Raw genomic sequence first — 55,768 nt, forward strand, 5'->3', positions numbered from 1 at the left:
CATCAGAGATGTGTATAAGAGACAGGTGCAACATCTCGGGGATCGACGACGAGGAGCTCATCGAACTCGGCGAGGACCCCGCCGACCCCGGCGGCTACTTCATCGTCAACGGCTCCGAGCGCGTGCTGATGACCAGCGAGGACCTCGCGCCGAACAAGATCCTCGCCGAGTACGACTCGAAGTACGGCGACGAGATCCAGGTCGCCAAGACCTTCAGCCAGCGCCGTGGCTATCGCGCGCTCGTGCTGTGTGAACGCAACCGGGAGGGGCTGCTCGAGGTCTCCTTCCCGAGCGTCTCGGGTTCGATCGACTTCGTGACGCTGGTTCGGGCGCTGGGGCTCGAATCCGACGAGGAGATCGTCCACCGGGTCTCGGACGACCCCGAGGTCGTGAAGTTCATGCTCGAGAACTTAGAGGAGGCCGACGTCCAGACCGAGGAGGAGGCGATCGAGACCCTCGGCGAGCGCGTCGCCAGCGGCCAGGGCAAGAACTACCAGCTCAAACGCGCCAACTACGTCATCGACCGCTACCTCCTGCCCCACCTCCACGAGGAGGGCGTCGACGACGAGGACGTTCGTATCAACAAGGCGTTCTATCTCTGCCGGATGGCCGAGGCCTGTTTCGAACTCGCGCTCGGTCGGCGCGAGGCCGACGACAAGGACCACTACGCCAACAAGCGCCTCAAAGTCTCCGGCGACCTGATGACCGACCTGTTCCGCACGGCCCTGAACAAGCTCGCGCGCGACGTGAAGTACCAGCTCGAACGCGCGAACATGCGAAACCGGCAGCTCTCGGTCAACACCGTGGTTCGTTCGGACGTGCTGACCGAGCGGCTCGAACACCCGATCGCGACGGGTAACTGGGTCGGCGGGCGTTCGGGTGTCAGTCAGCTCGTCGACCGCACGGACTACATGGGCGTTCTCTCCCACCTCCGGCGGCTCCGCAGCCCGCTCTCCCGGAGTCAGCCCCACTTCGAGGCCCGCGACCTCCACGCGACGCAGTGGGGACGCATCTGTCCCTCCGAGACGCCGGAGGGGCCGAACTGTGGGCTGGTGAAGAACTTCGCGCAGTCGATGGAGCTCTCCCAGGACATCGACGACGAACGGGAACTGAAACGAGAACTCGCCACGATGGGGGTCGAGGGGATCCCCGGCATCGAGGGCGTCACCCCGAGTGCAGACTAACATGAGCAGCCAAACCCAATCCAACGCACGCGACGCAAAGGTCTACGTCAACGGGAGCCTCGTCGGTACCCACGCCGACCCCGAGGGGCTCGCCCACCAGGTCCGCGAGGCGCGCCGCCGCGGCGACGTCGCGTCGACGGTGAACGTCTCGGTCAAGGACGGGACCAACGAGGTCATCATCAACGCCGACGCCGGTCGGGCGCGCCGACCGCTGATAGTCGTCGAGAACGGCGAGCCGCTGATCTCCGAGGCGGAGGTCGAGTCGGTGGTCGACGGCGAGTCGGACTTCGACGACCTCGTCGAGGGTGGATACATCGAGTTCATCGACGCCGAAGAGGAAGAGGACATCCTGGTCGGCGTCGACGAGGACGACCTCACGCCCGACCACACCCACCTCGAGATCGACCCCCAGTTGATGTTCGGCATCGGCGCGGGGATGATCCCGTACCCCGAGCACAACGCGAGTCCGCGTATCACGATGGGGTCGGGGATGATCAAGCAGTCGCTCGGGCTCCCCTCCGCGAACTACCGGATCCGACCCGACACCCGCCAGCACCTGCTGCACTACCCCCAGCTCTCGATGGTGAAAACCCAGACCACCGAGCAGATCGGCTACGACGACCGACCGGCGGCCCAGAACTTCGTGGTCGCCGTCATGTCGTATGAAGGGTTCAACATCGAGGACGCGCTGGTGCTCAACGGCGGGTCGATCGACCGCGCGCTCGGCCGCTCGCACTTCTTCCGGACCTACGAGGGCGAGGAGCGCCGCTACCCCGGCGGACAGGAGGACCGCTTCGAGATCCCCGACGACGACGTTCGGGGCGCGCGCGGCGAGGAGGCTTACACCCACCTCGACGAGGACGGCCTCGTGAACCCCGAGACCGAGGTCAGCGAGAGCGCGGTGTTGCTCGGGAAGACCAGTCCCCCGCGATTCCTCGAAGAGCCGAACGACATGGGCGGTCTCAGCCCCCAGAAACGTCGCGAGACCAGCGTGACGATGCGCTCGGGCGAAGCCGGCGTCGTCGACACGGTGACGCTGATGCAGGGCGAGGACGGCTCGAAACTCTCGAAGGTCTCGGTGCGCGACGAGCGGATCCCCGAACTCGGCGACAAGTTCGCCTCGCGTCACGGTCAGAAGGGCGTCATCGGCCACATCGCCCCCCAGGAGGACATGCCCTTCACCGAGGAGGGCGTGGTGCCGGACCTGATCATCAACCCGCACGCGCTGCCCTCGCGGATGACGGTGGGCCACGTGCTCGAGATGCTCGGCGGCAAAGTGGGCTCGCTCGAAGGCCGCCGGGTCGACGGGACGGCCTTCACCGGCGAGGAGGAGGAGGAACTCCGTGGCGCGCTCGAAGACCACGGCTTCGATTCGAGCGGTAAGGAGCGGATGTACTCGGGCGTCACGGGCGAGAAGATCGACGCCGAGATCTTCGTGGGGACCATCTTCTATCAGAAGCTCTACCACATGGTCTCGAACAAGATCCACGCGCGTTCGCGCGGGCCGGTGCAGGTCCTGACCCGCCAGCCCACCGAGGGGCGCGCCCGCGAGGGTGGCCTCCGGGTCGGCGAGATGGAACGCGACGTGCTGATCGGCCACGGCGCGGCGATGGCACTCAAAGAACGCCTGCTCGACGAATCGGACAGGGAGTTCATCTACGTCTGCGGCAACTGCGGTATGAGCGCGGTCGAGAACGTCGAACAGCGTCGGGTCTACTGTCCCAACTGTGGCGAGGAGACCGACATCCACGAGATCGAGATGAGCTACGCGTTCAAGCTCCTGCTCGACGAGATGAAGGCGCTCGGCATCGCGCCCCGACTCGACCTGATCGACGCGGTCTGATCTACTACCCCACCAACCCATGAGCACCAACGCAACCCCCAAAGAAATCGGCGCGATCGACTTCGGGCTGATGAACCCGGAGGAGTATCGCGAGATGAGCGCGACGAAGATCATCACGGCCGACACCTACGACGACGACGGCTACCCCATCGACATGGGGCTGATGGACCCCCGATTGGGTGTCATCGACCCCGGCCTCGAGTGTAGCACGTGTGGCCAGCACTCCGGGTCGTGCAACGGCCACTTCGGCCACATCGAGCTCGCCGCCCCCGTGATCCACGTCGGCTTCACGAAACTCATCCGACGACTCCTGCGCGGGACCTGTCGGGAGTGTTCGCGGCTCCTGCTCGATTCGGCCGAGCGCGAGGAGTTCGCGACCCGGCTCCAGCGCGCCCGCGAACTCGACAACGACGTCAACGACGTCACGAAGGCCGCGATCCGCCAGGCCCGAAAGAAGGACCGCTGTCCCTACTGCGGCGAGGAACAATACGACGTCCAGCACGAGAAACCCACGACCTACTACGAGGTCCAGGACGTGCTCGCGGCGGACTACCCGCAGCTGATCGCGGCGGCGATGCAGCCCGACGAGGAGGAGGACGAGCCCGGAACGTCCCCACAGGAGCTCGCCGACGAGACGGACATCGAGCTCTCGCGGATCAACCAGATCCTCGGCGGGGAGTTCCGCCCGCGCGAGGAGAGCCGGAAGGCCATCGAGCGCGCCCTCTCGGTCGACCTCTCCGAGGAGGACCTCAACAAGCTGATGCCCTCGGACATCCGCGACTGGTTCGAGGACATCCCGGACGAGGACGTGGGCGTCCTCGGCATCAACGCCGAGCGCTCGCGACCCGAGTGGATGGTTCTCACCGTACTACCGGTGCCGCCGGTGACCGCACGACCCTCGATCACACTCGACAACGGCCAGCGGAGCGAGGACGACCTCACCCACAAGCTGGTGGACATCATCCGGATCAACCAGCGGTTCATGGAGAACCGCGAGGCCGGTGCGCCCCAGCTGATCATCGAGGACCTCTGGGAACTCCTCCAGTACCACGTCACGACCTTCATGGACAACGAGATCAGCGGGACGCCGCCGGCACGCCACCGTTCCGGCCGTCCCCTGAAGACCCTCTCCCAGCGACTCAAAGGGAAGGAGGGTCGGTTCCGCGGGTCGCTCTCGGGCAAGCGGGTGAACTTCTCCGCCCGGACCGTGATCTCGCCGGACCCGACGCTGAGCCTCAACGAGGTCGGGGTTCCCGAGCGGGTCGCGAGCGAGATGACCCAGACGATGAACGTCAACGAGCGCAACATCGAGGAGGCGCGCCAGTACGTTCGCAACGGCTCGGAGGTCCACCCCGGTGCGAACCGGGTGATCCGGCCCGACGGCAAGGTGATGAAGATCTTAGAACAGGCGAAGGAGGAGCTAGCCGAGCGCATCGAGCCCGGCTGGCAGGTCCAGCGCCACCTCACCGACGGCGACATCGTGATCTTCAACCGCCAGCCGTCGCTCCACCGGATGAGTATCATGGCCCACGAGGTGGTCGTGATGCCGTACAAGACCTTCCGGCTGAATACGGTGGTTTGTCCGCCGTACAACGCCGACTTCGACGGCGACGAGATGAACATGCACGCCCTCCAGAACGAGGAGGCGCGGGCTGAGGCTCGCGTGCTGATGCGGGTCCAAGAGCAGATCCTGAGTCCGCGCTTCGGCGAGAACATCATCGGCGCGATCCAGGACCACGTCTCGGGGACCTATCTGTTGACGCACGACGACCCCGAAACGGGTGGGGTGCCGTCGTTCAACGAGACCCAGGCGCTCGACTTGCTCCGAGCCACTGGGGTCGATACGCTGCCCGACGCCGACGGCGAGGACGACCAGGGCCGACCGCTCTGGACGGGTCGGACGATCTTCTCCGAACTCCTGCCGGACGGTCTCGACCTCGACTTCACGAGCTCGACCGGCGACACCGTGGTGATCGAGAACGGCCGGCTCGTCGAGGGCACCGTCGACGAGGACGCGGTCGGCGCGTTCGGCGGCGAGGTCGTCGATACGATCGTCAAGCAGTACAGCGAGACGAGGGCCCGAGTGTTCATCAACGAGGTGGCCTCGCTCGCGATGCGGGCGATCATGCACTTCGGGTTCTCGCTGGGTATCGACGACGAGTCGATCCCCAACGAGGCCGAGGCTCAGATCGACGAGAGCATGGCCAACGCCTACGAGCGGATCGACGAGCTGATCGAGACCTACGAGAACGGCGACCTCGAGAGCCTGCCGAGCCGCACGGTCGACGAGACCCTCGAGATGAAGATCATGCAGACGCTCGGGAAGGCCCGGGACTCCGCCGGTGACATCGCGGAGGACCACTTCGCGCGCGACAACCCCGCCGTGGTCATGGCCGAGTCGGGCGCACGTGGCTCGATGCTCAACCTCACCCAGATGGCGGCGTGTGTCGGCCAGCAGGCGGTCAGAGGTGAGCGGATCAACCGCGGCTACGAGGACCGAACCCTTTCGCACTACCAGGAGAACGACCTCTCGGCCGAGGCCCACGGCTTCGTCGAGCACTCCTACCGTGGCGGGCTCACCCCGCGTGAGTTCTTCTTCCACGCGATGGGTGGCCGCGAGGGGCTGGTGGACACGGCGGTCCGGACCTCGAAGTCCGGCTACCTCCAGCGCCGGCTGATCAACGCGCTCAACGAACTGGAGACCCAGTACGACGGGACCGTACGGGACACCTCCGACAACATCGTCCAGTTCGAGTTCGGCGAGGACAACACGAGCCCCGTGAAGGTCTCCTCGGGCGTCGACAACGATATCGACGTCGACGAGATCGCCGACCGCGTGCTCGCCGCGGAGTTCGAGGACGACGGCGAGACGTTCGCCCAGCCGACGAACCTCTCGGAGCACGCCGACGCGCGCACCACCGACCGCGCGACCACGTCGGATGCGCCGATCGACGTCCCGGAGGTGAGCGATGACTGAGATCACGACGGCGATCGAGACCGCCGTCGAGGAGACGACCCTCCCGAAGCGCCTGAAGGACGAGGTCTACGCCACGATCGAGTCGCGCGAGGTCACCGAGGACGAAGCGACGTCGATCGTGGACGCGGTCGAGAATCGCTACCTCGACACGCGGGTCGAACCGCTCGACCCCGTCGGGACGGTCTCGGCCCAGTCGATCGGCGAACCGGGGACCCAGATGACGATGAACACGTTCCACTACGCGGGCGTCGCGGAGATCGACGTCACGCAGGGGCTGCCCCGGCTGATCGAACTCGTCGACGCCCGGAAGACGCCGGACACGCCGATGATGACGGTCTACCTCGACGGCGAGTACGCCACGGACCGGGAGAAAGCCCACGAGGTGGTCTGGAACATCGAGTCCACGCGTATCCTGGCGCTCGGCGACGTCTCGACCAACGTCGCGGACATGCTCGTCCAGGTCAGCCTCAACCAGCAGACCCTCGACGAGCGGATGATCTCGGCCGAGGAGGTCGCCGAGATAATCGAGGACTCGCTCGGGGTCGACGTGGCTCGAAACGGGACCACGATCGAGTTCGGCCCGGCACAGCCGAGCTACCGCGGCCTGCTCCAGCTCGTCGAGGAGCTCCGCGAGATCGTCTTCAAGGGTATCGAGGACGTCTCGCGCGTCGTGATCCGAAAGGAGGAGCTCGAAGAGGGCGAGGAGTTCGTGCTCTACACCGAGGGGTCGGCCTTCGGCGACGCCCTCGACATCGAGGGCGTCGACGCCTCCCGGACGACCTGTAACAACATCCACGAGGTCTACCGAAACCTCGGGGTCGAGGCGGCCCGCGAGATCATCATCGAGGAGACGATGAACACCCTTGAAGAGCAGGGGCTCGGCGACGTCAACATCCGCCACCTGATGCTGGTGGCGGACATCATGACCGCCGAGGGGACGATCGAGTCGATCGGTCGCCACGGCATCTCGGGCAACAAGGACTCCGTTCTCGCGCGCGCGGCGTTCGAGGTCACGGTGAACCACCTGCTCGACGCCGCGGTCCACGGCGAGGTCGACGACCTCAACGGCGTGGCCGAGAACGTCATCGTCGGCAAACCCATCAAGCTCGGCACCGGCGACGTCACGCTCCGGATGGGCGGGGCGACGGCCTCCGACGAGACCGAACCCGCCGACTGAGATGCGCGTCACGCTGTCGGACGCCGCCCGGCGACGTATCGGGCTGTTCGACGACGTCACGGGCGCGAACGCGCTCGACTGTCTGACCGACGACATGGGCGTGTGCTTTCTGGTGGCCGCCGGCGAGATGGCCGACGCTATCGGGCCCGACGGACGGACGGTCGAGAAGCTCGAGGACCGACTCGGCGAGCGGGTCACGCTGGTCGAGACCGCCGAGACGGCCGAGCGGTTCGTCGCCAACGCGCTCGCGCCCGCGGTGGTGCACAACGTCACGATCAGCGAGAACCGGAGTACGGTGGCCTACGCCGAGGTCGACCGGGCGGATACGGGCGTCGCCATCGGGCGCGACGGCCGCACCATCGACCTCGCACGGCGGCTGGCGAAGCGCCACTTCGATATCGACGCGATCGAACTGGTCTGAACCGACGCCCTCAGGCGATCCGTACGATACTTCTCCGCATCGACTGACGGTTCGACATGGCCGTTTCATTTCGCCAGCCCACGGACGACGACCCCGAACGGATCGCCGGATGGACCGATTCGCCGGCGTCACTGCTCCAGTGGGCCGGGCCCGTGTTCTCGTTCCCGTTCGATGCGGCACAGCTTCGTGACCACCTCGGCGAAATCGAGGACTCGGGACCTACACACCGGGCGTACGCCGCCGCTGCTGATGGCCGACTCGTGGGGTACCTCGAACTCGCCGACATCGATCGCGAAAACCGTTCGGCCCGCGTCGCGCGAGTGATCGTCGACCCGGCCGAGCGCGGGAACAGCTACGGAACGGCGATGGTGCGTGAAATCGTCCGGATCGGATTCGACGAGCTTGGTCTCCACCGGATCGGTCTCCGCGTGTTCGACTTCAACGAGGTCGCGATCGGGTGTTACGAGACCGTTGGCTTCGTCCAGGAGGGCGTGCTCCGCGACGTACGCCGACACGGTGAGGAGTACTGGTCGCTGGTGACGATGAGTTACCTCGAAACCGAACGGCCGTCGGATGAGTGATCCCCTCTTTTAGGCCGGCCGAAATACCGAAACCGCTTTTCGTTCCGACGGCAGTGCTCCCGTATGGTACCATCCACCGCGGACACGGGATCGAGCGCCGAGGTCGTCGTCGTCGGCGACGGCATCGCCGGTCTCTCGGCGGCCATGTTCACCGCCCGGCACGACCTGGGGACGCTGGTCCTCGGCGACGGCGAGTCGATCCTCCGGCGGAACGCCCACCTCGAGAACTATCCCGGGTTCCCGGCGGGGGTCAACGCACGACTCTTATTGGAGATGATGGGCGAGCAGGCCGACCGCGCCGGCTGCGACCGGCGGGAGGCGACCGTGACGCATGTCGAACCCCTCGACGACGGGTTCGCCGTCGAGACGGCCTTCGGGGACCGATACGAGACCCGATACGTGATCGCCGCGACCCGGAACGCGGTCGGCTACCTCGCCGACGTCGACGGGCTGGGGGTCATCGACCGCGGGAAGACGTTCCTCGAAACCGACGAGCGCGGCCGGACCGGCGTCGAGGGGCTCTACGCCGCGGGTCGGATCGCGGAGAAACCCTACCAGGCGGTCGTGAGCGCCGGCCACGGTGCGGAGGTGGCCGTCACGCTGCTGGAGGACGACGAGGCACCGTTCTACCACGACTGGGTCACGCCCGAGGGCTACTTCACCGGGCGTGGTCGCGACCTCCCGCCGGGCTGTGAGGAGGTCGACGAGGAGGAGCGCCGGCGGCGGGAGGACGAATCGCGGGAGGTCGTCGGTGAGTACGTCGCCGAGCGCCACCCGGACGACCAGCAGACCCATCCGAGCCTTCGGGAGGAATGAATCCCCTCTCCGAGGCGGCTCGAAACGGGAGGCATAAGTGCGCCCGTCGGATATGGGTGTCATAATGGCTAACGGCAAGTACGCAGGGCGAAAGCTCAAAAAGGACCGCCAGAACCACCGGTGGTCCGACTCGAAGTACGCCCGCCGCGCCCGCGGGCTCCGCGAGAAGACCGACGCGCTCGAAGGTGCGCCACGGGGTCGGGGCATCGTGCTCGAAAAGGTCGGGATCGAGGCCAAACAGCCCAACTCCGCCATCCGCAAGTGTGTGCGGGTCCAGCTGATAAAGAACGGCAAGCAGGTGACGGCGTTCTGTCCCGGCGACGGCGCGATCAGTTTTATCGACGAACACGACGAAGTCACCATCGCGGGTATCGGCGGCGCGAAGGGCCGCGCGATGGGTGACCTCTCGGCGGTCAACTACAAAGTCGAGAAGGTCAACGGCGTATCGCTGATCGAACTCGTTCGCGGGAACGCGGAGAAACCCGTCCGATGAGCGAGAGCGAGGCCGCCGAGGAGGAAGAGCAGGAAGCGGCGGACGAGGAGGTCGTCGCCGAGGAGGAGGCCGAACACGAGGCCGCCACCGGCGCGAAGCTCTTCGAGAAGTGGGACGTCACCGGGATCGAGTACGTCGACCCGAGCACCGAGCGCTATCTCAACGTGACGCCGGTCGAGCACACGATGGGCCGTCACGCCAGCAAGCAGTTCCAGAAAAGCGAGATCTCGGTGGTCGAGCGGCTGATCAATCGGCTGATGCAGACCGGCGAGAACACCGGGAAGAAACAGCAGGCGACCCGGATCGTTCGCGACGCCTTCGACCTCGTCCACGAGCGTACCGACGAGAACCCGGTCCAGATCCTGGTGCGCGCGGTCGAGAACGCCGCGCCGCGCGAGGAGACGGTGCGGCTCAAGTACGGCGGGATCTCGGTCCCGCAGGCCGTCGATATCGCCCCCCAGCGCCGGGTCGACCAGGCGCTGATGTTCCTCGCACAGGGCGCGTACAACGCCTCCTTCAAGTCGCCCACCGACGCTCACGAGGCGCTCGCCAGTCAGCTCACGGGCGCGGCGGACTACGACGTCCAGAGCTACGCGATCAATCAGAAGGAAGAACGAGAGCGCGTCGCGGCCGCCGCGCGCTGACGGGTCGGGACCGCTCGGTCCGACGCGGGTTCGATTCGCTGTTTCCTGTTTCGCAACGCCGCCATAGCCACGCCGAGGCTCGACGAGGTCGTTCGATACCGACGTGAGTGCTGTCCGCGAGATGAGTGTCGTTTCGTGGCGAGGCCGGCGATCCGTTGGTCGAACCGCTCACTCGGTGGTACGTCCGAAGGTGTCCTGCCCGTCGGAATCGAGCGCTCAGTCGGCGGCGTAGCCCGTGCGGATCGCGTACTCGCGGGTCGCCTCGACGAGGGTTCGCCGGTACTCGCTCGTGTCGGGGTCGGCGGCGAGCGTGCGGAACCGGCGTTTGAAGGCGGGCAGGTCGACCCCGGCGGCGTCGTCGGCGGCGGCGTGGGCGAGGTCGTAGAGGCGGTGGTCGTCGGGGATGCAGTCGTGGCGTTCGAGGAGGGCGAGCGCGAACGCGGCGTTCACCGCCGTGATGTTCGGGTCGGCGGCGGGGGTGAGGCGTTTCCAGGTCGGCGGGTCGACGGGTCTATCGGCGAGCGCGCTGGCGAGGCTGGATTCGAGAAACGCCACCAATCGGTCCGCGGGGGCCACGCTCAGGGTGATGTCGTCGGCGTAGATGTCCTTCATGTGGTTCGCGATCTGATAGCACTGGGTGAGGGTCCGGCGCTCGACGGTGTGACCCGCGAGCGCGAGGGTGATGGCCTCCCCTGTGGACTGGATGTGGGAGGGGTGGGACTGCTCGTACCGGCGCATGTGGGAGTACTCGTGGAGGGCGAGCGGGCGGGCCATCGCGCTGCTCGCGGCCTGACGTGAGATGTTGAGGACGTGACGGTCGTCGTAGTGGGCGGTCCACGTCCGCGAGTCCGGGTCCTCGCGGATCGTGACCTCGACGGGGAGGTCGAGGTCGTGTTCGGTCTCGAAGAGGTCGCGCGCCCCGAGGAACGGTTCGGTTGGGCCGGGCGACTGCACGCGAACATCCATGTGTACCAGTACCAGGGGGCTGCCCGGTATGACTCTTGTGCCGGCCTCGCGGTCGTAGGATGCGGAAACGGATCGAGTTCGTTCGCTCGCCCGAAACACCGAAAGACTCGCGTTCTCTCGCTCCGCTCGTTCACGCGAAACACCCTCACTTCGCTCCGCTCGTGACGAGCTTCCGCCTCGCTCCGCTCGGCGGAAACACCGATGGACTCACATCGTTCGTCCATCGAGCTTCGTGCTCGCTCGCTCTGCTCGCTCCCCCGAAACGCCGAAAGACTCGCCCGGCTCGTCTTTCGAGCCTCGCGTTCCCTCGCTCCGCTCGTTCACGCGAAACACCGTCGTTTCGCTTCGCTCACGACGTGCTTCACGCTCGCTCCGCTCGCGTGAAACAGCACCCTTTTGACCTTCCTTCCGGTAGGATTTCGTATAATGGGCAGACGCAAACAGATCGTCCAAGAGTGCGAGCGACTGATGGACAAGCCGGAGAACATCCGGAACATCGCCATCGCCGCCCACATCGACCACGGTAAGACCACCCTGACCGACAACCTGCTCGCCGGCGCGGGCATGATCTCCTCGGACCTCGCGGGCGAGCAGCTCGCGATGGACACCGAGGAGGACGAGCAGGAACGCGGGATCACGATCGACGCGGCGAACGTCTCGATGACCCACGAGTACCAGGACACCAACCACCTCATCAACCTCATCGACACCCCCGGCCACGTCGACTTCGGGGGCGACGTCACACGTGCGATGCGCGCGGTCGACGGCGCGCTCGTCGTGGTCGACGCCGTCGAGGGCACGATGCCCCAGACCGAGACCGTCGTCCGGCAGGCGCTCCGCGAGGGCGTCAAGCCCGCGCTGTTCATCAACAAGGTCGATCGACTGATCAACGAGCTCCAGGAGGGCCCCGAGGAGATGCAAGAGCGCCTCCAGAGCGTGATCGGCGACGTCAACGAGCTCATCCGCGGGATGGCCGAGGACAAATACGAGAACGAGGGTTGGAAGGTCTCCGTCCAGGACGGGACCGTGGCCTTCGGCTCCGCGCTCTACAACTGGGCCACCAGCCTGCCCCAGATGCAGGAGACGGGCATCGACTTCGGCGACATCATCGACTACAACCGCAACGACAACATCGACGAGCTCCGCGAGAACTCGCCGCTCTCGAACGTCGTGCTCGATATGGTCGCCGAGCACTTCCCGAACCCAGAGAAGTCCCAGCCAGAACGGATCCCAACCGTGTGGCGTGGCGACGACTCGACCGACCTCGCCGAGAGCATGCGTCTCGTCGACGACGAGGGTGAAGTCGTGTTCATGGTCACCAGCATCTCGATCGACCCCCACGCCGGCGAGATCGCGACCGGGAGGCTGTTCTCGGGGACGATCGAACGCGGCCAAGACCTCTACGTCTCGGGGACGGCGGGGCAGAACCGGGTCCAGTCGGTCGGGCTCTTCATGGGTGGCGAGCGCGAGGAGGTCGACCGCATCCCCGCCGGTAACATCGCGGCCGTCACGGGGCTTCACGACGCCATCGCGGGGTCCACGGTGTCCTCCGTCGAGATGACGCCGTTCGAGTCGATCGAGCACATCTCGGAACCGGTCATCACGAAGTCCGTCGAGGCACAGACGATGGACGACCTCCCGAAACTCATCCAGACCCTCCAGCAGGTCTCGAAGGAGGACCCCACGATTCGCGTGGAGATCAACGAGGACACCGGCGAACACCTGATCTCGGGCCAGGGTGAACTCCACCTCGAAGTCATCACCCAGCGTATCGAGCGCAATCAGGGTATTCCGGTGACGACCGGTGAACCGATCGTCGTCTTCCGCGAGGCCGTTCAGCAGGCCTCCGAGACGGTCGAAGGGCAGTCGCCGAACCGCCACAACCGCTTTTACATCACCGTCGAGCCGCTCTCGGAGGACATCGTCGAGACCCTCCAGCTCGGCGAGGCCTCGATGGACATGCCCGAACTCGAACGTCGCGAGGCGCTCCAGGAGGCCGGCATGGACAAGGACACCTCCCAGGAGGTCGAGGAGATCCACGGCACCAACATCCTCATCGACGAGACGAAGGGTATCCAGCACCTCAACGAGACGATGGAGCTCGTCGTCGAGGGCTGGGAGGAGGCGCTCGACGACGGGCCGCTCGCCGCCGAACCGGTCCAGGGCACCCTCATCCGGCTCCACGATGCGCGCCTCCACGAGGACGCCATCCACCGGGGTCCGGCACAGGTCATCCCCGCCGTTCGCCAGGCCGTCCACGGCGCGCTGATCAACGGCCGCATCTCGATGCTCGAACCGATCCAGAACGTCCGCATCGACGTCCCCTCCGAACACATGGGTCCCGCCTCGGGCGAGATCCAGGGCCGCCGGGGCCGCGTCGACGACATGTACCAGGAGGGCGACCTCATGGTGGTCGAGGGCGTCGCGCCGGTCGAGGAGATGATCGGGTTCGCCTCCGACCTCCGGTCGGCCACCGAGGGACGGGCCTCTTGGAACACCGAGAACGCCGGCTTCCAGGTCATGGCCGACAACCTCCAGCCCGAGACCATCCGCGAGATCCGCGAGCGCAAGGGGATGAAGCTCGAGCTGCCGGCCGGCGTCGACTACTTCTAAAGACCCACCTTTTGCTGCGGTCGCTCGTTCGCCGTCGGCTCACTCGCTCCCTGGCAAAATGTGGATCAAAAGCCTCCTCCTTCCTTCCAGTCAGTCGTCGGCCCGCTCGCTCACTTCGTTCGCTCGCGGTACGATCACCACCACCTCCGCCCAGCACCGTACCACACCCGCAAGCTGCACAGCACCGCCGAAGCCCTCGCCGCGCGCTCACTTCGTTCGCTGCTCGCTTCGCTCGCGCGGCTCGCCCTTCATCCACCAGGACCCGCCACTACATCCGCCCGCCACCGCACCGCAACCGCCCGCCGGCGGGCGGCCATCCACAGACCGAAGGTCACGGGGTGCGTTGTGAAGTCGTGAGCGACGAGTACGTGATCGAGGTCAAACCGTCCGCGCGCCGCGCCAGCCGAGCGGCCGGCGAGTGGGTCCACGAACACGGCCGCCGGCGCACCTTCGAGTCGAAAGCCCTCGCCCGCGAGTGGGCCCACACCGACGCCGACGGCCGAGTTTGGGTTCAGAACGCGGCTCCCCACGATTCCAGCTCGGTCGACGGCTACCTCGTCGGCGGCCGCCGTCCGGTGAGGAGCCGCTCGTCCGCACGACAGTCCACTATCGATGCACAGCAGGCGCTGACGGACTGAAGGTCGAAGAGTGCACCGGGGGTGAGACCTGAACCACGCACGGACGTTCCTGCTCGCTCGTTTCACTCGCTGTGCGGGCTGTCCGTTCTCGTTCAAATCACGTCGTCTCTGGTCACGAGTACGAGAGGCTCCGCTTCTCGGAATTGAAAACTGAGTAATGCGCCGGGGGTGAGATTTGAACTCACGTGTCCGTGAGGACAGTTGCTTTCGAGGCAACCGCCTTGGCCAGGCTAGGCTACCCCGGCTCATCTACCGATCCGGTGGACGCCCTGTTATCCGTTTCGGTCTCCGATCGCCATCCCTAAGCCTCCCGCCGCGTCCGTTTGGGCATGGATGTCACGGCGGCGAACGAGGAGACCGACGCGGTCCTCGACGCCCTCGGCGCGACCGTGATCGCCGAGCGCTCGCTGCTCGAAACCGTGCTGCTGGGTGTGCTCGCCCGCGGTCATGTCCTCTTCGAGGACGTCCCCGGCACCGGCAAAACACTGATCGCCCGGAGCACCGCCCGCGCGCTCGGACTCTCTTTCTCCCGAGTCCAGTTCACCCCCGACCTCCTGCCCGCCGACGTCACGGGAACCCACATCTACAACGAGGGGACGAGCGAGTTCGAGTTCTCGCCCGGCCCGGTCTTCGCGAACGTCGTGCTCGCCGACGAGATCAACCGCGCGCCGCCGAAGACCCAGGCCGCACTGCTCGAAGCTATGGAGGAGGGCCAGGTCACCGTCGACGGCGAGACCCACGACCTCCCGGAGCCCTTCTTCGTGCTCGCGACCCAGAACCCCGTCGAGATGGCGGGCACCTTCGAACTCCCCGAGGCACAGGTCGACCGCTTCCTCGTCAAGACCGGGGTGGGCTACCCCGACGAAGCGGGCGAGATCGAACTCCTCCGTCGGCGGGCGGCGCGCGAAGAACGGAGCCCGGCGGTCGAGGAAGTCCTCTCGGCCGAACGGGTCCGCGCGCTGCAGACCGTGCCCGAGACCGTTCGTGTCGACGAGGACCTCCTCGCCTACCTCGTCGCCATCGCCCGGGCGACCCGCCAGCGCTCGACCTGTTCGGTCGGGGTCTCGCCACGGGGTACCCAGCGGCTGTTCGAGGCCGTCCGCGCCCGCGCGGTGCTCTCCGGTCGTGATTTCGTCACGCCCGACGACGTGAAGGCCATCGTCCCCGCCGTCTGCGCACATCGGCTGGTGCTCACGCCGGATGCTGCGGTTGAGAACGTCGAAAAACGGTCCGTGGTCGCCGACGTGCTGGACTCGGTTCCAGTGCCGACGGTCTGACCGCTCGAACGTCTACTCGTCCGACTGCTGTTTCAGGTAGACCGCGAAACCGATCATCGTCGGCGGCCAGAGCCCGATGAACATCCCGCGCTGTTCGTTGCCGCGGACGTAGTACTCATAGAGCGCGAGCGCCACCGAGCCGAGTGCGCCGAACGCGAGGTACGGGGCACCGCCTTCCTCCGGGACCGCGTCTGTCTCTGACATTGCAACCCCGCTTCGGTCGGTACCCGAATACACCCCCGGAACGCGTCGGTTCCTTCCGAGGCCGCTACCCTGATACGGGTTCAGGTACCGGCCGTTTCGGCGAAAAAAGGCCCAGATGCCTGGCGCGAACCGAGCGAGGACGAGGCCTCGACGGCTTCACGTCGGCCCCGCTCGGGAGCGGCAAGGCTGATCGAGTACCGACATGTGCGCTCGCGAATGACCACCAGGGCGGACGACGAGCGGGGCTGTCCGAAGTGCGGCCACACCGGAGTCGACGTCGGCGAGATGTCGACGTCGGGCGGCGTGCTCCCGAGGATGCTCGGCGTTCAGACGAACGGTTTCACGGTCGTCTCGTGTACCGGCTGCGGTTACTCCGAACGCTACCGCGACACCACCTCGGGGTCGGGCGACATCACCGACGTCGTCTTCGGCTGATGGCAGCGACAAACCCACGACCGGGCGTCGTCCTACGGTCTGAGGGCGATGGCGAGTACCACCGCGCCACAGAGGAGGACGACCGGTGCGAGCGCCGGCCCGCCGCCGACGAACCGATAGACCAGTGTGCCGACGATCGCCGCGCCGAGCGCGAGCCCCGCGCTCGCACCGGCGTGAACGAGTTCGAGCCGCCTCGTCTCGGCCGCCCGCCCGAGCTCCGCACCGAGGTCGATGGCGAACGTGGCGACGTCCCACGCGACCACTGCGCCGGCGGTCGAAAGCAGCAGGAGTTCGGGCGGTGCGTCGGCGATACCAGCGAGGAGGACGCCACAGAACACCCCCGTCGCCCCGAGGGTGACGGCGGCGTGCGAGCGCCGGTAGAGCCCCACACCGACGGTGACCGTCCCGAGCGCACCGAGGCCGAACGCGGCGGGCGAGACGGCGAGCGCGAGCGCGCCGACCGCCCCCGCGACGATCGCGATCCCTTCACTCAGTCGCGGCGGCGAGCGGTCGATGACGCTGCTCACCGCGAGCCTCCAGCGCGTGCGAGCGCCACCGCGAACGGTTCGTCGCCCCAGTCGACCACGGGGATCCCGGCGGCCCGAAGCTTCGAGAGCCGGACCCGGCGCTCGGTTCGCGCGAGCTGACCGCCCGGCGTGTCGGTCGCCGTGGGGTCGGGGCTCACGACGCTCACAGGGTGGCCACCGACGTCGAGCCGCCGGAGCAAACGCACGAGGGCGTCGTCACAGATCGGCGAGCAGACCACGACCTGTGCGCGCGCAGGGATGCGTCGTCGGAGCCGCCGGAGCCGTATCGAGGGGAAGAACGGCTCGTCTGGCGGGGTGGGAGCGAACGCCGGGTGGGTGGCGAGCGCCTCGCGGACCTGCGCACGATGGGTCGGCCCCGTTCCGGGTGCGAGCCAGTAGGGATCGGGCGAGAGCGCTGCGAGACCCGTGGGGTTCTCCGCCTTCGTGAGACCGACGTAGAGCGCGCCGGCAGCCCTCACCGACCGCGAGACCGCCGACTCCGCCGCCGGACTCGGCGCACGGTAGGCCTCCTCGCGGGCATCGACGAGGAGGACGACCGCCGCGGCGCGCTCCTCGCGGAGGTCGACGGTCGAGAGGTCGCCGGTCTTCGCCAGCCGGTTCCAGTCGACCCGCGAGAGGGGGTCGCCCGGTCGGTACTCGCGGGTGGCCTGGAACGCCACCCCCGACCCGCCGATGTCGGTGAGCACGCGGCCGGGCTGGTCGATGGTTCGGTCGCGGAGGCCCCCCTCGACCCCGAAGCCGAGCGGCGGAACGCACGTCAGGGGTGTCTCGGTCGTCGCGACGACCCGCGCGACACGGTCGGTCGCCCCGACCGTATCCCGGAGCAGGACGAACGCCGACTCGAACCGGTGGACGCCACGCGTCGCGGCGACGCCGTACGAGAAGGTCGCGGTCTCGCCGAGTCCGAGCGGCGCGGTCGCGAACCGCGGCGACCCCTCGTCGACCGCGAGCCCCGGTGGGACGCCGTCGACGACCCGGAGGTCGTTGCATATCGACTCGCCGACGTTCTCGACCTCGACGGTGACGGTGACCGTCTCGTCGGGCGCGGGCCGGGACTCGCTCACGCTCCGCTCGATCCGGAGGGTGGCGGGCGGCGGCCGGGCCGACCGCGAGACCGCGGCGAAGGCGATGCCCACGACGCCACAGAGCACCAGCCCCGGGCTCGTGGCGAGGATCCCGACCGCACCCGCTACCAGTGCGAGCGCGCTCACCCCCCGCCACCGCCCGGTCCTGCGGACCGTCTCGTCGACGACCCCCTCCTCGCGACCGGTGGACGTACTCCGGGTCCGGCCGGTGCTCATCGGTCGTGCTCCCGGTCGGCGATCCGCGCGAGCGCGTCGATGGCGTGACGTGCCCGTCGCCGTGGGCTGGGTTCGCCGCTGAACGCCGCCCGGAGGCGCTCTTCGAGGGGGACGTCCGACGCGTGTGCCTCGGCGAAGAACGCTGCGGCGTGGGGGTCGTCGGTCCAGGTCCCCGCGGCGAGGCGCTCGCGGGCCGTCGTCTCGCTCTCGCCGTCGCGGACCAGCACCGCCACCGCGAGTTCGTCGAGGCGGTCGCGAACCGAGCGACGCTCGCCGATGCCGAACCGCCGACCCCGCGAGCCGAGCGCGTCGAGCTGGCGGTCGAGTTCGGCACCCGGCGTCGGGACGGACAGCGGCCGTTCGGGCGTCGGCGGTTCGATCCGTTGCTCGTCGGTGGTCGCGCGTTCGTAGACCGCCGCCGCGCCCGCGAGCCCCGCGACCACCCCGACGAGCGTGAGCAAGCTCGGTGTCACCCCGACCGCGAGCGAGGGCGCGACCACGACCGCCAGCCCCGCGAGAACGCAGCCGACGCCGACCCCGACGCCGAGACGTCGCCAGTTCACGGCTCCTCCGCGTAGGTCTCCTCGATGCGTCTGAGCGCGCTCGTCGCCCGCCGCTCGCGCTCGTCGGTCACTCGCTCGTCCCCGTACCGGACCCGCGTGAACAGGTCGGTGAGTTCGTCGACGTCTCGCCCGTTCATCCCGGCCTCGGTCGCCGCGCGCGCGAACTCGCCCGGCGTGCTCGATTCGGGACGCGTCACGTCGAGGTGGTCGGTCATCTCGCGCCACGCGCGGTAGACCCCGTTTTCGAGCGTCGCGTCGTTCTCGATCCGGTCGGCCGCCCGCCCCGCCGCCCGCCCGACCCCCGCCATCCCCGATGCATCGGTCGACGTCGAGTCGGCTTCGTCCATCTCCCCCTCGTCCTCCGACCGGAGGACGGCCGCGAGACCCACGATCAGCACCGCTCCCACCGCGACCGCCACCAGCGGGAGCTCCGTCGAGACGGGCTGGAGAGCGGTATCGGTCACCCCGCCCGACCCGCCGCCCGGGAACGAGGGCTGGCCCGTGCCCATGCCGCTCCCGTTCCCCCGTCGTCGGCCGTCGCTGCCGAACAGCTGGAGGATCAAATATCCCGCGGCGAGCAGGGCACCGAGCACGACCGCGCCGACCGCGGCCCGCCGGAGGTCGGCGAGGTCGAACTCGTTCCAGAGCAAAACGAGGAGAACGAGCGCCATCACCCCGACCACGACGAGTAGTAGCTGAAAGAACTCGGTCGGGAACTCACTGGTCGTCTCCGGCGACGGCGACCCCCCGAGACTGAAGCCGCTGCCCGAGCCGAGGAAGCCGCCGGAGCCGCCGCCGCTCCCGCCGCCGGCTCCCTGGGTGGCCGTCGGGGTGTCGATGACGGCGGCCCCGACGGCGAGCGCGAGCACCGCGAGGAGGGCGACCAGCACCGAGGCGAGCCTGCTCCGATTCACAGCGAATAGCTGGAGGCGGCGCGTTTGAGCCTTTCCCTCACCTCACACGCCGGTCTATACGGTGTCGGTGTCCTCCGCGTCGTCGAGCGCCGTGAGGTCGCGTTCGTCGTTGTACTCGCCACGACCGCCCGCCTCGCCGGTGAGTTCGCCGTGGAGCGCCTCGCGGACCCCCTCGGGGGTGTCGTACTCGTCGTCGAGCCGGCGGAAGACGTCGCCCATCGACTCGGTCTCGTTCGGCATGTCGATCGGCTGGTCGGCGTACTCGGTCGCGAGGTCCTCGCTCCCCACGGGGTACTTCCGGTCGCGGACGTCGGCCTCGACCTCGTCGAGGATGTTCTCGACGTGCTCGGCCCGGTTTCGCTGGCGGTCGCGTGCGTCGCTCATGTCGGAGTTGTCGTTCGGCATACCCCTCTTAGGAGAGTCGGACGAAAAAATCCATCACCGGCGCACGCAACCCCGTCCGACAGCGGTGTCGGACGATGCTCCCGACCGGACGTTCGTGACGAAGGAAGTCCGCTCTCCCCGATTTGAACTCACTCGCAACGCTCCGCGTTGCTCGCTGCTCAGATCGTGTCGACCGGATTTGCAAGCAAATCCGCTCTCCCCGATTTGAACGGGGGACAAGTCGATCTACAGTCGACTGCTCTGCCAAACTGAGCTAAGAGCGGTTACCGATACTACCCCGGTCGTCGGGTTTAAGAATTTCTGTTCGTGTCGGACGCGTGTGACGGCCGGGAAGATTGAAGTAGCCGGGTGTCGTCCCCTCGGAAAACGGATGAGCAAGATCACGTTCCGCGCGGACGACGAGCTCATCGAGGAGCTCGAAACCCTCGACGCCTCGAAGAGCGAGGCGATGCGCGAGGCCCTCCGGACCTATCTCGCGCGGAACGAACCCACCGTGTCCGACACCGCCGACAGCCTCGATACCCTCGTGGCCGAACGGGTCGAAGCCATCGTCGACGACCGGATGACGGGGGCGTTTACGTCGTCCCAACCCCAGGATATCAACGTAAACATCACACTCGACGGTAGTGCGGTCGAAGCCGACGAGACGGACGACCGAAACACGGACGCGCGTAAGACGCCCGCCCCGGACGCGCAAACGACGTCGAACGAGCGTAAAACCTGCGGTCAGTGTGGCGAGGAACTCAGCTCAGAGGTCGTCTACTGCCCGAACTGTGGGGAGAAGGCGAGCCATCGAGTGTTCTGTGACTGCGGTGACGAACTCCGATCCGACTGGGCGTTCTGCCCGAGCTGCGGTCGTCGGACGCCCGCAGCCGACGTTCTCGACGGACCGTAAACACCGAAAACGACTCGTATACGGCGTTTGCAGCCGATCCTCGTGACTGTCTTACGCCTTTCGGTAGATTTATTACACCGGCGACGATTGCATACGATTGCGTAAGACGACCGTCTTACAGTCGGGTCGATGGAGACGACCCCCGGTTCCGTAGAGCGGTTCCGGCCTGTAAGACGCGTCCCCACAGGAGAAACCAATGGAGCGTGTGACACTACGGATCCCGAAGCAACAGATAGAAGAGGTCGAACAGATGGTCGAACTCGGTGAGTATCCGAACCGAAGCGAGGCCATCCGGGCGGCGGTGCGCCGGATGGTCGCCGAGGAGAACCAGAGCGAGCGACGGGCCGAGCGCCCGTTCGCGAGGGCCTGACGATGCAGGATATCGTCGAGTCCGCGCTCGAGAACGCCGAGAAGGAGAAACAGCGCCGGGACGAGACCGAACTCGATGAGTTCGGCGACCCCCGGATCGTGGTGGTCGGCTGTGGCGGCGCGGGCAACAACACCGTCAACCGGCTCTACAACATCGGTGTCGAGGGTGCCGAGACCATCGCGGTCAACACCGACAAACAGCACCTCCAGATGATCCAGGCCGACACACGAGTGTTGGTCGGCAAGAGCCTCACCCAGGGGCTCGGCGCTGGTGGCGACCCCGAGATGGGCGAGCGCGCCACCGAGATGGCCCGTGGCACCCTGAAGGACGTGCTCGCGGGTGCGGATCTGGTGTTCGTCACGGCGGGCATGGGTGGCGGCACGGGTACCGGTGCGGCCCCCGTCGTCGCGCGGATCGCGGCCGACGAGGGCGCGATCGTCGTCGGGATGGTCTCGACGCCGTTCAACGTCGAGCGCGCGAGAACCGTCAAGGCCGAGGAGGGCCTCGAAGAGCTCCGTAACGAGGCCGACTCGATCATCGTCCTCGACAACAACCGGCTGCTGGATTACGTCCCCAACCTCCCGGTCGGCAAGGCGTTCTCGGTGATGGACCAGCTGATCGCCGAGACCGTGAAGGGGATCGCCGAGACCATCACCCAGCCCTCGCTGATCAACCTCGACTACGCCGACATGACCTCGATCATGGACCAGGGCGGCGTCGCGGTGATGCTGGTCGGCGAGACCCAGGACAAGAACAAGACCGAGGAGGTCGTGAAGGACGCGATGAGCCACCCCCTCCTCGACGTGGACTACCAGGGCGCATCGGGTGGCCTGGTCCACATCACCGGTGGCCCCGACCTCACCCTGAAGGAGGCCGAGGAGATCGCCGAGCGCATCACCGACCGCCTCGACCCCAGCGCGAACGTGATCTGGGGATCCCGCATTCGGGAGGAGTACAAGGGCAAGGTCCGCGTGATGGCGATCATGACCGGCGTCCAGAGTGCCCAGGTCCTCGGCCCCGACACCCAACAGCAGGCCGACCGCTCGCGGGCGGCGCTCGACGACGAGAGTTCGCTTTCCGGGGCGGAGTCGTCGACCGGGGGCGACGACCGCGGTGAACAGCACAACGGCCTCGACGTCATCCGATAGGTCCCGCTGACCGGAGTGCCCTCCACGCACTCGAAACATTACATATAATTTTCCTTCTATTTTCCATCCCGATTCAGTACCGTGTTTGCACCCGAACGTTCTCGATAAAACAACGTGATAGGTTCGGCCATCGGTCCGTGTACTACACGCTCGACGTCGGTCTCGTTGGGAGCGGAGCCGACCGACAGTCGTATTCTCGTGCGGGGAGAGCACCCGCGTATGACCGATTGGCAGGGCGTCGACCACGTCCAGTTGTGTGTTCCGGAGGGCGAGGACGCGAGGGGGCGGGCGACGAGGTTCTACACCGAGGTCCTCGGGTTCGACGCGCTCGACAAGCCCGACTCGCTCGACGGAACCGACAGCTTCTGGTTCGGGGACGGCGGGGTCGAGATCCACCTCGGGCCCGAAGCCGGGACGGAGCGTTCGCGCCGCCACCCTGCCTTCGTCGTGGACGACCTCGAACCGATACGCGACCGGCTCGAAGACGAGGGTATCGAGACTCGGACCGAACCGCCGATCCCCGGTCGGGAGCGGTTCTCGTTTCGCGACCCGTTCGGCAACCGGATCGAGTGTATCGAGTACGAGGACTGAACGGTCAGGCGGCGTGGACGGCCTCGGTGAGCTGGCAGGTCCGACAGAGGTCGCGGGTGGTGGCCGCGCCGCACCGCTCGCACTCGCCGAGGTCCGGACTGTTCTCGCGGTAGGCGCGGGCGGCGAGCTCGGCGAGCTCCTCGTAGCCCGCCATCACCGAGTGTCGCGTTCCGGGATGCTGGGCCTCCATTTTCAACAGGAGTTCCTGGATCTCCTTCCGGTAGGCCTCGCTAGAGTGGGGACACTCGGCCATGTGCACGGGTAGCTCGGCGAGGTGAGCGTAGAGCGCGACCTCCTTTTCGGGGACGTCCCGGAGGGGTTTCGCCCGCGGGACGAAATCGGTGGAGTCGGTGCGCTCGTCGAACGGCCCGAGGCTGGCGTCGAAGTGTTTCGCCATCTGGGCGACGTCGCCCTCGAAGAAGTTCATCAGGGCGGTCTGGGCTTCGTCGTCCAAATTGTGGCCGGTGAGGAGTTTGTCGGCCCCGAATCGGTCGGCGTAGTCGGAGAGGAGGTCGCGCCGGAACACCCCGCAGTAGGCACAGGGGGCCATGTTCTCGGGGTCCGTCTCGGCCACGTCGTCCATCTCGAGGTCGAACTCGTCGGCGTAGCTCACGACCTCGTGGCGGATGTTCAACTCACTGGCGAGCTCGCTGGCGGCGTCGAGGCTCTCGTCGCGGTAGCCCTCGATCCCCTCGTGGATCGTCAACGCGACGAGTTCGATCCGGGGGTCCTCCGTGAACGTCTCGGCGAGGATAGAGGTCAGCACGACGCTGTCCTTGCCGCCCGAGAGCCCGATGAGCCAGGTCTCGGGGTCTTCTGGACTCGCCTCGGGGCCGATGAGGCCGTCCTTGCGGATCCGCCGGCGGAGCCGCGACTCGACGGATTCGCGGAGGTGGTGTTCACAGAGGTGCGCCCCGGAGTATTCGGCGTGGAGCACGGCCTCCCGGTCGCACTTCGTACAGTTCATGCGCTCGATTACCCACTCCGGCGTTTCACGGTTTCGCCTCCCGAATCGACCCCTACTTCCCGTCGAGCGGCCTTCACCACCCATGGAGAAGACGAACCTCGACGCGGCGTTCGACTCGTTCGGCGAGCAGTGGTCGCCGCGGCTCGCGGACGCGGTCAACGACCACGGCCTCAAACTCGCGACGGTCGAGGGCGAGTTCGACCGGCATCACCACTCGGTCGACGAACTGTTCATGGTGCGCTCGGGGACGGTTCGCCTCGAACTCGACGCGGACGAGGACGTGGTTCTGGAAGCGGGCGAGTTCGTGACGATTCCAGCAGGTGTGGCGCATCGGCCGGTGGCGGAACGCGAGGCCGAGATCCTGCTGTTCGAACCCGTCGAAACCAAGAATACGGGGAACCGGGAGACCGAGCGGACCGTCGAAGTCGAGGAACTAGAGTAGGTTCTGGCTTTGATACAAGTCTGAACGAACGCGATATCTAGACTTCTCGATCAGCCAGCCGGCTGAGTGCGATTCTGAGAACTCCGAATCAGTCGGTCGATCGAGTGCGATTTCTAATCCCGATGCAACTGGGAACCGCCACCGCCCCGCGACGGCCACACCCTCCCCAACCGATTCGCTTCACTCGCTCCGCTCGTTTCGCTCATCCCTCGCACAGTGTCCGCGGTCGCGTGCTCACATCCGTTCGCACACGACCGCGAGCGCGCGCCGACAGCACTGCACCGCGACCGCACCGCCTCCGCATCCGCCCGGTCATCGCGGAAACCGTTTTCCACGGCGGGGAAGTAGCTGTTCCATGACCGGATTCACACGCGCGGAAGCCGTCGAGCGGGTCGAGCGCCTGGTCTCGACGGTCGAGTCGGAGCCGATGCCCGTTCCGGTGCGCGAGATATGGGTCTACGGCGACCTCGCGCTCGGTCTCGACCCCATCTCCCGCCTCGACGTCTACCTCACGAAGGACCTCCTCTTTCACGGCGAAGGCGAGCGCGAATCGGAGTTTCTCGACTCTCACGGCGTGGAGGGGATCGGCAAGACCGTGAGCGCGGAGTGGGCGGACGAACACCCGGAACACATCCGCGCGAGCGCGAACGGCTACGCCGCCCCCGAGAAGTGTCTCGCGGCCCATCTGGTAGGAAAAGACGAACCCATCCACCTCGAAGTCTGCAACGCGAGCTTCGACGACAACGTGACCCAGCGCCTCCAGGGCGCGATGGCCCACGGGAACTACGAGGAACTCCTCGACCCGCGCGGGGTCTGTTGCTGGCTCGACGGTCGGCGCTCCGAGGAGGCCTTCGAGAAACTCGGCACTGGGGAGTACGTCTTCCCCACGCTCGCCGACGCCTTCGCGATGATCGGGATGGAGGGACCCGAATCCGAGCGGGCGGCGAACGCAGTGCGATCCTATCGGGAGAACCAGGACGGTCTCACCGTTCGCGGCGACGTGGTCTAGCGCTCGCGGACGCCGCCGTGGGAACCCGCTCTCGCCTGCGCGCCCGCGGAGTTCCTGACGAACTCGCTTTTCTCGCGCGCGGCGTCGAGGTCGGCCCCGCCGCAGTAGGAGAGCCCCGACCGGATGCCCGCTTCGAGCTCTCCGACTACGTCCGCGACCGAACCCCGATAGGGCGTCAGCCCGGCGACCCCCTCGGCGGCGTCGACCGCGCCCTCCTTGTCGGTCCGTTCCGCACCGGCCTCGGCCGAGGCCATCCCGCGCGAGCGCTTGTAGCGCTCGCCGTCGCGTTCGACGACGTCCCCCGGAGCTTCGGCGGTCCCGGCGAGCAGTCCGCCGACCATCACCGCGTCCGCACCCGCCAACAACGCCTTCACCGCGTCGGCGGATTTCGTGACCCCGCCGTCGGCGACCGTCGTGACTCCACAGTCCGCGGCGGCGTCGGCACAGTCGTCGACCGCGGTGAGCTGTGGCACCCCCGCGCCCGCGACCTCCCGCGTGGTGCAGTGCGAGCCCGGACCAACCCCCACCTTCACGCAGTCCGCGCCCGCGGCCGCGAGATCCGCGACGCCCGCCGCGGTGGCGACGTTACCCGCCACGAGCACCGTGTCGGGGAGTTCCTCGCGGATCGCGGCCACCGCGTCGAGACACCGCTCCATGTGGCCGTGGGCGACGTCGACGACGACGCACGCCGCGCCGGCTGCGACCAGCGCGCCCGCCCGCTCGACGTAGTCCTCCTCGATGCCGACCGCACCGCCCGCCCGCTCGCCCGCCGTGACGACCCGCTCGACCTCGGTGGCCTGGTCGTCGACCGGCAGGAACCGATGGACCACCCCCAGCCCGCCGAGTCTCGACAGCGCGATGGCCGTCTCGGCCTCCGTCACGGTGTCCATCGCCGCGCCGAGGACCGGGCTCTCGAGCGTGAGTCCCGGCGCGAGATGGGTTCCGAGGTCCACGTCCCCCCGGTGGTCGACCGCCGAGCGTTTCGGCACAACCAACACGTCGTCGTAGCTCACTCCGTCCCGTACCTCCATACGTAACCTTCCCCGGGTAGTGAGGCGACCCGTATCAACCTTCGTTTCCGATCGGTGGGCGCGAGAGGAACGCTTAGGGTGTCGCTCTTCGTTCGCCCGGTGATGACCCGAAAGACCGACGAAACCGAACGGTATCACCGGCGGCGCGTCCTCGCGATGGCCGGCGGCGTTCTCGCGGTCGGCCTCGCCGGCTGTTCGAGCCTCGGCGGCGAAGGCGAGGACGGCGGCGGTGGCGGCGGCGAAGGTGAAGACGGCGGCGGGGGCGGTGGGGAGAACGAAGACGGTGGTGGAGGCGGTGGCGGTGAAGGTGAAGACGGTGGCGGTGAGAGCGGGAACGGTGGGGGTGGCGAGGAGGAGGACGACTGACCGGCGAACCCGCCCCTGTCCCGGACGGTCTCACTCCTCGCGGAACTCCTTGACGCGCTCGATGTTCCAGGCGTAGCTCTTGCCGTCCTCGGTCGGGGTTTCGAGCACGAGCGGCACGTCGGCGAGCGCGTCGTGGTTGACGACCGCCCGCATGCCGTCGGTACCGATCTCGCCCTCGCCGACGTGGGCGTGTTCGTCCTTGTGGGTACCGCAGGCGTGTTTCGAGTCGTTGAGGTGGACACAGCGCAGCGAGTCGAGCCCGACGACGTCCTCGAACTCACCGAGGGACTCGGCGACCCCCTCGGGCGTCGAGAAGTCGTAGCCCGCGGCGAAGGCGTGGGCGGTGTCGAGACAGAACTCGATGTCCTCGTCAGTCCGCTCGCGGACCGTCGCGAGGTGGTCGAACTCGCCGCCGAGTTTGGTGCCGCTGCCGGCGTCGCTCTCGACCAGCAGGGTGACCCCGTCGGGGACGTCGAGTTCGTTGATGGCCTCCCCGGCGTTCGTGAGTCCACCGTCGACGCCCGCACCGGTGTGCGCGCCGAGGTGGACGTTGACGAACTCGATCCCCAATCGTTCCGCGGCGTCGCACTCGTCCTGGAGGCTCGCGACGGACTTCTCGCGGAGGTCCTCTTTCGGGGTCGCGAGGTTCACGAGGTAGGAGGCGTGGATGACCCACGGGCCGAGGTCCGAGTCGCGAAACGCGGCGGCCTCCTCGTCGTCGAAACTCGGCCCGGCCCAGACCTGGGGCGAGGCCGTGAATATCTGGCCGCAGTTCCCGCCGACGTCGACCTGGCGCTCGATGGCGTTGTCGACGCCGCCGGCGACCGAGACGTGTGCGCCTACGTGCATACCCAGGCGTCGACCGCGGCCACAAAGAGCCACCCGATCCGCTCTCAGGCCGTCGGGTCCGTCCGGTCGCGGTTCCACGCCGGGGAATCGTACTTCTCCTCCACACGCGTACGGGCGCGCGCGAGCTCGTCGTCGGTCCACCCGCCCGCCTCCGCATCGGCCCACTCCCCGAGTGCGTCCTCGAACGCCTCGACCGCCCGCTCCCGATCGAGGTCGCGCTGTTCGCGGAGGTTCGTCACGCGCTCGCGGAACGCCTCGGGGCCAGGTGAGTCGACGAAACAGTCGAGGTGGGTCTCGACGACGTCCGAGAAGAGCACCGAACCGTGCTGGATCACGCTGTCGCGCCGGCGGTACTGGGCGTTCCCGCTCAACTTTCGGCCGTCGCCCGCCACCACGTCGTGCGCGGGGTGGAGCCCCCGGAGGTAACACGCGGGTTCGAAGATCGCCGGGCGTTCGGCCTCGACGAACCCCGCCTCGACTTCTAACCTATCCAGCCCGTCGAACAAGGGTTCACAGAGACGTTCGTAGGTCTCCATCAGGTCGCCGGGGAGTTCGTCGGCCGGCGCGACGATCGAGTAGGAGATGTCACCCCGGGTATCGTGATAGATGCCGCCGCCGCCGGTGGGCCGCCGCGTCACCGAGATCCCCTCGCGCTCGCAAAAGTCCCAGTCGACGGTACTCGGGTCCTGATGATAACCCAACGAGAGCGTCGCGGGCTCCCACCGGTAGACTCTGAGGGTACGTGGCCCGCCCTCCGCGGCGGTCTCGGCGGCGACCTCGTCGAGCGCCATGTTCAGCGGCCCGCTTCTGGTGTCTTCGGGGATGAGCCGCCACTCCCGGCCTTCGAGATCGGTCATGCCCGGTTCAGGGACCGATCCGACAAAGCGATTCGTGTTTCGTGACCTCTGAGTCGTCGTCCTCCGGGTGAGTATGAGGTCCTCGAACGCGTCCGCGAACCACCATCGAGTTCTGTGTGCTCTAATTTGTCTGTGAAGGGAATGTAACCAGTGACACGAGCGCGACTACAAGATTCGATCCGCCAGCGAAACGAGCGCGATTACTAATCCCGTCACAACTGAGAAACCGCACCGTTTCCGCTACTGCCCCACGACGGCCACACCCTCCCCAACCGGTTCAGCTCCCACTTTTTTACTCGTCGGATTTGCTCACTCCGTTCGCAAACCCCTCCTCGCAAAAACCTGGACTAAAAAGACCGCTCGTTCGCCGATGGCTCACTCGCGGTACAATCACGACAACTACCACTGCACACCACGCCCTCCCCAACCGATTCGCTTCACTCGCTCCGCTCGTTTCGCTCATCCACCACAGAGCAAAGCTCTGACGAGCCTGCACTCGCGTTGCTCGCGCAGACCTCGCACGGGTCGCGCCTTCGGCGCTCCCGCGCGCCAACAGCACTACCGCCACAGCACCGCAACCGCCCGCTCCCGCATCGGCGGACGGAAACCGAATTTTGTATCCCAATATACGATTTATTGGCGGTGGCACGCGGCGTTTTTACCCACGAACGGCGTACGGCGCGCAATGGTCCAGAACGTCGCGAGCGAGATGGCGGCGCTCGAACCCGAGGACTTCTACCTCCTCTCGGGCGTCGAGCAGGGGATGCGCTTTAGCGAGTGGGTGAACCGAGGCAAGCTCGCCGACTTCTCGGATCTCACGCCCGAGAACGTCGACTACCGGCTCGACCGGTGTGCCGATCGAGGGTTGCTCGAACGCCGGACGATCCAGTACGAGGGCTACAAACTCACCTTCGAGGGCTACGACGCGCTCGCGCTCCACACCTTCGCCGAGCGCGGCACCATCGAGGGCGTCGGCGCGCCCCTCGGCGTCGGCAAGGAGAGCGACGTCTACGAGGTCTCCTCGTACACCTCGTTCGCGCTCAAGTTCCACCGCGAGGGCTATACGAACTTCCGGGAGGTGATGCGCGAACGCGATTACACCTCGGACAACGACCACGTCTCGTGGATGTACACCGCCCGGAAGGCCGCCGAGCGCGAGTACGGCGCGCTCGAAGCCCTCTATCCCGACGTCTCGGTTCCGCGACCGGTCGACCAGAACCGCCACGCGGTAGTGATGGGGAAGCTCGACGGCGTCGAACTCTCACAGGCCGCGCTCACCGACGACCAGGTCATCGGGGTCTGTGAGCTCGTGCTCCGGGAGATGCAGTCCGCCTACGCCGCGGGCTACGTCCACGCCGACATGAGCGAGTACAACGTCGCGGTTTCGAACGAGGGTATCACCGTCTTCGACTGGCCGCAGGCGGTTCCGACCGACCACCCGAACGCCGACGACCTGCTCGTCCGCGACGTCGAGAACCTCCTTGGCTACTTCGAGCGGAAGTACCCGCGCCGGACCCCGGACGCGCTCGATCCGACCGGGATCGCCAGGGCGCTCGCCGACGGTCGCTTCGACTCGCTCTCGGACCACGCTCCCCGCTGAACCACGGGCTCCGATATCGAATCGCCCCGGCCCTCGACCTTCACGACCAGCGGCGGGGCGAGAAACCCGAACTCGCGTGTCCACGGTCTCGATTTCAGTAAAGAAACTATCGAATCGGTGGGAGCCATCGCCGACCGTCTTCCGACTCCGGGTAAGTGTCTTGTGAGGTCACTACTTGGGCTCGATCGACCACGGTAAACTTCATACGACGATACAGAATAGTGGTGAACGGTTCGCCCACAGTTTCCGCTGTTCGAGAACAAGCCATCAGGCTCCGGTCGAAAGCCCAGTTCAACGGAAATGCGTCATCGTCGGATCGATTCGAAGCCGAGCGGATCGGGACCGCCGACCGCCGTCGGCCGACCTATTCGAGGTCGAAGCGGTCGTGGGTCATCACTTTGTGCCAGGCGTCGACGAAGTCCTCGACGAACTTCTCCTCGCCGTCGTCGGCCCCGTAGACCTCCGCGATGGCGCGGAGCCGGGCGTTCGACCCGAAGACGAGGTCCACGCGGGTGCCCTCCCGAACGAGCTCGCCGGTGTCGCGGTCGTAGGCCTCGAAGCGGTAGTCGTCCTCGGAAGCCGACTCCCACTCCGCGTCCATGCCGAGCAGGGTCGCGAAGAAGTCGTTGGTGAGCGTCCCCGGCTGCTCGGTGAAGACGCCGAGGTCGGAGCCGTCGTAGTTGGCGTCCAGCGCCCGCATCCCGCCGACCAGCACCGTCATCTCGGGTGCGGTCAGGTCGAGGAGGTCGGACTTGTCGACCAACAGCTCCTCGGCCGGGTCGGTAGCCTCGTCCGAGCGGTAGTTCCGGAAGCCGTCGGCCTTCGGCTTGAGCGCCTCGAATGACTCGACGTCGGTCTGTTCCTGCGAGGCGTCCGTCCGACCCGGTTCGAACGGCACGTGGACCTCGTGGCCGGCTTCGGCCGCCGCGTCCTCGACGGCCACGTTGCCGCCCAGAACCACGAGGTCGGCGAGCGAGACCGCCGTCCCGTCCGAGCGCGATTCGTTGAACTCCGTGCGGATCTCCTCGAGGGTGTCGAGCACGGTCGTCAGTTCCTCGGGGTTGTTGACCGCCCAGTCGCGCTGGGGTCGGAGCCGGATCCGAGCCCCGTTCGCCCCGCCGCGCCTGTCGCTGTCGCGATAGGTCGACGCCGCCGCCCACGCGGTTCTGACGAGCTGGGGGATCGAGAGGTCGGACTCGCGGATCTCCCCCGCCAGCGTCTCGATCGCGTCCTCGTCGACGACCTCGTAGTCGGCCTCGGGGATCGGGTCCTGCCAGAGCATCTCCTCGTCGGGCACTTCCTCGCCGACCATCCGGATCGGCGGGCCCATGTCGCGGTGGATCAGTTTGTACCAGGCCTTCGCGAACGACTCCTGGAACAGCTCGGGGTCCTCCTGGAACCGTTCGAGGACCTCACGGTAGTCGTCGTCGTGTTTCAGCGCCACGTCGGTCGTGAGCATCATCGGGTCGACCGTCTCCGACTGATCGTGGGCGTCCGGCACCGAACCCTCCAGCTCCTCGTCTTCGGGCCGCCACTGCCAGGCACCGCCGGGGCCCTTGTGGGCCTCCCACTCGGCGTCGAGCAGGTTGTCGATGTAGCCCATGTCCCACCGGGTCGGGGCGCTGTTCCACGGGCCCTCGATGCCGCCGGTGATCGTGTCCTGGCCGCGGCCGGACTCGAAATCGCTCGTCCAGCCGAGCCCCTGTTCTTCGAGGTCGGCGGCCTCGGGCTCGGGCCCGAGGTGGCTCGGGTCGTCGGCACCGTGGACCTTCCCGAACGTGTGGCCGCCGGCGATCAGCGCGACGGTCTCCTCGTCGGTCATCGCCATCTTGGTGAACGTCTGTCGGATGTTGTGTGCCGAGCCTTCGAGGTCCGGCTCGCCGTACGGCCCCTCGGGGTTGACGTAGATGAGCCCCATGACGGAGTTGGCGAGCGGGTCCTTGAGGTCGCCCTCCTCGTCGAAGCGTGCGGGGTCGGTCACCTCCATCTCGTCTTCGGGCCCCCAGTCGACGGCCTCGTCGGGCATGAAGGCGTCCTCGCGGCCGCCGCCGAAGCCGTAGGTCTCGAAGCCCATCGATTCGAGCGCGACGTTCCCGGTCAGGACGATCAGGTCGGCCCACGAGAGGCTCCGACCGTACTTCTCCTTGACCGGCCAGAGCAGGCGTCGCGCCTTGTCGAGGTTCGCGTTGTCGGGCCAGCTGTTCAGGGGTGCGAAGCGCTGGCCGGCGCGGTTCGCGCCGCCGCGACCGTCGGTCGATCGATAGGTACCGGCGCTGTGCCACGCCATCCGGATCATCAGCGGGCCGTAGTGGCCGTAGTCGGCCGGCCACCAGTCTTGCGAGGTGGTCAGCGTCTCCTCGATGTCCGCCTTCAGCTCGTCGAGGTCGAGCTCCGCGAACGCCTCGGCGTAGTCGAACTCCTCGTCCACCGGGTCGCCGGGACGGGCGTTGTTGTCGAGTACATCTAGCTTCAGCCGGTCCGGCCACCAGTCATCGTTGGTTCGATTCATCACCGGGAGGTTACCGCTTTCGAAACTTAAGCTTGCCTAAATCGACAACGAAGTTTCGCTATGAGCGAAGCGATTTGTCGATTGTCCCCATCCACGTTTTCCCTCGGTGCCGATCCCGTCTCCGGTCGTCTCCCCGTTCACTCGACGGAGACCGCTTCGCCGGCGTCGCTGGAGCGCTGGATAGCGTCGAGCACCCGCTGGACGGCCAGCGCCTGCTCGGGGGTGTTGCGCTTCGGGGGTGTCCCGGTCTCGATCGCCGTCGCGAAGGCGCGCTGTTCGGCCGCGATGGGGTCCACGTCGCGGGTTTCGACCTCGGCGTTGACGAAGTGCGGCGCGCCGACGTCGTGGGCCTCGTGGATCGTGAGCGCCCCGTTGCCGCGGTCGAGCGTCGCCCCGGCGTCGGTTCCCTGGACCACGAACTCGTCGGTCGGTTCGCGGTCGGCCGCCCACGCGCATTCGAGCGCGATCGTTCGCCCGTCCGCACAGGTCAACATGGCCGACGTGGAGTCGTCGACGTCGAAGGCCCCCGGGCCGGCGTCCTCGCCCCACATGTCGAGGTAGGTGTAGTCCTCACGACCGCCGAACTGGCTCCGGGTTTGGCCGAGCACGGTCTCGACCTCGGGGAAATCCAGGAAGTAGAGCGCGAGGTCGATGGCGTGCACGCCGATGTCGACGAGCGAGCCCCCGCCCGCGGCGTCCTTCCGGGTGAACCACGACCCGCGGCCGGGGACGCCACGCCGACGGACGTAGTTCGCCTCGACGTGTTTGGTCTCCCCGAACCGGCCCTGATCCTGGTAGCCCTTGATCACCTCGACGGCCGGCAGGAAGCGGTTCTTGAACCCCACCATGCAGGTTCCGGGTGCGTCCTCGGCAGCGTCGACGATGCGCTCGGCGCTGTCGAGGCTGTGGGCGAGCGGCTTTTCGAGCAGCACGTCCAGTCCGGTCTCGAACGCCGCTATCGCGTACTCCTCGTGGTAGCGGTTCGGCGTCGTGACGACGACCCCGTCGACCCCCGCATCGACCAGTTCGTCGAGGCTCCCGTAGGTCGGGCGGTCGAAACTCGTCTCGAAGCGTTCGCGCGCCGCCGCGTCGATGTCGACCCCGCCGGCGAGCGTCGCGTCGCCCTCGGTCAGCCGGGTCGCGTGGTACGACCCCCAGCTCCCGAGGCCGATGATACCGATCCGTGGTGTGTCTGCCGTCTCCATCGTTCACCTCACCACGGCAGGCGGGGATAAATGGCTCGTCCTCCGGTCGACGTCGTTCCTCGTCCGGGGACGACCTCGGTTTCGACCACTTAGAGGTACTCGAAGCCCTGCTCGTCGCCGTCGAAGCCGAGGCGCTCGTGCGCCCACTCGAACGGGGCGTCGTCGCGGCGGTCGTCGAGGAACTCGACGATGGTCTCGCCGACGTTCGCGCCGTAGATCGACTCGCCCGTCCGGAGCCGGTCGCGCACCGACTCGGTCCCGTGGACGTACTCCACGAGGTCGAACATCGCCTCGCCCGTGGTCGGCGGCACGAGGAGGTTCGTGCCCGCGTCGAAGACCGTCTCCGGCCGGTCGGTGTTGTAGCGCGCGGTGAGACAGACCGCCTCGTCGATGTGGTTCAGCTCCTCCTGCATGCTCCCCGAGTCCGTGAGTTCGGCGAAACACTGGCCGGAGCGGAGGAACTCGTAGACGTGGGCGTGTTTCTTCCAGAGGCCCGTGAAGAGGAAGTTGTCGTGCTCCTCGTCGAGGTCGAGGATCCGATCACGGAGGCCGTAGTTCTCGAGCGCGCGCTTCGTGGCGGTGAGCTCGACGAGGTTGACGTTGTAGCCCGCCTCCACGAGCCGGATCACGCACTTGACGATCGCCCGGAAGCGGTCGGGGAGGAGGTTCGCCCGGCGGTGGATGTCGACCCGGATCCAGTCGTCGCGCTCCTCCAGAGCGGGGTAGACGTCGAAGACCGACTCCTCCAGGTCCTCGTCGACTTTCATCTCGATAGCGTCGACCACGGAGTTCCCGACGACGGGGATTCGCGGTGTGCCGTCGACCGCCTCGGGATAGCCCTCGCGCACGAGGTGCTCGCGGTTGAGTTCGGTCGGTGCGAAGTGATAGACCGAGGCCGCCGAGCCGACGAAGGTGTCGTACTGCTCGGGGAACGGTTCGGTGCGATTGAGCGACCACTCGCCGTTCCACTGGTCGTCGATGAACGTCTCGGGATCCGTGTGGTTCGCGACGGAGGGCGACATCCCCCGGAGCCCGGCCTCGTTGTGGGCGACGAACTGGTTGGTGGCGAACGCCCACGCCTGGGGGACGATACCGGCAGCGAGGGTGTCGCCGTGGACGATGGGCAGCACGGTGGTCTCGGGGTAGTGCTCGTCGAGGTGGTCGGCGAAGCTCGCGATGCGGCTCGTGAGCTGGGCGGTCTTCTCCGAGAGCCCGCCCCGGATGCCGAGGTCGACCGCGACGCTGTCGGCGATGCCGTACTCCGCGAGGCCGTGGCCGAGGAGGTCGTCGTGGTGCTGGCCGGTGTGGAGGACGAAACACGGGAGCCCCTGGCGACGCGCCGCCGTGACGACGGGTGCCTGCTTGTAGAAATCGGGTTTGGTCGCGGTCACGACCGCCACCGCGAACCCCTCGCCCGCCACCTGGTCGGCGAGCCGGTCGTCGTACACCGTGATCTCGGTCATTGCTTCGACACTGCTCCGTCGGGGATTGTAACTGTTGGTGTTGCGTCCCGCGGCGGGTTGGTTCGCCCTGGTGCGGACGACCGCGAGCCGGTCGGCGTCTCAGATGTAGCGTTCCCGTTTGAAGTAGGCCACGAGGATCACCGCGACGACGACCATCCCGAGGAGGACGGCGGGGTAGGCCAGCGGCCACGCGAGCTCGGGCATGGTCTCGAAGTTCATGCCGTAGAGGCCCGTCACGAGCGTGAGCGGCAGCACGACCGTGGCCACCACCGTGAGGGTTTTCATCACCTCGTTGGTCGACTGCGAGAGGGTGTTGAGGTAGATGTCGCGCGCGCCCGATGCGAGGTCACGATAGGTGACGGTGAGCTCGACCAGCTGGACGAGGTGGTCGTAGACGTCGCGGTAGTACTTCTCCGATTCGGCGCGGATCCCGGCGGCGTCGCCGCGGGCGAGCACGCCGACCGCCTCGCGGGAGGGCCAGAGCAGCCGCCGAAACGAGAGGAGTTCGCGCCGGATCTCGTTGATCGATTCGAGCACCTCGGGGTCGGTGGTCGTGACCACCCGTTCCTCGATGGTCTCGATCCCGTCTTCGAGCTCGTCGAGGACGTCGAAGTAGCCCTCGACCATCCCGTCGATGACCCGGTAGGCGATGCGGTCCGCGCCGGTGTCGTCGTCGAGCCGGCCGTCGTGGACCATCCCCCAGACCCGCTCGACGGCCTCGATGGGCGTCACCGAGAGCGTGACCAGCCAGTCGGGGCCGACGAAGAGCCCGACGGGCGTGGTCTCGACCTCGTCGCGGAAGGCGGTGTCACCGGCCGCGAGCCGGGCGGTCTTGAACAACACGAACGTGTAGTCGGGGTACTCCTCGGTCTTCGGTCGCACCGTGTCGATCACGTCGTCGGTCGCGAGCGGGTCGATGTCGAACGCCTCGCGGAGTCGCCGGCGTTCGTCGGGGCTCGTATCGGTCGCTCGGACCCAGGTCGTCCCGTCGGCCGCGCGGACGTCCTCGATCCCGTCGCGTTCGGTGACGCCGGCGGCCGTGGCGCTCATCGCGGTGATCACGGCGTGGCCTCCGGCGCGCCCCACAGCCCGATGACCGAGAGCGTGACGCCCGCCATGACGCCCGTGATCGAGAGCGCTCGCCCTGGATACGGGGCGAAGACGCCGACAATGTAGCCCGTCAGCCCCAGAGCTACGAGCACGACTCCGGCACTCAACACCCGGTTCATGTTGCCGCCGACGGCCCCACCCTCGAAAAGATTTGGTGTGGCCTCAGATGAAGTTCAGAACCACCGAGAGGATCGCGAGGATCACGAAGACGATGATGAGGATCCGGGCGATCTCGGCGGTGAGGCCAGCGATACCCTGCGCACCGGCGACGTAGGCGATGATGGCGAGCACGATGAACACCACCGCGAGATACGCGATCGAGCCGGTCTGGAGCGGCAGCGCGGTGAACGCCGTGAGCGCGGCGGTCATCGGTCGTCCTCCCGAGGCGTTCGCGGTACGATGCGGTCGCGGGCTGTCGATTTCGTGAACATCACTGGCTCCGACACCCGTTCCGGTGTTGGGGATACGGCTTGCACCCGACGGTCGTTTAAGTACTACGGGCGTCGTTCGGCACCCTCTCGCACGCGCCTCGTGGTTCCGAAGGCCTTAACAGCGCGATCGCCGAAGGGAGGCCAACTCGCGGGCGACGGGCACCGGCGGGCACCTGTTCGGTGCAGCGCGCACGACAGGATGGAATGTGGCCTGTGCGGTCGGGACCGCACGGCTGAACCACCAACGCCCGGAGGCACATCATGGCACGAAGCTTCTATTCACACATCGGCGACGCGTGGCACGACCCGGAGAACGAGATGCAGGCCGAACTCCAGTGGCGACGCCTCCAGGAGTGGCGTCAGGAGGGCGCGATCGAGCGGATCGAGCGCCCGACGCGGCTCGACCGGGCGCGCTCGCTCGGCTACAAGGCCAAACAGGGGATCGTCCTCGCGCGGGTCGCGGTCCGCAAGGGTACGGCGCGCAAACAGCGCCACACCGCGGGCCGTCGAACCAAGCGCCAGGGCGTCAACCGCGTCACGCGCCGGAAGTCCATCCAGCGCATCGGCGAGGAGCGCGCCAGCCGGAAGTTCCGCAACCTCCGCGTGCTGAACTCCTACCCCGTGGGCCAGGACGGCTCGCAGAAGTGGTTCGAGGTGATCCTCGTCGACCCCGAACACCCCGCCATCGAGAACGACGACGACCTCTCGTGGATCTGTGACGACTCCCACCGCGGCCGGGCGTTCCGCGGCCTCACCAGCGCCGGCACGCAGGGCCGTGGCCTCGGCGAGAAGGGCAAGGGCGCGGAGCACACCCGCCCGAGCATCAACAGCGACCGCGGCCGCGGCAAGTAAGCCGACCCCTTTTCGGTCGCGAGCGCGTTTCTCCGACGATGAGTCACGACGCTACGACCACCGAAAGCGACGCCAGCGAAACGCTCACGATGTACGCGGACTACGTCTGTCCGTTCTGTTATCTGGGGGAGGCTTCGCTGGAACAGTACCGGAGCGGGCGCGACGAACCCCTCGACGTCGAGTGGCACCCGTTCGACCTTCGGTCCGGAAAGCGCGGCCCGGACGGCGAGATCGACACCGACGCCGACGACGGCAAGGACGACGACTACTACGCCCAGGCGCGCGAGAACGTCGAACGCCTCCAGGAGGAGTACGACGTCGAGATGTCGCACTCGCTCGCGACGGACGTCGACTCGAAACCCGCCCAGCAGGCCGCGCTGTTCGTTCGCGAGCGCCATCCCGAGCAGTTCGAGGCGTTTCACGAAGCCGTGTTCGACGCGCTCTGGCAGGACGAGCGCGACATCGGCGATCCTGATGTCCTGGCCGACCTCGCCGATGACCTCGATATTCCGACCGACGACCTCCGTGCCGCGCTCGACGACGCCGAACGCGAGAGCGCCCTCGAAGAGCGCTTCGCCGAAGCCCAGCAGGTCGGCGTTACGGGTGTGCCGACGTTCGCCTACGACGGCTACGCCGCCCGCGGCGCGGTCCCGCCGGAACACCTCCGACGGCTGGTCGAGAGCTGAGAACGATCAAACCCGCGGACGGAGCCGTCGCACCAGTCGTGAGGCGTTCTTTCTGGCCTCGCCGGGATGGGGGAGCCCGAACCGGTAGCGCACCTGGTCCTGGCGTTTCAGCGGCTCGAACAGTTTGGGTTCGGTGAGGTCGTGGACCTCACAGGGGTCGGCGCGGAGCCCGGAGCGCGCGACGATCGCGTTGGTCGCCCGGCGGGCGGCCTCGTTCGCGCCCTCCATACAGGCCAGGTCGGTGTTGGTGTGGACGTAGTCGGCGGCGAGGGTCAGGTTCTCGATCTCGGTGTCGGCCTCGGGACGGTGGTGGAGCGACCCGACCGTGTTCACGAGCAGGGGCTCCTCGTTCGTCATCCCTCCATCCGTGGGGCTGAGCGCGGGGTCGAGCGCCCAGTCGTAGACGTTCTCCTCGGTCAACCCCTGGCGCTCGCCGTCGAGGTGGGCGGTGAGCTGGGCCCAGACCTCCTCGCGGACCTCCTCCGGGCTGCACTCCGTCGCGGGTTTGTCGTGGACCGTGCCCGGCGTGTTCCAGTCCGAGACGATGACCGAGAGCACGCCGCCCACTGCGCCGTCGGTGCGCTCGCGGAGGTCGTAGTCGTCCCAGAACTGCTGTTGGGAGATCGAGGTCAGCGCCCACGGCGAGTCGGGGTAGATCTGGTGGCCGTGCGCCAGCGGGACGTCCTCGCGGAGGAAGAACTGGATGCCGTTCATCCACGCGGTGTCGAGCTGCTCGATCCCCGCGAGCGACGGCGCGCCCCGAACTAAGTCGTCGGTGACCAGGTTCGCCATGACCTCCACCGGGAGCGCCGCGACGTAGTAGTCGGCCTCGACCTCGTGCTCCTCGCCGTCGGCCTCGACGGTCGCGCCGGTGACTCGCCGGCCGTCGCACCCGATGTGGGTGAGCCGGTGGCCGGGGTGGAGTGCCACCCCGAGCGAGTCGAGGTAGTCGGTCCAGGGGTCGATCCAGGCCTCGCTGGTGGGGCCGGACAGGATGCGCTCGGCGTCGAGCGACGGGTCGAGCGCCCCCCGCAGCAGCTGGATGTAGATCTTGCTCACGGTGCGTGCGCTCGCACGTTTCGGGTCGAGCGCGACCAGGAGCTGCGTGCTCCGGCCGAGGTTCCGCCGGTAGCCCTCGGAGAAGTCGTCGGCGTCGATGAACTCCCACCACGTCACGGCCTCGAACTCCTCCTCGACCCGTTCCCGACAGCTCGTGGCCACCACGAGGAGGCGTTCGAGGAAGAAACCCGCCTCGGCCCCCGAGACCCCGTCGCCGGCGATCCCGGGTTTCAACTGTCGAACCCACTCGTCCGGCGTACGCGGCGTTCGCGTCGAAGAGACGACCTCGTCGTCCGTCACGGAGCCGATGAGGGTCTCGGAGGTCGCCACCAGGTTGTCGGCCACCGAACCGTCGCCGTCCGGGATCCGGGCCATCGTGTCCGTGACGTGCCAGTAGAATCCGGGGAAGAAACGGAACCCGTGCTCTCCCGGGAGGGTGGGGCCGTCATCGAACGCCGCGGGTACGCTCCGGGCCTTGCCGCCGAAGCGGTCGTTGGCCTCGTAGACCGCGACGTCGAAGCCGCGCTCGCCGAGCTCCTGGGCCGCACTCAGACCGCCGATACCCCCGCCGAGAACCGCCACCGTCGGTGTCGCTCCCTCGCTCATGATTGAATGGTCGTCGTAGGTCCTCCGGCGGATAATACGTTGTGCTGTGGGTGGCAGCTTCCGGAACCGCTGTCGCCGACCGACCGTCGACGCAAGCGCCATCGCTAAGTATCACTCGATGATATCACTCGGTATGAGCGCTCTCGGGACGGTCGACCGACGGTTCTTCGACGACCACGTCAATCCGAATCTCGGGGCCGAACACGAGGGGGTCCGGCTCTGGCCCCAGCAGGTCGTGGATTTCGTGGTCGTCGCGCGGGACGGCGGGGTCTACCCCGAGTGCGACCCGTTTCGGGCAAGCTTCGACGCGCTCGGGGAACGTACGGAGGGAGGCGAATGACCCGCCGGCCGGCACCGGTCTCGCCGCCGGTCTGTCTCACGATCGCGACCAGCGATTCGGGCGGCGGCGCGGGGATCCAGGCCGACCTCAAGACGATGGAGGCCTGCGACGCGTTCGGCACGAGCGTGGTCTGTGCGACCACCGCCCAGAACACACAGGGTGTGGAGTCGGTCCACGTCCTCCCGACCGGGGAAATCGACGCCCAGTACGAGGCCATCACGACCGACTTCGACCTCGCAGGCGTCAAAACCGGGATGCTCGCGACGGGCGAGGTCGTCGCGCGGGTCACCGAGTACGCCCGCGACCTCGACGCGCCGCTCGTCGTGGACCCGGTGATGGTCGCGGCCTCGGGCGACCGCCTGCTCGAATCGGGTGGCGAGGCGGCCTACGAGGACCTGGTCGCCGAAGCCAGCCTCGTCACGCCGAACGCCGACGAGTGCGCGGTCCTCACCGGAATCGAGCCGACGGACGAGGCGAGCGCGCGCGAGGTCGGCGAGGAACTGGTCGAGATGGGTGCCGACGCCGCGCTCGTCAAGGGCGGGCACGTCCCGACGGACGACGAAACGGTGCGCGATATCCTCGTCACCGCCGACGAACACGGGACGTTCGAGCATCCACGGATCGAGAGCGAGGCGACCCACGGCTCCGGCTGTACCCTCTCCAGCGCGGTCGCGGCCCGACTGGCCCACGGCGACTCGCTCGACGCGGCGGTCGAGGCGGGCCTCTCGCTCATGGAGCGCGCCATCCGCTACCCGCTCGACATCGGCGGGGGGCCCGGCGCGGTCCACCACCTCGCCGACCTCCGGGACCGTGCGGCGCGGGAGCCGACCGCCGAGGCCGTCGCGAACTGTGTCGAACGCCTCGTCGAGCGGAACGTCGCTCCCATACTGCCCGAGGTCGGCATGAACGTCGTCGGCGCGACGCCGTACGCCGAGACCCCCACCGAAACCGCCGCGGTCGAGGGTCGGATCACCCGGACCATGTCTGGGATACAGCCGAATCGTGGGGTACGCTTCGGCGCGTCGAGCCACGTCGCACGGTTCCTGCTCGCCGCCCGCGAGTTCCACAGTGAGTACCGGTTCGCCGCGAACTGCCGGTTCGACGACCGGATCGAGGCCGCGCTCGACGACCTCGACTGGGCGGTCGGCGAGTACGACCGGAGCGAGGAGCCCGAGGCCGTGAAAACGCGTGAGGAGAGCACGATGGGCTGGGGGACGCGTCGGGCGTTCGAGACGGGCGACGGGACGCCCGTGGCCATCGTCGACCGCGGCGAGGTCGGCACGGAGGCGATGACGAAACTCCTCGCCGAGGACGGCGAGACGCTGGCCGAGCGGCTGACCGTGCTGTGCGACGCGCTCGAATCGGTCTGAGCGACCGTCGGGAGTACTCCCGCGTTCGATTGGGTTCTATCGCGTCTCGAATCCCGTTCGAGAGGTCGCCGCTACCGGGTCGAGAGCCACCGGCTGTAGGCGTTCCTGGTCGCCAGCACGACGAACAGCGCCACCCCGGCCACCGCCACTGCGGGAATCGGGTTCGCGAGGGCGTACGCCAGCCCCCGGTCGAACACGCTGGCGAGCCAGCCGAACGCCAGCTGTGAGGGCATCGCGTCGAGCCCGGCGACGACGAGCGCCGCGACGCCCGTCGCGAACAGCCCGCTGCCGGCGGCCGAGTAGACCGCGAACTTCCCCGGGTGCATGCCCGCGATCCCCGCCGGAACCGAGATGATCGACCGAACCACCGGCAGCAGCCGCCCCCAGCAGACCGAGGACTCGCCCCACCGCCGGAACCACTCGCGGGCACGCTCGACCTCGTCGACCGAGACGTGGATGTACGCGCCGTAGCGGTCGATCACCGGCTGGTAGGCCCTATCGAAGACGTAGTAGGCGAACAGGCTCCCGACGGTCGCGCCGGCGGTCACGACCAGCACGAACGCGAGGAAGCTCACGGGTCCCGTGACCAGCGCCGCAGCCCCGACCGGGAGAACGAGTTCGCTCGGCACGAACGGGAAGGTCAGTGAGGTCTCACAGAACATGAACACGAACAGCACCACCAGCCCGTAGTCGGTCACGAGCCCGACCGCTGCCTCCCCGATGCCGGCGACCATCACCCGACCTACCGGGGTGTGGGGTTTGGCGTTTTCCCATTCGGCGGGACCGGACCCGTCCGAGTCGCATCGGTCCGGGTTCGAGCCACGGAACCCACAGGTTTTAGCGTTCGACCCGCTCGGATCGGGGTATGCCGGAGGGAATCGTCGGGGAGTTTCTTTCGCTCAAGGCCGAAACGGACGCGGACCTACTGGCGATGCAGTGCGGCGATTTCTACGAGTTCTTCGCCGACGACGCCGAGTTCGTCGGCCGGGAGCTCGACCTGACCGTCTCGCAGAAGGGGGCCCACGGCTCGTCGTATCCGATGGCGGGCGTGCCGCTGACCGAACTCACGCCGTACCTCAAGGTGCTCGTCGAGCGCGGCTTTCGCGTTGCGGTCGCCGACCAGTACGAGACCGACGGCGGCCACGCCCGTCGGATCGAGCGCGTGGTGACGCCCGGGACGCTGCTCGAAACCACCGACGCCGAGGCGCGTTACCTCGCGGCGGTCGTCCGGGAGGGCGAGGGCTACGGCCTCGCGTTCGCGGACGTCACGACCGGGAAGTTCCACGCCACCGAGGTCGGCGGCGATATCGAGGCCGTCCTCACCGAATGCTACCGGTTCGCGCCCGCCGAGATACTGCCCGGACCCGAGGTGCGCAGCGACGACGCACTTCTCGAACGGCTCCGGGGGACGGAGGCGTCGCTCTCGCTTCACGCCACCGAGGCGTTCGAGCCGGGGCGGGCGCGCGCGATGGTCGACGACCAGTTCGGCGAGGCGGCGCTTTCGAGCGTGGGGCTCGCCGATTCGACGGGCGCGATACGGGCGGCGGGCGCGGTGCTCTCGTACGTCGAGGACACCGGAATCGGCGTACTGGCCTCGATGACGCGCCTCCAGCCCTACGCGACCGAGGGCGTGACGCTCGACGCCACCACCCAGCGAAACCTCGAACTCACCGAGACGATGGGCGAGGGCGGGCGCGCGCTGTTCGACGTCGTCGACCACACGACCACGAGCGGCGGCGGCCGACTCCTTCGGGAGTGGCTCTGTCGGCCGACCCAGGACACGCGGGAGCTCGAACGGCGAGCGGACGGGGTCGACGCGCTCGCCCGCGAGGCGCTCGCCCGTGAACGACTCCGCGAGACGCTCGCCGAGGGATTCGACGCCGAACGCCTCGCGAGCAAGGCGGTCTCGGGGAGCGCCGACGCTCGCGACCTGGTCCGGGTGCGCGAGACGCTCGCGGTGGCCGCCGAGGCCGCGGCCGTCGTCGAGGACTCGGGGCTCGGCGACTCCCCACTCGCGGACGTCCTCACCCGGTTCGACCGCGAGGCCGGCGCGGCGCTTCGAGAGGAACTCGACGAGGCGATAGCCGAGGACCCGCCCGCCACGATCAGGGAAGGAAACCTCTTCCAGCGGGGCTACGACGACGACCTCGACGACCTCATCGTGGGCCACGAGGAGGCACTGGGGTGGATCGACGGGCTCGCGGATCGCGAGAAGGGGAAGTACGGAATCACCCACCTCTCGACGGGTCGGAACAAGACGGACGGTTACTACATCCAGGTCGGGCACTCCGAGACCGACGCGGTGCCCGAGGCGTACGACGAAATAAAGTCGCTGAAGAACGCGAAACGCTACACCACCGACGAACTGGAGGAGCGCGAACGCGAGGTACTCAGGTTCGAGGAACGACGGAGCGACCTCGAATACGACCTCTTCTGCGGCCTCCGCGAGCGGGTCGGCGACCGGGCCGAACTCCTGCAGGACGTGGGTCGGGCGCTCGCCGAGTGCGACTGCCTCGCGAGCCTCGCGGTCCACGCCGTCGAGAACGACTGGACGCGACCCGAGCTGGTGGACTCGGGCATCGACATCGAGGCGGGCCGTCACCCGGTGGTCGAACACGACGTCGAGTTCGTGCCGAACGACCTCTCGCTCACCGACGACCGCGGGTTTCTCGTCGTGACGGGCCCGAACATGTCGGGGAAATCGACCTACATGCGCCAGAGTGCCCTGATCACGCTGCTCGCCCAGGTCGGGAGCTTCGTGCCCGCCCGGAGCGCCCGGATCGCGCCCGTCGACGGCATCTACACCCGCGTGGGCGCGCTCGACGAGCTCGCCCAGGGCCGTTCGACGTTCATGGTCGAGATGAGCGAGCTCGCGAACATCCTCCACTCCGCCACCGAGGACTCGTTGGTGATCCTCGACGAGGTGGGGCGGGGCACAGCGACCTACGACGGCATCTCGATCGCCTGGGCCGCGACGGAGTACCTCCACAACGAGGTCCGGGCGAAGACGCTGTTCGCGACCCACTACCACGAACTCACGGGACTCGCCGAACACCTCGACCGAGTCGCGAACGTCCACGTCGCGGCGGACGAACGGGGGGACGTCTCCGGGAGCGAAGCGACCGGAGACTCGTCGGAAGCGAAGCGTACCGACGGTGAAGTGACATTTCTCCGGACTGTAGAAGAAGGTCCTACCGACCGATCTTACGGGGTCCACGTCGCCGACATGGCCGGGGTTCCAGGCCCGGTCGTCGAGCGCTCGCGCGACGTGCTCGCGAAGCTCCGGGCCGAGAAGGCGATCGAGGCCCGTGGGTCGACGGGCGAACCCGTCCAGACCGTCTTCGACCTCGGCTCGGGATCGTTCCGCGGCTCCGCGAGCGCCGACGGCGGGCAAGCGTCGATGGACGAGGCCCAGAACGACGAATCCGACCGCGACCCGGCCGAGGAATCCGTGCTCGACGCGCTCCGCGGGACCGACATCGGCGAGACGTCCCCCGTCGAACTCATGGGCAAAGTCGAGGATTGGCAACGGGAGCTGGACGATGAGTGAGGCCGGCGAGGGCGAGATCCGCCGGCTCGACCAGTCCACGATCGAGCGCATCGCGGCCGGCGAGGTCGTCGAGCGGCCCGCGTCGGTGGTGAAGGAGCTGGTCGAGAACAGCCTCGACGCCGACGCCTCGCGGGTGCGGGTCACGGTCGAGCGCGGCGGGAAGGACGGGATCCGGGTCGCCGACGACGGCACCGGGATGACACGCGAGAACGTCGAGCGCGCCGTCGAGAAACACACAACGAGCAAGATCGGCGACATCTCGGACCTCGAAGCCGGTGTTTCGAGTCTGGGCTTTCGGGGCGAGGCGCTCGCGGCCATCGGCGCGGTCGCGCGGGTCACGATCCGCACCAAAGCCCGTGGCGAGAGTCGGGGCACCGAACTCAGGATGGCCGGCGGCGAGGTCGAAACCGTGGAACCCGCGGGCTGTCCGGAGGGCACCACCGTCGAGGTCTCGGACCTGTTCTACAACGTCCCCGCGCGCCGGAAGTACCTGAAGCGCGACGCCACCGAGTTCGCGCACGTCAACCGCGTGGCGACGGGCTACGCGCTCTCGAAGCCCGACCTCGCCCTCGTGCTCGAACACGACGACCGTGAGGTGTTCTCGACCACCGGGCAGGGGAGCCTCGAAGCCACGATCCTCTCGGTCTACGGCCGCGAGGTCGCCGAGGCGATGGTGCCGGTGGATGGGGACGGGGCCGACCTCCCGGACGGCCCGCTCGACGGCGTCACGGGGGTCGTGAGCCACCCCGAGACCAACCGCGCGAGCCCCGAACACTGCTCGACCTTCATCAACGGCCGGTACGTGACCGCGCGCGCCGTCCGGGACGCCGTGGTCGAGGCCTACGGCGGCCAGCTCGCACCCGACCGCTACCCGTTCGCGGTCGTCTTCCTCTCGATCTCGCCCGAATCGGTCGACGTCAACGTCCACCCCCGGAAGCTCGAGGTCCGGTTCGCCGACGAGTCCGGCGCGACGGAGCAGGTGAAGAGCGCCGTCGAGAGCGCCCTCCTCGACGCGGGCCTCGTTCGCTCGGGCGCGCCGCGCGGTCGGTCGGCCCCCGAACAGACCGAAATCGACCCCGGTGACGACGGTGCCACGAACAGCGCCGAACCGTCGTCGACACCGCGGGACACGAACGTCGACGCGCCGCGCGCAGAGCCATCGACTACGGACCCGGAGCCGGTCGAAACCACCGAAATTGAACCGAGCTCGGCCGCCACTGGACGCGATCCGGAATCGGAGGAGACCCCCACCGAAGCAACATCCGCCGACCTCTCGACGGAGCCATCGACCGACCCCTCGATGGAGTCGTCGGCGGACCCCGCCGCTCCGTCAAGCCAGCGCGACCAGGGGAACGACGGTTCGTCGACACCGTCGAACCGAACAGGGGAGGCAGAGCGCTCGCCGGTCGGGGCCGACCGGAAGTTCTCGGGCGGGGAGACACAGACCACGCTCGACGGCGACCGCGTGGCCGACGACGCCGACTTCGATCGTCTGCCGCCGCTCCGCGTGCTCGGCCAGCTCCACGACACCTACGTGGTCTGTGAGTCGCCCGACGGCCTCCTGCTGGTCGACCAGCACGCCGCCGACGAACGGGTCAACTACGAGCGCCTCCGCGAGCGCTTCGCCGGCGACACCGGGATCCAGCGACTCTCGTCACCCATCGAGATCGAGCTCACGCCCGCCGAGAGCGAACTCTTCGCCGAGTTCGAGAACGCGCTCGCGGGGCTCGGCTTCCGTGCCGACCTCGACGACGGGCGGGTCGAAGTGACGGCCGTGCCGGCGGTGCTCGCGGGCGCGGCGGACCCCGAACTCCTGCGCGACGCGCTCTCGGCGCTCGTCCGGGGGAAGGACGAGGACGTGGTCGAGGCGTCGGCCGACGCGTTGCTCGCGGATCTCGCGTGCTATCCCTCGGTCACGGGCAACACCTCGCTCACGGAGGGCTCCGTGATGGAGCTCCTGGCCAGCCTCGACGCCTGCGAGAACCCCTACGCCTGCCCCCACGGCCGCCCCGTCGTGGTCGAGATCGGCGAGACGGCGCTCGCGGACCGCTTCGAACGCGACTATCCGGGCCACGCCGGCCGTCGGGTCGAGGAGTAGTTCCGTTCGAGCAGCCGATCGGATGATATACGATCGGGCGGGATCGAACGCATGGCCGACCTCCTCGCCCTCGGGGTGTCCGTGCTCGAACTCACCCCGCCGGAACACCGACGCCTCGAAACCGCCGAGCGGTTCGCGGCCGGCGTCGCGGGTCCCGAGTCGAACACGACCATCGCGGCGAGCCGGCTCGGTGCCGACGCCGCCTGGGTCTCGAAGCTCCCCGGGAACCCGCTCGGTCGACGCGTGGCCGGCGCGCTCCGTCGGCACGGCGTCGAGACGGCGGTCTCGTGGGCGGAAACGGGTCGACAGGGGCTCGCGTTCACGGAACGGGCGGGCGACCCGCGCGGCGGAATGACCCTCCACGACCGGAATGCACCCGTCGCCTCGATGCAACCGGCCGACCTCCCGGCGACGGCTACCGAGAGGGCGTCGATGGTCCTCACCAGCGGCGCGACCGCCACCCTCTCGGAGACGCTGACTGAGACCACCCGCACGGTCTTCGAGGAATGCGCGGCGGGGGAGACGACCACCGTCTGTTCGCTCTCGCGACCTCGCGTCGTCGAGTCGGGATCGGTGTGCGAGGCGCTTTCCCCGCTGCTGGCGGCGACCGACGTCCTCCTGACCACCGAGGCGGGCGCGGCGGCGTTCGTCGACCGCGCGACGCCGACGGAGACCGCCCACGCGCTCGCCGCCGGCCACGGCTTCGAGACCGTCGTGCTCGTCCGGGCGGATCTCGGTGCCGTGGTCTGGCACGACAACCGGGTCGACGACCACGACGTGCCGGCGACCGACGCCGTCGACGACCGCGGCGCGTTCGACGCGCTCTGCGGGGGCTTCTTGGCGCGTCGGATCGCGGGCGAGTCGCCGGACCGCGCACTCGCGGCGGGGGTGGCCTGTGGGGCGCTCGCACGAACCGTCGCGGGGCCCGTACCGACCGTCGACCCCGCGGCCGTCGAACGGTGCGCCGACTCGATGGACGGATCCACCGTGGAGTGAGCGCCCGGACTTCGGACATCGACAGGTGCTAAACGCCGGGGTTCGTACCGATGCTATGCACGTCGTCATCATCGGAGCCTACGGCAGCGCGGGCGTCGCGGTCGCGAACGCCCTCGCCGAGGAGGACGTCGACCTCACCCTCGTCGACGACGGCGAGCCCGGCGGCGGGCTCTGCATCCTCCGCGGATGTATGCCCTCGAAGGAGGTCCTCTCGGCGGCGGCCCACCGCTTCCAGGTCCGCCACGACCACCGTCTCTCGGGGGTTCCCGAGGTCGACCTCGACGCGGTGGTCGAGACCAAAAACGAGCACACCTCGAACTTCGCGAGCCACCGCCGGAGCGCGGTCCACGACCTCGCCGAGCGCGAGAACGTCGAGTTCGTCCACGACACCGCGCGGTTCGTCGACGACCGTACTGTAGAAGTCGCCGACCGCGAGATCGAGGCCGACTACGTCGTGGTCGCCACGGGGTCGAGCGTCAACGTGCCCGACCTCCCCGGCATCGACGAGGTCGATTACATGACCAGCGCCGACGTACTGGATAGCACCGAGTTCCCCGATTCGGGCGTCGTGATGGGCTTTGGCTACGTGGGCATCGAGATGATCCCCTACCTCTCGGAAGCCTGCGGGATGGACATCACGGTGATCGAACACGACGAGCGCCCGCTCGACGAGGCCGACCCCGAGTTCGGCGACGAACTCCTCGACCTCTATCGCGAGGAGTTCGGCATCGAGGTCCTCACCGAGACCCACGAGCAGTCGATCGAGGCCACCGACGACGGGGTTCGCCTCCACGTCGACCACGACGGGACGGACGAGACCGTCGACGCCGACGAGCTCTTCCTCTTCACCGGGCGGCGGCCCGCACTCGACGGTCTCGGGCTCGAAAACACGGCACTCGATCTGGATCCGGCGGCAGGCGCTGGAACCATCGAGGAGGAGACGATACAGCCGGGACCCGACTGGGTCGCCGACACGATGCAGAGCCGGGACGACCCGGGGATCTTCGCCGTCGGCGACGTCAACGGGAAGGAACCCATCCTCCACGTCGCGAAGGAACAAGGTATGATCGCCGCCGAGAACATCCTCGCCGACGCCGCGGGCGAGGGACTCACCGAGTACGAGAACGTCCACCACCACGTGATGTTCTCCGGGGTGGGCGTCTACCCGTTCGCGCGGGTCGGCCACTCGCTCGAATCCGCCGAGGAAGCGGGGCTCGACGTCGTGACCGCGACGCGGCGGGCCTCGGACGACGGCGTGTTCAAGACCAAGGACGTGCCCGAGGGACTGGCGCGGCTCGTGGTCGATGCGAACGACGGCACGGTGCTGGGCTATCAGGGCCTCCACTACCACGCCGACGCGATGGCGAAGACGATGCAGGTGATAATCGAGAACGGGATGGACGTCCGGGACGTTCCGGACAGAGCCTACCACCCGACGACGCCCGAGATCATCGACGGCGTGGTCCGCGAGACGGCCGCCCAGCTCGACTGAGGTTCAAGATCGAATTCGGTCGTCTCCGTAGCCCTCCGGAGCCCACCCGAGCCCTCCCCGGAAACCGCTTTTGTGCCGGGCAGTCGAGGGCGGGACATGGCCAACGAACCCGCGGGCGTTCGGACGACCCTCCGCGAGTTCTTCGCGCTCGAACGCGACGTGCTCGTGCTCTCGGTCGCGATGTTCGCGTTCAGCCTCGGCTTCCAGATGACGAGCCGCTACCTCTCCGAGTACATGTTCGCCCTCGGCGCGAGCGCGGTCGTCGTGGGGCTCTACGGCAGTTTCGCGAACGTCATCAGCGCGGTCTATCCCTATCCCGGCGGCGCGATCTCGGACCGGATCGGCTCGCGGTCGGCGCTCACGTTGTTTGGACTCCTCTCGACGGTCGGCTTCGGGATCTGGCTCGTCACACCCGCCTTCGGGGGCTTCGCTATTCCTCTCATATTCGTCGGGCTCGTCTTCGCACAGGCCTGGAGCTCCTTCGGCCTCGGTGCGACCTTCGCCATCGTGAAGCAGAGCGTCGCGCCCGAACGGCTGGCCGAGGGCTTTGCGAGCACCGAGACCTTCCGCCGGAGCGCGTTTCTGGTGGGGCCGCTGCTCGCCGCCGGGGTGTTCGTCGCCGCCGGTGGAACGAGCGCGGATTCGATGGCGGACTCACAGGTGATATCGGCCTTCGCCGTCGTGCTCGCGGTCGCGGTCGTCTTCGCGCTCGCTGGCACCCTCGCCCAGCGCGTCCTCTACGACCCGGCGGGCGATAGCTTCGGCAAGGCGTTCGGCGGGGTCGGCCAGCTCGTCGCCGATCTCGGGGACCTCCCCTCGGAGCTCCGCCCGCTCCTCGTGGCGGACACCCTCGTCCGGTTCGCCAACGGGATGGTCTACGTCTTCTTCGTGGTGGTCGTCACCCGCTTCCTCGAAGTCGGGCTCTCGCTCCGGCTCCCCATCCTTGGACTGGTTTCGCTCTCGCCGCAGGCGTACTTCGGGATCCTGCTGGGGATCGAGATGGCGGTCGCGCTCGTCACGATGGTTCCCGTCGCTCGACTCGCACGGCGGGTCGGGCTCAAACCCGTCGTCGCCGTCGGGTTCGCGGTCTACGCGGTCTTTCCCGTGCTGCTCATCACCGCCCCGGCCGACCCGCTGGTGCTCGCTGGTCTCTTCGCCTTCTCGGGGCTCCGGTTCGCGGGCCTGCCGGCCCACAAGGCGCTCATCGTGGGGCCCGCCGAGGCCGGAACCGGGGGCCGAGTCACGGGCGCGTACTACCTCGTGCGCAACCTCGTGGTGATCCCGAGCGCCGCGCTCGGCGGCGCGCTCTACGGTGGCCTCGCGGTCCCCGGCACCGGTATCACGGGATCGCCGACGCTCGCCTTCGGCGCGGCGACGGTGGTCGGAATACTGGGAACGGCCTACTTCGTCGTCTTCGGCGAGGAGTTTCGCCCCGCTCACCACGCCGAGTAGCCGCCGTCGACCACGAGTCCCTGACCGGTGACGTAGGAGGCGTCCTCGCTCGCGAGGAACGCGATACAGCCCGCGACCTCCTCGGGCTCGCCGAGGCGTCGGAGCGGGTACTGGGCGGTCATCCGTTCGATCGCTTTCTCCGGATCGCCCTGGCTCGCGAAGTACTGTTGGCCGAGCTGGGTGTCGGTGAAGCCGGGACAGACCGCGTTCGCGCGCACGTCGTGTGGACCCGCCTCGGCCGCCACGGCCCGGGTGAAGTTCAATACCGCACCCTTCGTGAGCGAGTAGACCGACTGTTTCGGGAGCCCGAGCAGGCTCGCGAGCGAGCCCACGTTGACGATCGCCCCCGACTCCTGGGCCTTCAACACCGGGAGCGCGGCGTGACAGCCGTTCCACACCCCGCGGAGGTTGACGTCGAGCACGCGCTCGAAGGTGCGCGTGTCCGTCTCCTCGACGGCCGCCGGCGCGTGGCCGATGCCGGCGTTGTTGACCACGACGTCGAGACCGTGTTCGTCGACGACGGTGTCGACACAGTCCTCGAACGCGTCGGCGTCGCTCACGTCGAGTTCGTGGAAGGTCGCCTCGCCGCCCGCGTCGGCGATCCGCTCGACGGTCTCCTCGCCGCCCTCGCGGTCGACGTCCGTCACGACGACCGTCGCGCCCTCGTCGGCACACCGCTCGGCGGTCGCCCGCCCGATCCCCGCGCCAGCACCCGTGATGAACACCGTCTTGCCTTCGAATCGCATCGCCTCGGCTTCTCGCGCGTGCCGGATAAGGATCACTAACGACTACGATAGTAGTCCCCGAAACGCCGAAAGAGCGAACCGCCCCGGGGACCATGTGCCGGTATGCCAAACGACCTGCGACTCGACGGGAAGGCGGCCGTGATAACCGGTGCGAGCTCCGGTATCGGGAGCGAGACCGCCCACGCGCTCGCCCGCGAGGGAGCCAACGTCGTGCTCGCCGCCCGCCGGGAGGAGCGCCTCCAGGAGCTCGCCGGGAGCATCGAGGCGGAGTACGGCACCGAGGCGCTCGTGGCCCCGACCGACGTCACCGACGAGGAGGCGGTCGGAGCGCTCGTCGACGGGGCGGTCGACGCCTTCGGCGGGCTCGACGTGCTCGTCAACAACGCGGGCCTCGGGCGCGGCTCCGGCGTCGAGGACCTCTCCACCGAGGACTACCGGACGATGATGGACGTCAACGTCGACGGCTGTTTCTTCGCCACGCGGGCAGCCCTGCCACACCTCAGGGAGACCGAGGGAAACCTGGTCTTCATCGGGAGCTTCGCGGGCCAGTACCCGCGGCCGTCGAACCCGGTCTACGCCGCGACGAAGTGGTGGCTCCGGGGATTCGCGCTGAGCGTTTCGTCGAGAGTTGGCGAGGACGGCGTCGCGGTCTCGGTGGTGAATCCCTCCGAGGTCCGGACGGAGTTCGGCGGCGAGGAGAGCTTCGAGGAACGGTTCGAGGAGGGCGAGGTCACCGAGCCCGACGAGGTCGCCGCGGCGGTGGCGTTCGCCGCGCGCCAGGACCGCTCGATGGTGAGCGAACTCGACCTCTACCGGCGCGACAAGTTCAGCGGCTTCTGAACTCGACCCCGAGCACGTCCTCGACCGCCGTCGCGCCCCGGACGTATCGGGTGGGATCGCGTTCGACGTCGAACGCGCGGACCGTGAGCACGAGCCGGTCCGTTTCGAGGGTCGCGCGCAGGACGGGGCCGCGGCTCGTCACGGTGACGTAGGGCGGTGCGGCGACCGGCTCCGCGGACAGGCTCCCGCCGATGGCGTCGACCGCCGTGACGAGCACCGCCGGCAAGCGCCGGTGGACACCGGTGTGTTCGAGCGCGTGTTCGAACGGGTCGACGACCGCCGCCCGGTCGGTGGTTCCCTCGCTATCCCACGAGTCGGCGACCCAGTCGGCACACGCGAGGACGGCTTCGAGGAGGTCGGCGTGCCGGTCGAGAACGGCTTCGTGGACGGCGGCGGTTCGGGTCACGTCGGGTGAGGGCTGGTCGGCGGGGTGATCGTGCGGGCCTCAGATCGAGAAGGCATAGAGGTCGTCGCCGACGTGGTGGAGCGAGTCGACGACCTTCCCGGAGTCGCCGACCATCTCCCCGCCGGTGACGGTCGCGCGGCCGACCGCGAGGACCTTCCCGTGTGACTCCTCGGCGATAACGACGAGGTCGCCCGAGGAGATATCGGGGTCGGCCTCGGTGATGCCGGGGCGCATCACGTCCGCGCCGTTGGAGACGAACGATATCGCGCCCGAGTCGACGGTGACGACGTGTTTCTCCGGCGGGTGGGCGTTCGCGCCGCGCACGGTCACGAAGGGGTCGTCGTCGAAGTAACAGACCAGCGGGTCGCCGTCGACCAGCACGAGGTCGCGGTCCGAGTCGGCGAACTCGACGCGTTCGTAGGTGTCGCCATCGAGGTCGACGCCCAGTCCCTCGGCGAGCGCGTCCTCGATCGTGGCCACGGCATCGCTCCGGAGGTGGTGGCGGGACCTGACTTCCATGCGTGGTGGTCTCGGCGGGCGGGCATAAATCGTGCGTTGGGCCGACGCGAAGAGGTAAGTGTGATGGTGCGCAAGAGGTCTCTATGTGGGGTTCTCGGCGAGGACGGGGAGCGACCGTCACCTGCATCGCCTGTGGCGAGTCGGTCCAGCGCTCGGCGGCGCGCGAGTACGACAAGCAGGGCGATCGGTGGGACCGGGACGGCAAGGAGTTCGAACACCTCTGCAAGGCGTGCTATCGCGACCTCTGCCACCAGCCCCGCGACGAGCTCGAAGCCCTCCTAACGGAACTCCACGAAACCGGCATCCCGTCCCAGGAGACGTTCGTCGAACGCTATGGACGACTCGTCGAGGATCGCTACGGCACCCTCGAAGAGCGCGAACGCTGAATCGCGACCCTCTTCCTGCCTCTGCGCACGAATTTTCCCACCCCGATCGTTCACCTTGGCGCGCACTCGCCTTCGGCGCTCACTGTCGTTCGCGCCGAAGGCGGACATTGTGCGAGGGATGAGCGGAGCGAGCACCGCGAGCGAGGCGAATCGGCTGGGGAGGCGTGTGGCGGTCGCGGTACGGTTGCGGTTCTCGTTTGTATCGGGATTCGCCATCGCCGTTCCACTCCCACACCTCCACTTGCTATCGGGTCGTTCTGGTACCACGAATGCCCGCGCGAGAAGAGCGTCTCGCTGATCCATGTACTCCCCTCCAGAACGACTAATTGTGACCTCCACGTACCCGGGCTATGAGCGACAACGCCGCCGCCGGAACCATCGAGGCCCAGGGCCCGGTCGAGATCGACGAGGAGCTCGCCCGGCACATCGAGAACAAGCGCGAGGAGCTCTGTGAGAAGTTCGGGGTCAGCGACGAGTTCCCGCAGGCGGTCCTCGACGAAGCCGAGGAACGGACCGGGGACACCGAGGCCGACATCGCCGACGAACTCGACCACCGCGAGGACCTGCGGGATCTCACGACTTGGACCACCGACCCGGTGGACGCGCGGGACTTCGACGACGCGCTGAGCATCGAAAAGCGGGACGAGGAGTACGTGCTCTGGGTCCACATCGCGGACGTGACCCACTACGTCGACCCCGAGAGCGAGATGTGGGCCGAGGCGGTCCGGCGGGCGAACACGGTCTACCTCCCCGACCACACCATCCACATGCTGCCCGCCGAACTCGCCGAAACGGTGTGTTCGCTCGTCCCCGACGAGGACCGACTCGCCCACACCGTCGAGATGCACCTCGACCGCGAGACCCTCTCCTACGAGACCATCGACATCTACAAATCCGTCATCAGAAGCGACGCGCGCCTGACCTACACCGAGGCCGAGGAGCGCCTCGACGACCCCGAGAGCGACCTCCACGAGGAGAGCAGTTTGGTGTTCGAACTCGCGGACCAGCTCCACGAGCAGCGGAAGGCCGACGGTTCGCTGGTCCTGAATCCCCGGCGCGACCGCGCGCACACCATCATCGAGGAGTGCATGCTGAAGGCCAACAAGGCCGTGACGCACGAGCTGATGTGGAATCGCGGTGTCGAGGCGATGTACCGAGTCCACCCCCAGCCCTCGCCCGAGCAGTGGGACGAGGCGCTCCAGGAGATCCAGGACCTCGATGGCGTCTCGATCCCCGGCGACGCGTGGGGCGAGGACCCGCGAATCGCCGTCAACGCCACCCTCGAAGACGCCCCCGAGCGCCAACTCGGGAAGATACAGTTCGCGGTGATGAAGGTCATGCCGCGGGCGCGCTACATGAACGACCCCTTCGGGGGCCACCACGCGCTCAACTTCGATATTTACGGGCATTTCACCAGCCCGATCCGGCGACTCTCCGATCTGGTGAACCACTGGATCGTCCACGAGAACGACGTGCCGGAGGACCTGCTGGGGCTCTGTGACCACGCCTCCGACCAGCAGCAGGCCG

Annotated in this window: 55 protein-coding genes and 2 tRNA genes (1 of these 57 cut by a window edge); 33 read left to right on the top strand and 24 right to left on the bottom strand. The window is 67.9% G+C overall.

Annotated features, from left to right (window positions below; all coding sequences use genetic code 11):
• The 9 genes from C447_RS05015 to C447_RS05055 all read left to right on the top strand — a co-directional run.
• A partial coding sequence (locus C447_RS05015) for a DNA-directed RNA polymerase subunit B'' (RefSeq protein ID WP_007691520.1) occupies window positions 1-1,184 on the top strand: 1,184 nt, incomplete at its 5' end.
• Between the two features lies 1 nt (window position 1,185).
• Window positions 1,186-3,027, top strand: coding sequence for a DNA-directed RNA polymerase subunit B (rpoB, locus tag C447_RS05020; RefSeq protein WP_007691522.1), 1,842 nt, complete (start codon window positions 1,186-1,188; stop codon window positions 3,025-3,027).
• 19 nt (window positions 3,028-3,046) lie between these two features.
• Window positions 3,047-6,004 (top strand): DNA-directed RNA polymerase subunit A', encoded by a 2,958-nt coding sequence (locus tag C447_RS05025; protein ID WP_007691524.1) that lies wholly within the window; start codon window positions 3,047-3,049, stop codon window positions 6,002-6,004.
• Entirely contained in the window at window positions 5,997-7,181 is a 1,185-nt protein-coding gene (rpoA2, locus tag C447_RS05030; protein ID WP_007691525.1) for a DNA-directed RNA polymerase subunit A'', read from the top strand. Before C447_RS05025 ends, rpoA2 begins: the two co-directional genes overlap by 8 nt.
• A gap of 1 nt (window position 7,182) precedes the next feature.
• Window positions 7,183-7,602 (top strand): NusA-like transcription termination signal-binding factor, encoded by a 420-nt coding sequence (locus C447_RS05035; RefSeq protein ID WP_007691528.1) that lies wholly within the window; start codon window positions 7,183-7,185, stop codon window positions 7,600-7,602.
• Between the two features lie 56 nt (window positions 7,603-7,658).
• Window positions 7,659-8,183, top strand: a complete 525-nt coding sequence (locus tag C447_RS05040; protein ID WP_007691530.1) for a GNAT family N-acetyltransferase — start codon at window positions 7,659-7,661, stop codon at window positions 8,181-8,183.
• Between the two features lie 63 nt (window positions 8,184-8,246).
• Window positions 8,247-8,999: an NAD(P)/FAD-dependent oxidoreductase gene (locus C447_RS05045; RefSeq protein ID WP_007691531.1), complete on the top strand. Its 753-nt coding sequence runs from the start codon at window positions 8,247-8,249 to the stop codon at window positions 8,997-8,999.
• A gap of 64 nt (window positions 9,000-9,063) precedes the next feature.
• Window positions 9,064-9,492 carry a 30S ribosomal protein S12 gene (locus C447_RS05050; RefSeq protein WP_007691533.1) on the top strand — a complete coding sequence of 143 codons (429 nt, stop codon included), beginning with the start codon at window positions 9,064-9,066 and terminating at the stop codon, window positions 9,490-9,492.
• Window positions 9,489-10,136, top strand: a complete 648-nt coding sequence (locus C447_RS05055; RefSeq protein ID WP_007691535.1) for a 30S ribosomal protein S7 — start codon at window positions 9,489-9,491, stop codon at window positions 10,134-10,136. The genes C447_RS05050 and C447_RS05055 overlap by 4 nt, the downstream gene beginning before the upstream one ends.
• Before the next feature lie 216 nt (window positions 10,137-10,352).
• Here C447_RS05055 and C447_RS05060 read toward each other — a convergent pair whose 3' ends face one another.
• Window positions 10,353-11,102, bottom strand: coding sequence for a DUF5781 family protein (locus tag C447_RS05060; protein WP_010612112.1), 750 nt, complete (start codon window positions 11,100-11,102; stop codon window positions 10,353-10,355).
• A 426-nt stretch (window positions 11,103-11,528) separates the two neighbouring features.
• Here C447_RS05060 and C447_RS05070 point away from each other — a divergent pair, with 426 nt between their 5' ends.
• Together C447_RS05070 and C447_RS05075 are read left to right on the top strand one after the other, a co-directional pair.
• Window positions 11,529-13,715 carry an elongation factor EF-2 gene (locus C447_RS05070; protein WP_007691538.1) on the top strand — a complete coding sequence of 729 codons (2,187 nt, stop codon included), beginning with the start codon at window positions 11,529-11,531 and terminating at the stop codon, window positions 13,713-13,715.
• Between the two features lie 353 nt (window positions 13,716-14,068).
• A complete protein-coding gene (locus C447_RS05075) occupies window positions 14,069-14,353 on the top strand; it encodes a hypothetical protein (RefSeq protein WP_237713339.1) in 285 nt (94 codons plus the stop codon).
• 160 nt (window positions 14,354-14,513) lie between these two features.
• On the opposite strand, the gene C447_RS05080 is transcribed toward C447_RS05075, so the two are convergent.
• Window positions 14,514-14,598 (bottom strand) — tRNA-Ser (locus C447_RS05080).
• 84 nt (window positions 14,599-14,682) lie between these two features.
• Between C447_RS05080 and C447_RS05085 the strand changes: the two genes are divergently transcribed.
• Entirely contained in the window at window positions 14,683-15,630 is a 948-nt protein-coding gene (locus tag C447_RS05085) for an AAA family ATPase (protein ID WP_007691541.1), read from the top strand.
• Between the two features lie 12 nt (window positions 15,631-15,642).
• Here the strand turns inward: C447_RS05085 and C447_RS05090 are convergent, their stop codons facing one another.
• Complete coding sequence (locus C447_RS05090) at window positions 15,643-15,834, bottom strand: hypothetical protein (RefSeq protein ID WP_007691543.1); 192 nt, start codon at window positions 15,832-15,834, stop codon at window positions 15,643-15,645.
• A 216-nt stretch (window positions 15,835-16,050) separates the two neighbouring features.
• Here C447_RS05090 and C447_RS05095 point away from each other — a divergent pair, with 216 nt between their 5' ends.
• On the top strand, window positions 16,051-16,269 hold the full coding sequence (locus C447_RS05095) for a zinc ribbon domain-containing protein (RefSeq protein WP_007691545.1): 219 nt from the start codon (window positions 16,051-16,053) through the stop codon (window positions 16,267-16,269).
• A 32-nt stretch (window positions 16,270-16,301) separates the two neighbouring features.
• Here C447_RS05095 and C447_RS05100 read toward each other — a convergent pair whose 3' ends face one another.
• The 6 genes from C447_RS05100 to C447_RS05125 form a co-directional block, all read right to left on the bottom strand.
• The gene (locus C447_RS05100; protein ID WP_007691547.1) at window positions 16,302-16,796 is read right to left on the bottom strand and encodes a DUF7519 family protein; all 495 of its coding nucleotides are present in this window, start codon (window positions 16,794-16,796) and stop codon (window positions 16,302-16,304) included.
• Window positions 16,793-18,118: a DUF58 domain-containing protein gene (locus C447_RS05105; RefSeq protein ID WP_007691549.1), complete on the bottom strand. Its 1,326-nt coding sequence runs from the start codon at window positions 18,116-18,118 to the stop codon at window positions 16,793-16,795. The genes C447_RS05100 and C447_RS05105 overlap by 4 nt, the downstream gene beginning before the upstream one ends.
• Window positions 18,115-18,681: a DUF7269 family protein gene (locus C447_RS05110; RefSeq protein ID WP_007691550.1), complete on the bottom strand. Its 567-nt coding sequence runs from the start codon at window positions 18,679-18,681 to the stop codon at window positions 18,115-18,117. Before C447_RS05110 ends, C447_RS05105 begins: the two co-directional genes overlap by 4 nt.
• Window positions 18,678-19,595: a DUF4129 domain-containing protein gene (locus C447_RS05115; protein WP_044955885.1), complete on the bottom strand. Its 918-nt coding sequence runs from the start codon at window positions 19,593-19,595 to the stop codon at window positions 18,678-18,680. The genes C447_RS05110 and C447_RS05115 overlap by 4 nt, the downstream gene beginning before the upstream one ends.
• A gap of 54 nt (window positions 19,596-19,649) precedes the next feature.
• A complete protein-coding gene (locus C447_RS05120) occupies window positions 19,650-20,000 on the bottom strand; it encodes a DUF5789 family protein (protein WP_007691554.1) in 351 nt (116 codons plus the stop codon).
• A 189-nt stretch (window positions 20,001-20,189) separates the two neighbouring features.
• Window positions 20,190-20,263 (bottom strand) — tRNA-Tyr (locus C447_RS05125).
• Window positions 20,264-20,370: 107 nt separating this feature from the next.
• Here C447_RS05125 and C447_RS05130 point away from each other — a divergent pair.
• The 4 genes from C447_RS05130 (at window position 20,371) to C447_RS05145 (ending at window position 23,004) form a co-directional block, all read left to right on the top strand.
• Window positions 20,371-20,895, top strand: a complete 525-nt coding sequence (locus C447_RS05130; protein WP_007691555.1) for a double zinc ribbon domain-containing protein — start codon at window positions 20,371-20,373, stop codon at window positions 20,893-20,895.
• Window positions 20,896-21,091: 196 nt separating this feature from the next.
• The gene (locus C447_RS05135) at window positions 21,092-21,265 is read left to right on the top strand and encodes a ribbon-helix-helix domain-containing protein (protein ID WP_029601858.1); all 174 of its coding nucleotides are present in this window, start codon (window positions 21,092-21,094) and stop codon (window positions 21,263-21,265) included.
• Between the two features lie 2 nt (window positions 21,266-21,267).
• Window positions 21,268-22,413: a cell division protein FtsZ gene (gene ftsZ, locus C447_RS05140; RefSeq protein WP_007691560.1), complete on the top strand. Its 1,146-nt coding sequence runs from the start codon at window positions 21,268-21,270 to the stop codon at window positions 22,411-22,413.
• A 219-nt stretch (window positions 22,414-22,632) separates the two neighbouring features.
• Entirely contained in the window at window positions 22,633-23,004 is a 372-nt protein-coding gene (locus C447_RS05145) for a VOC family protein (RefSeq protein WP_007691562.1), read from the top strand.
• Between the two features lie 4 nt (window positions 23,005-23,008).
• Here C447_RS05145 and ncsA read toward each other — a convergent pair whose 3' ends face one another.
• Window positions 23,009-23,971, bottom strand: coding sequence for a tRNA 2-thiolation protein NcsA (ncsA, locus tag C447_RS05150; RefSeq protein ID WP_007691564.1), 963 nt, complete (start codon window positions 23,969-23,971; stop codon window positions 23,009-23,011).
• Window positions 23,972-24,053: 82 nt separating this feature from the next.
• Here ncsA and C447_RS05155 point away from each other — a divergent pair, with 82 nt between their 5' ends.
• Window positions 24,054-24,413 (top strand): cupin domain-containing protein, encoded by a 360-nt coding sequence (locus tag C447_RS05155; protein ID WP_007691566.1) that lies wholly within the window; start codon window positions 24,054-24,056, stop codon window positions 24,411-24,413.
• Window positions 24,414-24,768: 355 nt separating this feature from the next.
• Window positions 24,769-25,422, top strand: a complete 654-nt coding sequence (locus C447_RS05160) for a DUF7095 family protein (protein WP_007691568.1) — start codon at window positions 24,769-24,771, stop codon at window positions 25,420-25,422.
• Here C447_RS05160 and C447_RS05165 read toward each other — a convergent pair.
• Window positions 25,419-26,453, bottom strand: a complete 1,035-nt coding sequence (locus tag C447_RS05165; protein WP_007691569.1) for a guanosine monophosphate reductase — start codon at window positions 26,451-26,453, stop codon at window positions 25,419-25,421. The genes C447_RS05160 and C447_RS05165 overlap by 4 nt on opposite strands.
• 102 nt (window positions 26,454-26,555) lie before the next feature.
• On the opposite strand from C447_RS05165, the gene C447_RS05170 reads away from it, so the two are divergent.
• On the top strand, window positions 26,556-26,819 hold the full coding sequence (locus C447_RS05170; RefSeq protein ID WP_237713424.1) for a hypothetical protein: 264 nt from the start codon (window positions 26,556-26,558) through the stop codon (window positions 26,817-26,819).
• Window positions 26,820-26,849: 30 nt separating this feature from the next.
• On the opposite strand, the gene C447_RS05175 is transcribed toward C447_RS05170, so the two are convergent.
• Together C447_RS05175 and C447_RS05180 are read right to left on the bottom strand one after the other, a co-directional pair.
• Window positions 26,850-27,668, bottom strand: a complete 819-nt coding sequence (locus C447_RS05175; RefSeq protein WP_007691572.1) for a deoxyribonuclease IV — start codon at window positions 27,666-27,668, stop codon at window positions 26,850-26,852.
• A 44-nt stretch (window positions 27,669-27,712) separates the two neighbouring features.
• Complete coding sequence (locus C447_RS05180; protein ID WP_007691574.1) at window positions 27,713-28,525, bottom strand: lipoate--protein ligase family protein; 813 nt, start codon at window positions 28,523-28,525, stop codon at window positions 27,713-27,715.
• Between the two features lie 685 nt (window positions 28,526-29,210).
• Between C447_RS05180 and C447_RS05185 the strand changes: the two genes are divergently transcribed.
• The gene (locus tag C447_RS05185; protein ID WP_007691576.1) at window positions 29,211-30,125 is read left to right on the top strand and encodes a serine/threonine-protein kinase RIO2; all 915 of its coding nucleotides are present in this window, start codon (window positions 29,211-29,213) and stop codon (window positions 30,123-30,125) included.
• A gap of 364 nt (window positions 30,126-30,489) precedes the next feature.
• On the opposite strand, the gene katG is transcribed toward C447_RS05185, so the two are convergent.
• The 6 genes from katG to C447_RS05210 all read right to left on the bottom strand — a co-directional run bounded on the left by katG (window position 30,490) and on the right by C447_RS05210 (window position 36,781).
• Window positions 30,490-32,634 carry a catalase/peroxidase HPI gene (gene katG / locus C447_RS05190; RefSeq protein WP_007691578.1) on the bottom strand — a complete coding sequence of 715 codons (2,145 nt, stop codon included), beginning with the start codon at window positions 32,632-32,634 and terminating at the stop codon, window positions 30,490-30,492.
• A gap of 137 nt (window positions 32,635-32,771) precedes the next feature.
• The gene (locus C447_RS05195) at window positions 32,772-33,839 is read right to left on the bottom strand and encodes a Gfo/Idh/MocA family protein (RefSeq protein WP_007691579.1); all 1,068 of its coding nucleotides are present in this window, start codon (window positions 33,837-33,839) and stop codon (window positions 32,772-32,774) included.
• A gap of 89 nt (window positions 33,840-33,928) precedes the next feature.
• Window positions 33,929-35,302, bottom strand: coding sequence for a UDP-N-acetyl glucosamine 2-epimerase (locus C447_RS05200; RefSeq protein ID WP_007691581.1), 1,374 nt, complete (start codon window positions 35,300-35,302; stop codon window positions 33,929-33,931).
• 99 nt (window positions 35,303-35,401) lie between these two features.
• Window positions 35,402-36,388, bottom strand: coding sequence for a magnesium/cobalt transporter CorA (corA, locus tag C447_RS05205; RefSeq protein ID WP_007691585.1), 987 nt, complete (start codon window positions 36,386-36,388; stop codon window positions 35,402-35,404).
• Window positions 36,361-36,531, bottom strand: coding sequence for a hypothetical protein (locus tag C447_RS18070; protein WP_007691587.1), 171 nt, complete (start codon window positions 36,529-36,531; stop codon window positions 36,361-36,363). The genes corA and C447_RS18070 overlap by 28 nt, the downstream gene beginning before the upstream one ends.
• Before the next feature lie 43 nt (window positions 36,532-36,574).
• Window positions 36,575-36,781 (bottom strand): DUF1328 family protein, encoded by a 207-nt coding sequence (locus C447_RS05210; protein ID WP_007691589.1) that lies wholly within the window; start codon window positions 36,779-36,781, stop codon window positions 36,575-36,577.
• A 323-nt stretch (window positions 36,782-37,104) separates the two neighbouring features.
• Between C447_RS05210 and C447_RS05215 the strand changes: the two genes are divergently transcribed.
• On the top strand, window positions 37,105-37,695 hold the full coding sequence (locus C447_RS05215; RefSeq protein ID WP_007691590.1) for a 50S ribosomal protein L15e: 591 nt from the start codon (window positions 37,105-37,107) through the stop codon (window positions 37,693-37,695).
• 38 nt (window positions 37,696-37,733) lie between these two features.
• On the top strand, window positions 37,734-38,381 hold the full coding sequence (locus C447_RS05220) for a DsbA family oxidoreductase (RefSeq protein ID WP_007691591.1): 648 nt from the start codon (window positions 37,734-37,736) through the stop codon (window positions 38,379-38,381).
• Window positions 38,382-38,387: 6 nt separating this feature from the next.
• Here C447_RS05220 and C447_RS05225 read toward each other — a convergent pair whose 3' ends face one another.
• Window positions 38,388-40,046, bottom strand: coding sequence for a hydroxysqualene dehydroxylase (locus tag C447_RS05225; RefSeq protein ID WP_007691592.1), 1,659 nt, complete (start codon window positions 40,044-40,046; stop codon window positions 38,388-38,390).
• Window positions 40,047-40,179: 133 nt separating this feature from the next.
• On the opposite strand from C447_RS05225, the gene C447_RS05230 reads away from it, so the two are divergent.
• Entirely contained in the window at window positions 40,180-40,386 is a 207-nt protein-coding gene (locus C447_RS05230) for a hypothetical protein (protein ID WP_007691594.1), read from the top strand.
• Complete coding sequence (gene thiD / locus C447_RS05235) at window positions 40,383-41,756, top strand: bifunctional hydroxymethylpyrimidine kinase/phosphomethylpyrimidine kinase (protein ID WP_007691596.1); 1,374 nt, start codon at window positions 40,383-40,385, stop codon at window positions 41,754-41,756. Before C447_RS05230 ends, thiD begins: the two co-directional genes overlap by 4 nt.
• Before the next feature lie 71 nt (window positions 41,757-41,827).
• Here the strand turns inward: thiD and C447_RS05240 are convergent, their stop codons facing one another.
• Window positions 41,828-42,490, bottom strand: a complete 663-nt coding sequence (locus C447_RS05240) for a DedA family protein (protein WP_007691597.1) — start codon at window positions 42,488-42,490, stop codon at window positions 41,828-41,830.
• A 131-nt stretch (window positions 42,491-42,621) separates the two neighbouring features.
• Here C447_RS05240 and mutS point away from each other — a divergent pair, with 131 nt between their 5' ends.
• The 5 genes from mutS (at window position 42,622) to C447_RS05265 (ending at window position 51,344) form a co-directional block, all read left to right on the top strand.
• Complete coding sequence (mutS, locus tag C447_RS05245; protein WP_007691599.1) at window positions 42,622-45,306, top strand: DNA mismatch repair protein MutS; 2,685 nt, start codon at window positions 42,622-42,624, stop codon at window positions 45,304-45,306.
• Window positions 45,299-47,404 carry a DNA mismatch repair endonuclease MutL gene (gene mutL, locus C447_RS05250; RefSeq protein ID WP_007691601.1) on the top strand — a complete coding sequence of 702 codons (2,106 nt, stop codon included), beginning with the start codon at window positions 45,299-45,301 and terminating at the stop codon, window positions 47,402-47,404. The genes mutS and mutL overlap by 8 nt, the downstream gene beginning before the upstream one ends.
• A 51-nt stretch (window positions 47,405-47,455) precedes the next feature.
• Window positions 47,456-48,400, top strand: coding sequence for a sugar kinase (locus tag C447_RS05255; protein ID WP_007691604.1), 945 nt, complete (start codon window positions 47,456-47,458; stop codon window positions 48,398-48,400).
• Window positions 48,401-48,455: 55 nt separating this feature from the next.
• Window positions 48,456-49,892, top strand: coding sequence for a dihydrolipoyl dehydrogenase family protein (locus C447_RS05260; RefSeq protein ID WP_007691605.1), 1,437 nt, complete (start codon window positions 48,456-48,458; stop codon window positions 49,890-49,892).
• 96 nt (window positions 49,893-49,988) lie between these two features.
• The gene (locus C447_RS05265) at window positions 49,989-51,344 is read left to right on the top strand and encodes an MFS transporter (protein WP_007691606.1); all 1,356 of its coding nucleotides are present in this window, start codon (window positions 49,989-49,991) and stop codon (window positions 51,342-51,344) included.
• On the opposite strand, the gene C447_RS05270 is transcribed toward C447_RS05265, so the two are convergent.
• On the bottom strand, window positions 51,329-52,090 hold the full coding sequence (locus tag C447_RS05270; protein ID WP_007691607.1) for an SDR family NAD(P)-dependent oxidoreductase: 762 nt from the start codon (window positions 52,088-52,090) through the stop codon (window positions 51,329-51,331). The genes C447_RS05265 and C447_RS05270 overlap by 16 nt on opposite strands.
• 102 nt (window positions 52,091-52,192) lie before the next feature.
• On the opposite strand from C447_RS05270, the gene C447_RS05275 reads away from it, so the two are divergent.
• Window positions 52,193-52,930, top strand: a complete 738-nt coding sequence (locus tag C447_RS05275) for an SDR family oxidoreductase (protein ID WP_007691608.1) — start codon at window positions 52,193-52,195, stop codon at window positions 52,928-52,930.
• Here the strand turns inward: C447_RS05275 and C447_RS05280 are convergent.
• Together C447_RS05280 and C447_RS05285 are read right to left on the bottom strand one after the other, a co-directional pair.
• On the bottom strand, window positions 52,917-53,336 hold the full coding sequence (locus C447_RS05280) for a hypothetical protein (protein ID WP_007691609.1): 420 nt from the start codon (window positions 53,334-53,336) through the stop codon (window positions 52,917-52,919). The genes C447_RS05275 and C447_RS05280 overlap by 14 nt on opposite strands.
• Window positions 53,337-53,375: 39 nt before the next feature.
• A complete protein-coding gene (locus C447_RS05285) occupies window positions 53,376-53,855 on the bottom strand; it encodes an RNA-binding protein (RefSeq protein ID WP_007691610.1) in 480 nt (159 codons plus the stop codon).
• A gap of 83 nt (window positions 53,856-53,938) precedes the next feature.
• On the opposite strand from C447_RS05285, the gene C447_RS05290 reads away from it, so the two are divergent.
• A complete protein-coding gene (locus C447_RS05290) occupies window positions 53,939-54,241 on the top strand; it encodes a DUF7562 family protein (protein ID WP_007691611.1) in 303 nt (100 codons plus the stop codon).
• A 350-nt stretch (window positions 54,242-54,591) separates the two neighbouring features.
• Window positions 54,592-55,768 carry the 5' portion of an RNB domain-containing ribonuclease gene (locus tag C447_RS05295; RefSeq protein WP_007691613.1) on the top strand. It continues 101 nt past the right edge of the window, so the window shows 1,177 of its 1,278 coding nt (coding positions 1-1,177); its start codon is at window positions 54,592-54,594; its stop codon lies beyond the right edge, outside the window.

The organism is Halococcus hamelinensis 100A6 (assembly GCF_000336675.1).
Lineage (GTDB): Archaea > Halobacteriota > Halobacteria > Halobacteriales > Halococcaceae > Halococcus > Halococcus hamelinensis.

Bases quoted from the DNA above. Each gene is read 5' to 3' on its own strand.
- C447_RS05035 (WP_007691528.1), top strand. From the start codon at position 7,183: ATGCGCGTCACGCTGTCGGACGCCGCCCGGCGACGTATCGGGCTGTTC.
- C447_RS05105 (WP_007691549.1), bottom strand. From the start codon at position 18,118: ATGAGCACCGGCCGGACCCGGAGTACGTCCACCGGTCGCGAGGAGGGG.
- C447_RS05180 (WP_007691574.1), bottom strand. From the start codon at position 28,525: ATGACCGATCTCGAAGGCCGGGAGTGGCGGCTCATCCCCGAAGACACC.
- C447_RS05285 (WP_007691610.1), bottom strand. From the start codon at position 53,855: ATGGAAGTCAGGTCCCGCCACCACCTCCGGAGCGATGCCGTGGCCACG.
- C447_RS05195 (WP_007691579.1), bottom strand. From the start codon at position 33,839: ATGGAGACGGCAGACACACCACGGATCGGTATCATCGGCCTCGGGAGC.
- rpoB (WP_007691522.1), top strand. From the start codon at position 1,186: ATGAGCAGCCAAACCCAATCCAACGCACGCGACGCAAAGGTCTACGTC.
- C447_RS05260 (WP_007691605.1), top strand. From the start codon at position 48,456: ATGCACGTCGTCATCATCGGAGCCTACGGCAGCGCGGGCGTCGCGGTC.
- C447_RS05070 (WP_007691538.1), top strand. From the start codon at position 11,529: ATGGGCAGACGCAAACAGATCGTCCAAGAGTGCGAGCGACTGATGGAC.
- C447_RS05265 (WP_007691606.1), top strand. From the start codon at position 49,989: ATGGCCAACGAACCCGCGGGCGTTCGGACGACCCTCCGCGAGTTCTTC.
- mutL (WP_007691601.1), top strand. From the start codon at position 45,299: ATGAGTGAGGCCGGCGAGGGCGAGATCCGCCGGCTCGACCAGTCCACG.
- C447_RS05225 (WP_007691592.1), bottom strand. From the start codon at position 40,046: ATGAGCGAGGGAGCGACACCGACGGTGGCGGTTCTCGGCGGGGGTATC.
- C447_RS05025 (WP_007691524.1), top strand. From the start codon at position 3,047: ATGAGCACCAACGCAACCCCCAAAGAAATCGGCGCGATCGACTTCGGG.
- ncsA (WP_007691564.1), bottom strand. From the start codon at position 23,971: ATGAACTGTACGAAGTGCGACCGGGAGGCCGTGCTCCACGCCGAATAC.
- C447_RS05090 (WP_007691543.1), bottom strand. From the start codon at position 15,834: ATGTCAGAGACAGACGCGGTCCCGGAGGAAGGCGGTGCCCCGTACCTC.
- C447_RS05275 (WP_007691608.1), top strand. From the start codon at position 52,193: ATGCCAAACGACCTGCGACTCGACGGGAAGGCGGCCGTGATAACCGGT.
- C447_RS05045 (WP_007691531.1), top strand. From the start codon at position 8,247: ATGGTACCATCCACCGCGGACACGGGATCGAGCGCCGAGGTCGTCGTC.
- C447_RS18070 (WP_007691587.1), bottom strand. From the start codon at position 36,531: ATGAACCGGGTGTTGAGTGCCGGAGTCGTGCTCGTAGCTCTGGGGCTG.
- C447_RS05130 (WP_007691555.1), top strand. From the start codon at position 20,371: ATGAGCAAGATCACGTTCCGCGCGGACGACGAGCTCATCGAGGAGCTC.
- C447_RS05165 (WP_007691569.1), bottom strand. From the start codon at position 26,453: ATGGAGGTACGGGACGGAGTGAGCTACGACGACGTGTTGGTTGTGCCG.
- C447_RS05220 (WP_007691591.1), top strand. From the start codon at position 37,734: ATGAGTCACGACGCTACGACCACCGAAAGCGACGCCAGCGAAACGCTC.
- C447_RS05185 (WP_007691576.1), top strand. From the start codon at position 29,211: ATGGTCCAGAACGTCGCGAGCGAGATGGCGGCGCTCGAACCCGAGGAC.
- rpoA2 (WP_007691525.1), top strand. From the start codon at position 5,997: ATGACTGAGATCACGACGGCGATCGAGACCGCCGTCGAGGAGACGACC.
- C447_RS05135 (WP_029601858.1), top strand. From the start codon at position 21,092: ATGGAGCGTGTGACACTACGGATCCCGAAGCAACAGATAGAAGAGGTC.
- C447_RS05270 (WP_007691607.1), bottom strand. From the start codon at position 52,090: ATGCGATTCGAAGGCAAGACGGTGTTCATCACGGGTGCTGGCGCGGGG.
- C447_RS05040 (WP_007691530.1), top strand. From the start codon at position 7,659: ATGGCCGTTTCATTTCGCCAGCCCACGGACGACGACCCCGAACGGATC.
- C447_RS05155 (WP_007691566.1), top strand. From the start codon at position 24,054: ATGGAGAAGACGAACCTCGACGCGGCGTTCGACTCGTTCGGCGAGCAG.
- C447_RS05050 (WP_007691533.1), top strand. From the start codon at position 9,064: ATGGCTAACGGCAAGTACGCAGGGCGAAAGCTCAAAAAGGACCGCCAG.
- C447_RS05210 (WP_007691589.1), bottom strand. From the start codon at position 36,781: ATGACCGCCGCGCTCACGGCGTTCACCGCGCTGCCGCTCCAGACCGGC.
- C447_RS05230 (WP_007691594.1), top strand. From the start codon at position 40,180: ATGAGCGCTCTCGGGACGGTCGACCGACGGTTCTTCGACGACCACGTC.
- C447_RS05120 (WP_007691554.1), bottom strand. From the start codon at position 20,000: ATGCCGAACGACAACTCCGACATGAGCGACGCACGCGACCGCCAGCGA.
- katG (WP_007691578.1), bottom strand. From the start codon at position 32,634: ATGAATCGAACCAACGATGACTGGTGGCCGGACCGGCTGAAGCTAGAT.
- C447_RS05095 (WP_007691545.1), top strand. From the start codon at position 16,051: ATGACCACCAGGGCGGACGACGAGCGGGGCTGTCCGAAGTGCGGCCAC.
- C447_RS05160 (WP_007691568.1), top strand. From the start codon at position 24,769: ATGACCGGATTCACACGCGCGGAAGCCGTCGAGCGGGTCGAGCGCCTG.
- thiD (WP_007691596.1), top strand. From the start codon at position 40,383: ATGACCCGCCGGCCGGCACCGGTCTCGCCGCCGGTCTGTCTCACGATC.
- C447_RS05200 (WP_007691581.1), bottom strand. From the start codon at position 35,302: ATGACCGAGATCACGGTGTACGACGACCGGCTCGCCGACCAGGTGGCG.
- ftsZ (WP_007691560.1), top strand. From the start codon at position 21,268: ATGCAGGATATCGTCGAGTCCGCGCTCGAGAACGCCGAGAAGGAGAAA.
- C447_RS05055 (WP_007691535.1), top strand. From the start codon at position 9,489: ATGAGCGAGAGCGAGGCCGCCGAGGAGGAAGAGCAGGAAGCGGCGGAC.
- C447_RS05170 (WP_237713424.1), top strand. From the start codon at position 26,556: ATGACCCGAAAGACCGACGAAACCGAACGGTATCACCGGCGGCGCGTC.
- C447_RS05290 (WP_007691611.1), top strand. From the start codon at position 53,939: ATGTGGGGTTCTCGGCGAGGACGGGGAGCGACCGTCACCTGCATCGCC.
- C447_RS05215 (WP_007691590.1), top strand. From the start codon at position 37,105: ATGGCACGAAGCTTCTATTCACACATCGGCGACGCGTGGCACGACCCG.
- C447_RS05145 (WP_007691562.1), top strand. From the start codon at position 22,633: ATGACCGATTGGCAGGGCGTCGACCACGTCCAGTTGTGTGTTCCGGAG.
- C447_RS05085 (WP_007691541.1), top strand. From the start codon at position 14,683: ATGGATGTCACGGCGGCGAACGAGGAGACCGACGCGGTCCTCGACGCC.
- C447_RS05060 (WP_010612112.1), bottom strand. From the start codon at position 11,102: ATGGATGTTCGCGTGCAGTCGCCCGGCCCAACCGAACCGTTCCTCGGG.
- C447_RS05240 (WP_007691597.1), bottom strand. From the start codon at position 42,490: ATGGTCGCCGGCATCGGGGAGGCAGCGGTCGGGCTCGTGACCGACTAC.
- C447_RS05255 (WP_007691604.1), top strand. From the start codon at position 47,456: ATGGCCGACCTCCTCGCCCTCGGGGTGTCCGTGCTCGAACTCACCCCG.
- C447_RS05175 (WP_007691572.1), bottom strand. From the start codon at position 27,668: ATGCACGTAGGCGCACACGTCTCGGTCGCCGGCGGCGTCGACAACGCC.
- mutS (WP_007691599.1), top strand. From the start codon at position 42,622: ATGCCGGAGGGAATCGTCGGGGAGTTTCTTTCGCTCAAGGCCGAAACG.